This is a genomic window from Flavobacterium xizangense (genome assembly GCF_054075145.1).
On sequence record NZ_JBSIPG010000001.1, the window covers coordinates 365,766 to 423,436 of the forward strand.

Genomic DNA, 57,671 nt, shown 5'->3' on the forward strand with positions numbered 1-57,671 from the left:
TAACAACTCCTGATGAGTTTACAGTTGCTGAACCAGTACCATTAATAATAGACCAAACACCTGATGGTGTTGTATTAGCAAAAGCTGGAGTTGATGAGCCCACACAAGTTGATGTTGCCCCACCTGTTATTGCGTTTACTGTTGGGATTGGGTTTACTGTAACTGTTTTAGTAACTGATAATATCCCACATGAACCACCTGTTGTTGTCAATGTTAATGTAATACTACCAGATTCTGTTAATCCAGCTGTATATGTTGCATTTGCAACATCATTTGGATTTGTCCATGATCCAGTTCCACCTGACCATGTTCCGCCAGTTGCTCCTCCGCCTACTGATCCGCCCATTGCTACTGATGTAGCACCTTGACAGATAGACGATAATGGTGTACCAGTGTTAGCTGTTGGAAGTGGGTTAACAACTACAGTGTAAATTGCTATAGCATTTGTACACGGACTGTTGGAGACAGTCATAGTTAAAGTAACCGTATTGCCCGCATCACCCAATGCAGGTGTATATGTTGGAGTCAGGGTTGTTGCATTCGTTAATGAACCTAATCCGTTATGGCTCCATAAGATTGTTCCATTTGAAGAACTCGCTCCGCTTACGGTAGCTGTACCATTTTGGCAGATACTCTGAGAGCCTCCCGCACTTGCTGTAGGAGTTGCCTTCACAACTACAGAATAAGTTGCAGTAGCATTTGTACAAGGACTGTTGGAGACAGTCATTGTTAAAGTAACCGTATTGCCCGCATCACCCGATGCAGGTGTATATGTTGGAGTCAGGGTTGCTGCATTCGTTAATGAACCTAATCCATTATGGCTCCATAAAATTGTTCCATTTGAAGAACTCGCTCCGCTTACTGTAGCTGTACCATTTTGGCAGATACTCTGAGAGCCTCCCGCACTTGCTGTAGGAGTTGCTTTCACAACTACAGAATAAGTTGCAGTAGCATTTGTACAAGGACTGTTGGAGACAGTCATAGTTAAAGTAACCGTATTGCCCGCATCACCCGATGCAGGTGTATATGTTGGAGTCAGGGTTGTTGCATTCGTTAATGAACCTAATCCGTTATGGCTCCATAAGATTGTTCCATTTGAAGAACTCGCTCCGCTTACGGTAGCTGTACCATTTTGGCAGATACTCTGAGAGCCTCCTGCACTTGCTGTAGGAGTTGCCTTCACAACTACAGAATAAGTTGCAGTAGCATTTGTACACGGACTGTTGGAGACAGTCATTGTTAAAGTAACCGTATTGCCCGCATCACCCGATGCAGGTGTATATGTTGGAGTCAGGGTTGCTGCATTCGTTAATGAACCTAATCCGTTATGGCTCCATAAAATTGTTCCATTTGAAGAACTCGCTCCGCTTACTGTAGCTGTACCATTTTGGCAGATACTCTGAGAGCCTCCTGCATTTGCTGTAGGAGTTGCTTTCACAACTACAGAATAAGTCGCAGTAGCATTTGTACACGGACTGTTGGAAACAGTCATTGTTAAAGTAACCGTATTGCCCGCATCACCCGATGCAGGTGTATATGTTGGAGTCAGGGTTGTTGCATTCGTTAATGAACCTAATCCGTTATGGCTCCATAAGATTGTTCCATTTGAAGAACTCGCTCCGCTTACTGTAGCTGTACCATTTTGGCAGATACTCTGAGAGCCTCCTGCACTTGCTGTAGGAGTTGCTTTCACAACTACAGAATAAGTCGCAGTAGCTGGTGTAACACAAGGACCATTTGAAACAGTCATCGTTAAGATCACCGTATTGCCAGCATCTCCAGCAGCAGCTGTATAAATCGGAGTCAATGTCGTTGCGTTGGTTAATGAACCAGAGCCATTATGTGTCCATAAGATTGTCCCATTTGTAAAGCTGGCACCGCTTACTGTGGCAGTACCGTTTTGACAGATAGTCTGGCTACTTCCCGCTGTGGCTGTTGGAGAGGGCACTGTAATAATTACTCTTCCATTTGCTCCCGATTTTGAAGAACTACTTCCTTCGCCTCTTCCACCACCACCACCACCAGGTAAAGCCCCAGCAACTGCATCTGGATTACCATCAGCAGCAGCTCCGCCTCCTCCATTACCAGTACCAGCACCTCCAGCTGTTATAGCAGTTGTAGAACTTCCTCCATTTGCACCATCTGTTCCTCCTGTTCCATTAATCATAGCAGATCCACCTCCGCCTCCTCCTGCTTCGTTATTTCCGCCTCCATTATTAGCTCTTGCATCTCCTCCTTTATAACCTGAATAAGAAACAGTTACACTTCCTGTAATAGCAGATACCACACCACCTGCTCCACCAGTTCTATTACTTCCCGAAGATCCGCCATTTGCAACAATTGTGTTTACGCTAGAACTACCGCCATTTGTTCCAATTGCACCACCAATACCAACTGTAATGGTTAAGTTTTGACCAGCTGTAAGCGATGTTAGTGTTCCTTTTGTATAAGCACCACCGCCACCGCCGCCAGAAGCATTTCCTCCACTAGCTCCACCACCTCCGGCTCCCCAACATTCAACTTGTAAAATGGTAACTCCACTTGGAACAGTAAACGTGCTTGATGTATCAAAAGTTGTAGCACCAGATGAAACTGCTATCGCCGCTGTAGTTGATGAACAATTGGTTGAAGTACTACTTGTGAATGTAAAAGTTGCACTTCCTGTTGCTACACCTGTTACAACTCCAGCATTCGTTACACTCGCAATCAGGCTATTACTACTAGTCCATGTACCTCCAGAAGTAGGAGATAAATTCGTTGTAGAACCTACACAAATATTATTACTACCTGTAATACTTACGGCTGGGGCTGTAGCTGCTGTAATTATTGCAGAACCATTCATAGTTAATGTACAGCCAGTCGTAGAATTTGTAGCCACAACTGTGTAAGTCCCTGCTGTTTTTGTGCCAAAAGTAATTGCTGAGCCGTTTCCAGCAACAGCTGTTCCTGAATTAACTCCACCTAATTTCAATTGATAACTAAATCCTGTGGTAGAACCATCTAAACCAACAGCAATACCTCCAGAACAGTAGGATCCACTTCCTGTCACGTTATAACTTGGATTAGGATTCACATAAACAAATGTTGTCGAACTCGCCGAACAGCCTCCTCCAGTTGCAGTAACTGTAACCTGTTGAATAGAAGGTGTGCTACTTGTAAATTTTACTGAAGGACTTTTAGCAGTAGTAGATGAAAAAACTGCTCCTGCTGATCCAGTCCAAGAATAGGTTATACCTGAAGCGGGGACATTTTCAACATCCAAATTAACATCTGTATTTGCGCAAACAGTTAAAGTTTTAAAATTCCCCTTAGGAACTGTTGTTGCGACTGGAGCCACTTGAGAAGTTGGTATTAAAACTATATTATCTATAATAGTACCCAAGGTTAGATTTGCATGTAAACTGTTATAAAATTCAAGTGCTATTGAATTACTTGGTGCTATAAAAGTAAAAGTTCCTACTTGCGGAGTTGAAGTTGTAGTAGTCAATCTTGGAAATGTCAGTATTGTTGCTCCACTTATCACTCTAAAATCAACAGCAACTGTTGCAGGAACTGAGGTATCTGGTCGTCTCGCATAAATGAAACTTACCGTATAAGAATTTCCCGAAACAACCGATACCGTTTGTCTAAGAGATGCATCTTTGTCTAATTCTGCTGTTGCATCACTGTTATTACTAGAAAAATAGGTGTTTTCCGGATTACTTTCGGCATAAATACCTTGAGCAGTAGCTGCTATCCAGCCTGCATTTCCTGGTGTACTACTAAAATCACCATTAGTGATTAAATTAGTACAAGTTTGCCCAGAAACAGAATTCGCAAAAACAAGAAGAGTCCCCAAACAAAGCATCCTTAAACTCGGTTTAAAAGATCTTTCTTTAGAAGAATTAGAAAAAATAAAAAATAAAGAACGAACAAACAAAAGTAGTTTTCGAAGCATAGGCGTGGTATTATATTTGTTTTTGGCGTTAAAAGAAAACTAAATGGTATAGCATTTTTTGGGGCAATACTTTAATTTTGGCTTTTAAAACTTTAATGTTAAATGTTAAAATCCTGTTTCTCAAGGAGTATACAACCTGTAAAATTATCGTACAAAAATATTATAATTCCGCACACACACAACATTTTAGATAATTTCTTTTTTAGAAATAATGTAAAAATCGGTTAAAATTTAACATCAAAATAACTATTTTTAGCAATTATAGTTAAAAAGCAAGAAAAAACTCATGAATCCAAGTTGCACTCCAAAAGAAGCTTTACAGAAATTAGAACACTTTTGCGCCTATCAGGAGCGTTGCCATGATGAGGTAATTGCGAAATTGCAAAGTTTAAAAATGACTTCTGATGAAATTGATTTTATAGTAGTAAAATTAATCGAAGATAACTTTCTCAATGAAACACGTTTTGCCTGTAGTTTTGCCCGAGGAAAACACAGAATTAAATATTGGGGAAAAATCAGAATTACAAACGAACTCAAAGCAAGGCATATTTCTTCGACAAATATCACTTTAGCACTTAAGGAAATTTCTGCCGAGGAATACGAAAACACTTTTAACGATCTTGCTGAAAGATGTTGGAATGGTATTCATGAAAATAATATTTTAAAGAAAAGAAAAAAGTTCTGCGACTATCTTCTTCGTCGTGGATATGAAAGCAATTTTGTTTATGAAAAAGTAAAATTGATGGAGCTAGAATAAGCTCCGTTTTTTTGAGAACTATAGACCTAAATCATTCTCAAAACACCTCTAAAACATCAGAAAATACTTTCCTATACAAATGTCGTTTTCTTGCGAATATATAGGCACAACTCGCGTTTTTATATCAAAAAATTTAAATAATTGTAAAATAGATATTCTATTTTGCGATTTTTCTTATATTTAAAAATCCGTATTTATAAGAATTTCCATAAAAACACAATTTTCTTCATGCATTTCAACGAGTAATTTTCACACTTCATCGATTATTCGGCCATTCTAAAACCATCCTTTTTCCTAACTCGTATATGTCTATATCTTTGTTGGGTTAAATCCTATGCCAGCATAACATCCTGATTGAAACCACTTAACATGACTACTTGGCTTCTTTTTGATGTTGCTTTTTTAAGTTATTGATGGCATTCGAACGTTAAACAAAACAAAATAAAAAAACAGTTTTTAAAAATTAAATGCCACGATTTAATTATGATTAGAAAATTACTTTTAAGTTTTTTATTTTTCCTGTTGTCACTTTTTACTTTTGGAAAAAATACATCAACACTCAACATCACCTCTCTTAGAGCCAATTACTTTTCCAACAAAATTTCCATTGTCGCAGGCACAATAACTTCTACAAGTACAGGAGGAAATTGGAGCGATACTAGTTCATGGGTTGGTGGTGTAGTTCCCTCTGCAACTGATGATGTTGTAATAGCTACTGGCGCAACAATAACCGGTGCCGGAACCATTAACGCTAAGACACTGACAATCAACGGAAATCTTATAGTATCTAATACTGTGACACTTAACTCAGTAACTCAAGTAACAATTAACGGTTTACTTAGTTTTGCAGACAACAACAGTAACATACACTTGCCATCTGGCACGGCCGTAAAAATTAATTCTCCAGGAAAAGTTGATAAAAGTAAATGTTCAAACCAAGTCGCTATTTATATCGGAAGTACCAAAATTGCTGCTTGTGCAGGAAATGGTGGCGGTGCAGTATATGATTTTGATGCTTTTAATAGTGGTGGTGGAACAATTAATGCAATTGCAAATTCAAATTCTCCAGTTTGTCAAAATGGTACGATTAATCTAGTCGGTTCTTACTCAGGCTCTGCAGGAACGACAACTTCAGGAGGTTCAACAACAGGCGTAAATTACTCTTGGAGCATGAAAGCGCCCAATGGAACTACAACTACAAGTAATACACAAAATTATAATTTGACCGCAAGTCAGACAGGTAACTATACGGCCATCTTAACTTGCACAACATACTATGGAGGCGATTTATATACGAGTACAAGTACAATTACTGTAGCAGTAAGTCAAGCTTTTAGCCTTACTTCAATAACCGCTGTAAAATGTACTTCTTCAACGACTCCCGTTGTTACCTTAAATTCAACCGCATCTGGTTTACCGATTGGAACTTACACTGTAACCTATAACACAACTAATCCGCCTACAACAGCTAAAACAGCAACAATGACTGTTAGTACAGCTGGAGGTGGAACTTTTACAACTACAGATTTAACCACAGCTGGCTCTAGCACTATAACAATCACAAATTTGGCAAGTGGCTCAAGTGGTAACTCATGTAGTAATACAATTTCAAGTGGTAATACAGCCACGTTACAAACACCTCCTTCACCACAATCTGGATATTTAGCTTATGTTGCTCCAGCTTGCTTTAATTCTCCAATTACAATCAACTTAACAGGAACTATTGTGGGAGCAGTTGTTAGGTGGGAAAAAAGATTAAATCCATCCACTACATGGACAACTATTGCTAACACAACCAATTCATACACAGAAACCCCTGCAACTGCAGGAACTTGGGAATATAGAGTAATGGTTGGAGATGTAAACTGCGGGACAGTTTATACAGGCGTTCTACAAGTCGAAATACGACCAGAATTAACTGTAACACTTAATTCGACCAACTCTCCAGTTTGTAAAAATGGCGTAAGTAGTACTTTAACTTATAGCGCCACAACCGGCTCTCCAAATGGATATGCATTAGTTTTTGACAGTGCAGCTAAGTCGGCTGGCTTTGGAGATCAGGGAGGTTCCTTTACCGCTGGTGCAGGCACAATTGCCATAAATGTACCTTATGGCGTAGCTGTCGGTACCTATAATGCAACTGTTAGAGTATTTATTTATTCTACATCTTGTACGAGCGTAACCTATCCTGTAACTGTCACTGTATCTGCTCAAATATCATCTGTATCAATAGCCCCAACAACAACTCAAAATTTTTGTACAACAGGTAACCTTTTAACTGTTACTGAATCAGGAGGCACTATAACCTCAAGACAATGGGGAAAAAGATCGGTTTCAGGAGGAACTATAACTACGATTTCGGGAGCAAATTCTACAACATACACACCAACAACCGCTTCACTAGGAGCCGGAACTTGGTATGTAATCTGCACATCAACAAATGGTGGCTGTACTGTAACTTCTAACGAAGTAATAGTCAATGCTGGCAACATAGTTAGTGCAGCTTCTTCAACCCCAACAACATGTATTGGAGTTAATATGACATCTATTACTCACACAACAATAAATGCGAGCGGAATAAACAACAGCGGTATTACTGGCTTACCTGCCGGAGTTACTGCAAGTTGGAATAATAATACGATAACAATTAGTGGAACACCTACTGCAACTGGAACTTTCTCATATAGCATTCCATTAACTGGTTGTTCAAATGCAGTAAATGCAACAGGAACAATCACAGTAAACCCAACCAATACTATAACTCTAACTTCTGCCACAGGAACTGACGCTCAGAACATTTGTAAAGGTAGCGCTATAACAACCATAAGATATGCTACCACAGGAGCAACTGGAGCAAACGTTACAGGATTACCAGCAGGAGTTACAGGAACTTGGGCTTCTAATGTTTTAAATATAACAGGAACTCCAACAACTACTACGGGAGGTATATTTAATTATACCGTAACATTATTAAACGGATGTGGAAACGTAACAGCAACAGGAACAATTACTGTAGCAGTTCCTAACAGAGGACAAGTACATGGTGGAAAACACATTTGCCTTGGAGATGACAGTCCACAATTATACATGAGCACTTTTAGCGGTACTATTGTTAAATGGCAATATAGTGATGATCCGGCGGAATCTAGTGGAAGCTGGATTGACATCCCAAATACAGCAAATTTAACTACCTATCAACCTGCAAAATTAACAGCGCTAAGAACCTTCAGAACGGTTGTACAAAACGGAGCATGTCCTGCAGAAACAGCAATTCAAACAAGAATTGATGTCGACACAAGACCAACATTTACAGTATCACCTTCAGCAACAAGTTGTCCAAATACGGATGTAACCTATACTACACAATCTGGCCAAGGTAATTATATATGGGCTGTTCCTGGTACTTTAGGAACTGACTATAGCATAACTTCAGGAGGAATTGGAACGTCTAATAGTACTGTTACTTTAAAATGGCTAACAGCTGGTTCAAAAACGGTAACTGTAACTTATTCGAATGCTTGTTCTAATAATCCAGCAGCTAGTTCTACCACTACAATAAACGAATTTAGTGTTTCTGGCCCTCAAAGTTCGTCGGTTTGCATTAACAACCAAATGAATTCGATTACACATACTATAAAAGGGTTTAATGGCATAGGCACGGGTTCTTATAATCTTCCTTCAGGTTTGACGGTAAGTTATGACAGTACTTCTAAATTATTAACTATAAGTGGAACACCTACTAGCCAAGGAACTTTCAATTATACAATTCCTTTAACTGCTAGTGGATGCACTATCTCTGGTGAAGCAAAAGGAACAATTACTGTAAATGGACTTCCTGCAGCTCCATCAGCAAGTGTAACTATTCAACCTACTTGTTCAGGAACAAAAGGAACTATAACAATTACAGCAACCGCTGGATATACTTATAGCATCAACGGAACTGATTATTACAATCAATCTGTTTTCAGTTCTCTTGACCCGGCATCCTATACGGTAACGGCAAAAAACGCTTCTGGATGCATCTCAAATGGAACACTTCTACAAGTAAATACTCCTGCGTCGAAAACATGGACTGGAGCAACTAGCACAGATTGGAACATAGCCACCAACTGGAGTCCTTCTGGAGTTCCAACTTCATCTGACTGTGTAATTATACCTGCTGGAGTAACAAAAAGCCCCGTTATATCTGATACTAGTATAGATTCGAACGCTTACACTCTAACCGTAGACGACAAAGCTTCTTTAACTGTTGAATCTGCAACTACTTTAAGGGTATATGGCGCTGTAAAAGTTCTTTCATCTGCTACAACATCTGGGTCACTATTATTTAAAAACAGTTCAAGTTTAATTCAAACCGATACTGATCCTACTATTAATAGTGGTAATATTACTTATGAAAGAACAAGTCTTCCTATTCGTCAAGCTGATTATGTATATTGGTCAACACCAGTAAAAGGCCAAACTCTTGCTAAGGTTTCATCAGCGACTGCAAGTGACAAATATTTAGCCTACAATGGTTCACAATGGGTAGCAGTACCAAAAACAACTGTAATGACTGTTGGTAAAGGTTATATTATTCGTGGACCAGAAAATTACTCAAATACGACACGACAGCCGTTTTCTGCAACATTTACCGGAACACCAAATAACGGAACATTATCGGGCGAAACAGTAGCGACTGGGAAATTTTATTTAGTTGGAAATCCATATCCATCAGCTTTGGATGCTAATAAGTTCATACTTGATGCCAATAATAAAAACATTTTAGAAGGAACCTTATATTTTTGGACGCATAATACTCCAGTAGTTTTGGGTGGTGCATACCAATATAATGCAGATGACTATGCCAGCTATAATGTTAGTGGAGGTGTGAGAACAGCCGCAAAAAGCGGAACCGTTTCAGGGAATAATAACGATGCACCTAAGGGGCAAATTGCAGCGGGACAATCATTTTTTGTTAGTACAAAAGCTGCAGGCACCATTACTTTCAATAATACGATGCGATCAGGAGCAGACAATAATGGTCAATTTTTTAAAACTGCTAAATCAGATAATTTTGAAAGACATAGAGTATGGCTGAATATGACCAATGACGGTGGAGCTTTCAAACAATTATTAGTAGGATATATCGACGGTGCAACTAACGATGTAGAATCTGCTTTTGATGGTGCGACTTTTGATGGAAATAAATATCTTGACTTTTACAGTATTAGTCAAAATAGTAAACTGGTAATTCAGGGAAGAGCTTTACCTTTTTCAGACACAGATACAGTTCCTCTAGGTTACAGAACGACAATTGCAGGAGATTTCACAATTGCTATTGATGAAGCCGATGGAGCATTAGCGACTCAAAAAATCTATTTAGAAGACAAAACAACAAATACAATTCATGATTTAACGCAAAGTAACTATACATTTAAGACAGCTGTAGGAACTTTTGCAGATCGTTTTGTGCTGCGCTACACGAATAAATCTTTAGGAACTGGAGACTTCGAAAATATTGAAAACGGCGTTTTAGTTTCGATTAAAGATAAAACTATAAAAGTGTTATCCTCTAAAGAAAACCTAAAAGAAATTTCTGTTTATGACATTTCTGGCAGAATACTTTACAATAAAACAAAAGTAAACGATACTGAATTACAGATTCCAAACCTACAATCAAGTAATCAGCTTTTAATTGTAAAAGTAACTTTAGATAATAATTTTACTATTTCTAAAAAGGTTATTTTCAATTAATTTCCAAAAAAGCCTAAGTAAAAATCCGACAGCAAAAGCTGCCGGATTTTTCTATATAACAACAAAACACACAAATATTCGGAAGATTAAAACCTACTAAATCTTCAGTTTTATTTTAATTCCCAAATCAAAACCTCCCCCAAATCCTATGCGCCAAAAAATGCTTTTACCCTCTCGTTTTCTATTTTCAAAAAAGATAGTATTCTTTTTTCTTTTCGCTACATTTCAAATGAATGCCCAAAGCGACATCACCAGAATCTACACCGATTGGAAAGGTTACTGGACCTCCAACAAAGCAACTCTTGAAGGAAATCGCCCAGATGATGCTAACAACTTATTAGCTTTTACTTGGAAAAATAAAACCTACTCTACTGGTGTCAACAATACAATACTTGATACTAAAGGTGTATCTTATATTCCTCAAAAATTTAGGGCTTTAAAAATTCAAAGTTTAGGATCAAGTACTCAGACCTACTTTTTGCAGGGGTCTATGATAGATGGATCATTAACAACTACAAAACTTGACCCTCCAATAGCAGGATCAACTGCAACAGGCGCTGAACTTGCCTCACGACTTACCGATGGAAGTTTCGGATTATCACTTGGAACTGGTATTGCAAATATTCCAGTTGGTAAAGCCGAATTTAAAATTGGAACAAACAATTTAAATCTAACTGGACTTGACGATGGTACTCCTGACTTAATTGTGACTCAAGTCGCAGATACTGGAGGAACTGCCGATATCTTTAAATTTGTAGATGCCGCAGGAAACACAGTTGGAACAGAAATATCATTTCTGTTTGGACCAGTTCAGGTTGTCGGCACCTATAGCCTTGACCTTTTTAAAGTTGACGGGACTGTTAGCAATTTTGCTCCCGCTTCAACGCGAGATATCAGAATTTTAGGAATAGAAACAAGTTCATTTGGAATAACCGCAGCCAATGCCGCTCAGGTAGATCGATTTGTTGTTACTTTCTCTGGCAGTTCTGATTGTGCATTTATTGCTTTCAACAGAAATTCATTAAAAATAGCGGAATTAACCCTAACAAAAAAAGCTACACTTTCTAACTGTGGCAAACTCGGAGATAAAATAAACTACGAATTTGAAGTCACCAATACTGGAGAGGTGACAATCACAGATATACATGTTACAGATCCGGACTCAGGAACAGTGATTACAGGAAACCCAATTGCTTCAATAGCACCTGGAGCAAAAGTAACTTTAACCGGAGTACATACAATTACTGCTACGGATGTAAATCTTGGAAAGGTCATTAACAATGTGAAAGTTACAGGAACCGATCCTTCCTTGAATACAGTTGAAGATTTATCCATACCTCTGACAACTATTTTATTGACACCACCAACCGTTGGAACAATCACCAATATCACCTGTACCGCTTCAGGTACAGTAGTTTTAAATGATTTACCTAATACAGGAACGTGGACATTGGAAAGAAGTCCATCTGGCTCTCCAATATACGGTACTGGTTCTACAACAACAATTTCGAATTTATCTGCTGGAACCTATACTTTCAAAGTCACAAACAGCACTGGATGCAAATCACCAGCAAGTGCAGAAGTTAAAATTACAAATCAGTCTTCAACGACTTGGAATGGCTCAACCTGGTCAAACGGAAATCCGGATATAACAAAGAATGTCGTTTTTTCAGGAGCTTACAACATCACAACCGATTTAGAGGCCTGTTCTTGCACCATCAATTCAGGAGTTAATCTAACGGTTCCATCAGGAAAGACTTTAACTCTTGCCAATGCACTTACAGTAGCAACAGGTGCGTCTTTAAAATTTGAAAATAGTGCGAGTTTATTGCAAACAAATACAGACACCAATATAAACAACGGTTCTATTTCTTATATCCGAAATAGTCTTCCTATACGTCAAGCCGATTATGTATATTGGTCAACACCAGTAAAAGGACAAACTCTTGCTGCTGTTTCATCTGCAACTGCTAGTGATAAATATTTAAGCTACAATGGCTCACAATGGGTAGCAGTACCAAAAACAACGGTAATGACTGTTGGTAAAGGTTATATTATTCGCGGTCCTGAAAACTTCTCTAATACAACTAGACAAGCTTTTTCCGCAACATTTACCGGAACACCAAATAACGGAACACTATCTGGCGAAACAGTAGCGGCTAGTAAATATTATTTAGTTGGAAATCCATATCCATCAGCTTTAGATGGTAATAAATTTATCCTCGATGTGAATAATAGAGATATATTAAAAGGAACCTTATATTTTTGGACGCATAATACTCCAGTAGTTTTAGGCGGTGCATACCAATATAACACGGATGATTATGCCAGCTACAATGTTAGTGGAGGTGTGAGAACAGCTGCGTTAAGCGGAAATGCTTCAAATAATAATGAAAAACCTAGCGGTCAAATTGCAGCAGGTCAATCCTTTTTTGTTGAAACAAAAGCTGCGGGAACAATTACATTTAACAATACAATGCGATCAGGAGGAAGCAACAATAGTCAATTCTTCAAACCGAGAACTTCTAAATCGGCTGTAATAGACAGACATCGTTTATGGTTAAATATGACAAATGCGGGAGGTGCTTTTAAGCAATTACTTGTAGGATATATCGAAGGCGCGACCAACGATGTTGATTTTGGTTATGATGGTGCAACTTTTGATGGAAATAAATATCTTGACTTTTACAGTATTACTCAAAATAGTAAACTGGTAATTCAGGGAAGAGCTTTACCTTTTTCAGAAACAGATACAGTCCCTCTAGGTTACAGAACAACAATTGCAGGAGATTTCACAATTGCTATTGATGAAGCCGATGGAGCATTAGCGACTCAGAAAATCTATTTAGAAGACAAAACAACAAATACAATTCATGATTTAACGCAGAGTAACTATACATTTAAGACAGCTGTAGGAACTTTTGCAGATCGTTTTGTGCTGCGCTACACGAATAAATCTTTAGGAACTGGAGACTTCGAAAATATTGAAAACGGCGTTTTAGTTTCGATTAAAGATAAAACTATAAAAGTGCTATCATCTAAAGAAAACCTAAAAGAAATTTCTGTTTATGACATTTCTGGCAGAATACTTTATAACAAAACAAAAGTAAATTCTACCGATTTACAGATTCCAAACCTACAGTCAGGTAATCAGGTTTTAATTGTAAAAGTAACTTTAGATAATGATTTTACTATTTCTAAAAAGGTTATTTTTCAATAGCTAAATAATAAGTTTCAAAAAAAATCCAATCTAAAAAAGACTGGATTTTTTTTTTGAAGTATATTTTAATTATCGTTTTTCAATCAAAACACTGACAGCATTTCCGCCAAACCCTACAGCGTTGATTAAAACCTTTTTAATTGGTTTATTTTGTTTTTGTTTTTCTCCAAATGGAACTCCAATAAAAGTATCACGTTGCATCATCAACAGCGCCAATTCTAAGCTCAAAATCCCTGAAGCTCCAAACGTATGTCCTATTTTCCATTTATTCGTTGTTAGTAACGGTAAATTGTTTCCAAAAACTTTTTCGATTGCACGCAACTCTGTCAAATCTCCTTTTATCGTTCCCGGCGCATGCATTACGATTGCGTCAACACTTTCTAAATCTTCATTTTGTAAAGCCATTTTCATGGATTTCTGAAAACAGGTTGCTTCCGCAGAAATTGAAATGTTATGTTCCAAAACTTCAGTTGCATAACCAACACCTGTTACAAACGCAATTGCATTATCTTTTTCTCCGGCCTCTAAACAACAAACTGCCGCGCCTTCGCCCAAAATCATTGTGTTTTGTGTTTTTTTTAAATCAAAAGCCAGATTTGGCCAGGCTTCAAGATCCTGATCAATACGCGAATAAATTTTCAAAGCTCTCATTTGAGCAATGGTAAAGTCCGTTAAAGGCGCTTCACTTCCGCCCACTAAAAACTTATCTGACATTCCTGATTTTAGCCAGGCAACTCCATTTAATAAAGCATGAAGTGCCGTCGAACAAGTTATAGAATGTGAAATCTCGGGACCAGAGCTTTGCAGATCATGAGCAATCCAAGAAGAAATATTCCCTAAAGTTGTAGTTGGAGATGCTAAAGTCTGTGCTTTTCCAGTGTCGATATATTCTTTGTAATGCTTTTCGAATAAATCTGTTGCTCCTCTTGAAGAACCAATATTAATTCCGAAAATATCTTCTGAACTCCAATTTGCTTGTTTCACAGCTTGTCGAGAAGCCACTAAAGCGAATAAAACAGAGTCATCCAAAAACTTATATTTAGGATCAGATTCTCTGATTTCTGCAATAATTTGTTTTGATTCTTCACCAAGTGTTGCCGTTGAAGTTTCTTGCTGATCCAAAAACTGTTTTGAAAAGCAATGTTGGTTATTTAGATAATTTGACCAAACTTCTTCAGCATTATTTCCTAATGGCGAAATTGATGAAAAAGCGGTTATGGAGATTTTTTTATTCAATGTAAATTATTTAACCGCAAAGTTCGCAAAAGTTTACGCAAAGTTCGCCATATTTAAATGCAAAATTCAACCATATAAGTGATATAAGTATTTTTAAGCAGGTTTTGTTAAATGAACTTATATCACTTATATGTTAAAAGTTAAACCATTTCAATTGCTTCTTCGATTGTTGTATAAACTTTCTGAAGCTGTTCGGCTGTCATTATGTATGGCGGTAATATGTAAACAATATTTCCAACCGGCCTTAAAACAACACCATTTTCAATAAAGAAATTATACAATTTGGTGCGCATTGAACCATAATAACTTTCTTCAGAATCTGATTTTATCTCGACCGCAAAAATAACTCCGAGTGTTCTCGCGGTAATTACTTTTGGATGATTTTCAATTTTCTTCTGAAACGCTAAATGGCTTTTATTTATTCGAATGATATTATCCTGCATTTCTTCTGTCTGCAATAAATCAATACTTGCTAAAGCCGCCGCACAACCCGTTGGATTTGCAGTAAAAGTATGTCCGTGAAACAAAGCCTTATTAATATCGTCATCATAAAAAGCGTCAAAAACTTCCTGAGTAAAAGTGGTAATTGCCATCGGGATTGTCCCTCCCGTCAAAGCTTTCGACAAACAAATCATATCGGGATCAGCATTTACATAATCCATTGCAAAGGTCTTTCCTGTTTTACCAAATCCTGTCATTACTTCATCTGCAATTGTTAGAACATTATTCTCTTTACAAATTTTAATCAGCTTTTCCAATGCTTCTGGCTCGTACATAACCATTCCGGCCGCACCTTGTACCAAAGGCTCAAAAATAAATCCGGCGCAATTATGCTTTTCGATTACATTTTTTAAAGCACTAAAACTTACTTCCTCCTGTCCTTTTAACGGAACCGGAATTCGGACAACATCAATAAACATTCCCTGAAAAGCTTGTGTATAAAATGAAATTCCGCTTGCCGCCATTGCCGCAAAAGTATCTCCGTGAAAAGCATTTTCAAAAGCAATTATTGTAGTGCGTTTTTCATTTTTATTGAAAAAATACTGCAACGCAACTTTAATCGCCACTTCAACTGCGGTTGAACCGTTATCTGAAAAAAAGATTTTCTGCTGATTTTTAGGCAAAATTTCCATCAATTTCTCCGCTACTTTTATCGCAGGTTCATGAGTAAAACCTCCAAATAAAACATGTTCCAAAGTGGTTAGCTGTTTGTAAATGGCGTCGGCAATAAATTTATTACTATGCCCAAATGGATTTACCCACCAAGATGCAATCGCGTCTATATATTCTTTATTATTTTCGTCCCAAAGCAACGTGCCTTCTCCTCTTGAAATTGCAATTGGCGTTTGTGAAGTTTTGTGCTGTGTATATGGATGCCAAAGATATTGACTGTCTTTTTCTGTTAAAGTCATGTGATATAATATTGTAGATTTCTGATTTTAGATTTTAGATTTCTCTAAACCCAACAAATTATCTCGAAATAAATCGGCGTACTCTTTAATTACATTTTGATCGAAATACGGTTCTTCATCAATTCTTCCAATGCAGTCAATTCCGGTTTTATTCAGAATCAGACTTTCAGTCGATTTGTTTTCGCTTCCGCTGAATATAATTCCGTCAACTTTAAAACCTCGATTCTGAATTGCTTCAATAGTTAAAAGTGTATGATTGATGCTTCCAAGATAATGTCTTGAAACTACAATTATCTTATAATCTTCCTGAATCAAATCGGCAATGGTATCTTTTTCGTTTAACGGAACAAAAATCCCTCCCGCTCCTTCAATCACCAAATGATTTTCAGTTTTTGGCTCCTGAATATTCTTCAGGTCAATTTCAATTCCGTCAATTTCAGCTGCTAAATGAGGACTTGCTGGTGTATTTAATTCGTAAGCATTCGGAAAAAATTGAGATTTTGAATTGGAAATTTTAGATTTTACTTTGTGTGTGTCACTTAAATCTAAATCTCCGGCTTGTATTGGTTTCCAATAATCAGCTTCTAAAGCTTCCACTACAATTGTCGAAGCCACTGTTTTACCAACATCAGTAGAAATTCCTGTAATAAATATTTTCATAAATTGTTGTTTCGCAGAGATTCGCCAAGAAACCACAAAGCGACATAAAGAATAAATAATTTTGTGAATCTCTTTATTTTCTCTGTGAATCTCTGTGTAATATTTCTATGCAAAAATACCAATAAAAACAACAAACCCATCAATTACGATGGGTTCTGTTTTATTCTTCTTTTAATTGATCAATTACATTTTTAATTTCTTTGGCATGTTTTCCGTAAAATTTATGAACCCACCATTCGAGCGAAATCCCCATAAATAAAATACAGAATACAACAACAGCAAAAACACTTATCAATTGTGTGTTAGTAAAATTAGTCAGCTCGAAACCTGGTTTTTTTGAAAATTCATTATACAAAAACCCAATTAAAAACAATACCATAAATGGCGTTAAAGCAAATCCAAAGGTTTTATATAATTCCATATTAAGCCTTACGTCAAAATAAGTTTCATAAAGGCTGTCTTTTGTTTTTAAAGTTATCTTATTTAATCTTTTATAAAAAATGTAAAGCTTAACCAAGTAATACACACACACCGCAAGGAATATGCTGAACAATAAGAAAAATGGTACTATCCACTTTGCTGGAAAAGCAAATAAGTAAGGCGTTAGACCAATTAACACTACACTCACCGACTGCATAATAAGTTCATTTTTCAGATTTTTTCTGATGATATCCAAAGGCGTATTGGCCGAGTTTATCTTTTCTAAATTATCTGGAACAACAACATTTTCTGTCTTTTCGCTGTTCCATGCGTTTTGTATATCGTTAAAATCCATATCCTTGATTTTTAATTATTTCTTTTAGTTTTTCTTTTGCTCTGTTTAATTTTACTCTAGCATTTCCTTCAGAAATCCCGAGATTTTCACCAATTTCCTTGTGAGAAAAACCCTCAAGTTGGTAGAAAATAATGGCTTTGTCAATTTTTTCGAGTTTTTGAACCGCTTTATAAAAATGATCCAGCTGGCTTTCTTTTATATGCGAATCACCTTCATCATCTTTTATGTTTTCTGAAGCAATTTCATATTTATCAACCTTTCGTTTTTCTTTTCTAAGGAAAACAATTGCCGTATTTACCGCCACCCGATACATCCAGGTCGAAAATTGGCTTTCATTTCGGAACGTATCATACGATTTCCAAAGCTGGCAGACAATTTCCTGAAATAAATCCTGCTGATCGTCGTAATTGTCCATGTACATTTTTGAAACTTTGTACAGAATCCCTTTGTGACTTTCTATCCGATTTAAAAACTCTTGTTCTTTCTCTTTCAAAATAGTTTTAATTCATTACTGGTTTTACACTATATCCTGCTTTTCTTAATAAATTAATCACTCCAAATTCACCTCCCAAATGTGCCGAACCAACTGCAAAGAATACACTTTCCTTTTTCATCAATTGTGGCATTTCTTTTACCCAGTTCAAATTTCTCTGATCCAGAATTATTCCTCTTGTTTTCTCGCTTGTAATTTTCTTGTCTGTTACGATATCAAACAAATTTTCAACATTTTCACTTTTATATGCAGCTACTAATTTAGCAGTTTCTTCCTGATTGGTCTCTCCTAACATATCAATCATTTCATCATTTGAGTATGCGTTTTCAAACATTTCAAATTGAGATTTTACCGTTTCCAAACCGCCAACCTGAATATTTCTTTTTTTAGCCATCTCTATAAATTCCATTTCATAAAGCTTCATATCGGTACAGCCGAAACTTTTCATCGAAATTAAACTCATTACTGTCATCAAACTAAAATTATCTACTTGTAAGGTTGTTAATCCGGCTGTCTTTTTTAAGATTTCATCTAATTTTGCTAATTGCTCCGGACTTAAAAGTTTACTCAAAGGTTCTTTTCCCATTGCCATTTTTTGCATCGCTGTCATTTCAGCCGAATCTGCAAAATTGATTTCTAAAACTAATTTATTTGCTGTGCTGAATGCTTTTTTTGTTTTTTCAGAAAGAAAATAGTCTGGCGTACAAATCATATGAACCGTTCCGTATAAATAAGAAGGTTTTTCTAATCCATTCCCTGAAACTTCCCACAAAAGAGAATTCTCTAGTTTTGGTGATTTTGTTTGTGCTTGCGCAAATGAACTAAAAACAAGAACGATTACTATTACTACAGATTTGATTAAATTTTTCATGATTTTGATTGATTTAAGTTGATAATTGATTGATGATAATTTTATTGATTGATGATTGAAACCCAACTATTACTTGATGTATTTTTTTCGTTGCCAAGAAGCTACTGAAGCCAGAAACAATAATCCCGTAATAAGCAATAATTTATAATTCAGGTGATGTAATAAAAATTGATTTGTTAAAGCATACCCAAATGCTCCTGAAGTAAAAAAGATGAAAATATAATTGACGATATTTTCTTTTAATAAAACTGTACTTGTTTTCATAATTATTTTGGTTTATTTGATTACGGCTCGTAAGTAATCGAATAATCAAAACGTTACAAAAAAAATTCAAACTTTTTTCAAAAAGTGAGGAAATACAAGAGTTCACAAAGACTATTTTTTTATTTCGCAAAGATTCACAAAGAAAAACTCACAAAGATTCGCAAAAGTTTCTTTGTGTAGCTCTGAGCAATTTTGTATGTCTCTGTGAAACAACTTAAAAAATAAAATCTCTTAACAACTCTAAAATCTGACTGATTTCTTCTTGGGAATTATAACTGTGAATACAAAAACGGAGACGTTCCTGACCTTCAGGAACAGTTGGAGACAAAATTGGTTTTACATCAAAACCTTTATCCTGTAATTGCTGAGCAATTCGTTTAACGTTTTCATTGCCCGGAACAATTGCCGATTGAATTGCCGATTTGCTTCTGACAAACATTGGTTTTAAACCCAATAAATTTTTCTGTTGATTAAAGAAAACTATATTTTGGCGAAGTTCATTAATTGTTTCTTTTTCAATTTCCAAATGTTGATAAGCAACCAAAATTGTAGCCACGGAATGTGGAGACAATCCCGTCGTGTAAATAAAACTTCGGGCAAAGTTTACTAAATATTCGGTCAATTCAGGACTTCCTAAAACGACTGCTCCGTGACAGCCAAGACCTTTTCCGAAAGTCATAATCCGGGCAAAAATTCTATTATGCAATTGAAGATGCTGCGTGAGTCCTTCACCTTTATCTCCAAAAACACCCAAAGTATGCGCTTCATCAACAACTAAATAACAATTGTATTTTTCCGACAACTGTACTAACTCTTCCAAATTGGGGCTATCGCCATCCATTGAAAAAACAGTTTCAGTTACTATGTAAATATTGGTATCAGGAAACTTTAAAATTAAGCGCTCTAAATCCTCAAAATCATTATGATTGAATTTATAAGATTTTGCATTTGACATTACAATTCCATCGCGAATAGAAGCATGACTTAATTCATCATACAAAATAACATCATTTCGTTGCGGTAGAGCGCTAAAAAAGCCCGCATTGGCATCATAGCCCGAATTAAAAATTAAAGCGGACTCAGCCTCATGAAATTCCGTTACAAAAGATTCTGCAATTTGATATAAAGAATGATTGCCTGAAAGTAAGCGGGAACCAGTTGCTCCATTCTGAAAAATTTCATTTTCAATTAAATAATGATGCGACTGCTTAAAAATAGATTCTGATTTTGAAAATCCAATATAGTCGTTCGAAGAAAAATCGACAAGATTATTAAAACTTGGCAATTTTCTTAACGAATTATTTTGCTTCCTATTTTCAAGCTTTTGAATAAGATTTTCAGGTAATTTCATGAAAGCAAAGTTATGAAATTGAAATTTGATATAAACAAACAGCGGGATTTGATGTTCCCGCTGTTTTCTACTTTACTCTAAATTACGCTTATAAAAGGCGACTTGCAGCTATAATTTGATTCGGTCATTTCTTTAACCATAAATCGAGCAATATCAAATGCGCTGATTTTATCACCCAGACAATCTTCAAGATTTACTGCAATCTCAGAACTATTATCATTAAATTCAATAAACGGAACCCGAACTTGCGTCCAATTAACATCACTTTGAACTAAAAGTTCATAAGCCTTTTGACGATCTTCCTGAATTATTGGAAAATTAGTTTTCATCCAGTCAGTAGCCATGATCGTTTTTGGGCTTTTTTTGTCGAATGGAGTATCGATGTTAAGACCCGCAAGAAGAACATAACGATCGATTCCATGTTCTTTCATGGCTTTCAAAACATTTTTTGTTACTGCGCTTGCAACAAGAGGCTCGTCTTTTCTTTGACCAATTGTACTTACAACAACCTGACAGTCTTTTAGCAATAATTTTATGGTTTCAAAATCGAGCGCATCTCCTTGAATGACTTCAATTTTAGAATTTTGAATTTCGAAATTCTGAGGATTTCTTAGTAAAAGTTTTAAACTAAATCCTTCATTTAATAACTGGTCTACAAGAAATTTTCCAGTTCTACCGCCACCGCCAAGAACGGCAACTTTTGATATATTTTTCATCTCTGCTATTTATAAAATTTGACATAAAGATTTGTGTCTTATCTAGCTGATAAAACGAAACTGCAAAAGCTTACTGCGCTTTTACATCCTAATCAATATTTTATAAAGAGATTTTAATACTTCAAAAGTAAAAAATATTTTTCAAAAAGCTTTAAAATAAAAAAGCCAAACAAAACTGTTTGGCTTTTAAACTTATCTTGAAATTGTTATTAGTCAACTAAAACAATTACTTTATTATCTTTCATTTCGATTGTACCTGACGTAATCTCTAATGTATAGGTTTGGTCATTAACTCTCACAAATTTACTTGCTACCTCTTTAGAAAAATTAAAGCTTGATGCTGCAATTTTTATAGTTCCTTTCTCAAGAATAGAAACAATAGGAGCGTGATTATTTAAAATCTGAAAGCTTCCATCAACTCCAGGAACCGTAACTGAAGTTACTTCTCCCGAAAATAATTTTGCCTCTGGTGATACTATATCTAAAATCATCTTTTTTTAGTTGAGATATAAGTTATGAGTTATAAGGAGTGAGATAATACTCATAATTTATAACTCATAATTCATAATTAATATTAAGCTTCAGCTAACATTTTTTCTCCAGCTTCGATTGCATCTTGAATAGAACCTTTCAAGTTGAAAGCAGCTTCTGGAAGGTGATCTAACTCACCATCAATAATCATGTTAAAACCTTTGATAGTATCTTTAATATCAACTAATACACCTGGAATACCTGTAAATTGCTCTGCTACGTGGAATGGCTGAGACAAGAAACGTTGTACACGACGAGCTCTTGATACAGAAAGTTTATCTTCTTCAGATAACTCTTCCATACCTAAGATCGCGATGATATCTTGTAATTGTTTGTATTTTTGAAGAATCTCTTTTACTCTTTGTGCACAGTTGTAGTGCTCATCTCCTAAAATATGTGGAGTCAAAATTCTTGAAGTAGAATCTAACGGGTCAACCGCTGGATAGATACCTAGCTCAGCAATTTTACGAGACAATACTGTTGTTGCATCTAAGTGGGCGAAAGTTGTAGCCGGCGCCGGGTCAGTTAAGTCATCCGCAGGAACGTAAACCGCTTGTACAGATGTAATAGATCCTTTGTTTGTAGATGTAATACGCTCTTGCATAGCACCCATCTCTGTCGCTAAAGTTGGTTGGTAACCTACTGCAGAAGGCATACGACCTAAAAGTGCCGATACCTCAGAACCTGCTTGAGTAAAACGGAAGATATTGTCAACGAAGAATAATACATCTTTACCTTGGTCAGATCCAGCTCCATCACGGAAATACTCAGCGATAGATAATCCTGAAAGTGCCACACGTGCACGAGCTCCAGGTGGCTCATTCATTTGTCCGAAAACGAAAGTAGCTTTAGACTCTCTCATTCCTGGCATATCTACTTTAGACAAATCCCATCCTCCATTTTCCATAGAGTGCATGAAGTCATCACCATATTTAATAATTCCTGACTCTAACATCTCACGAAGCAAGTCATTTCCTTCACGTGTTCTTTCACCTACTCCTGCGAATACCGAAAGTCCACCGTGACCTTTTGCGATATTGTTGATCAACTCCTGAATCAATACTGTTTTACCAACACCAGCACCACCAAACAATCCAATTTTACCTCCTTTTGCATAAGGCTCGATCAAATCGATTACTTTAATACCTGTGAATAAAACTTCAGATGAAGTTGATAAATCTTCGAATTTTGGAGCTTGTCTGTGAATTGGCAAACCATTTTCTCCAGTTTTTGGCAATTCGCCTAAACCATCAATTGCATCTCCAACAACATTAAATAAACGTCCATATACATCTGGACCGATTGGCATTTGGATTGGATTACCAGTTCCAACTACTTCATATCCTCTTGACAAACCGTCTGTAGAGTCCATAGAGATTGTACGAACAGTGTTTTCTCCAATGTGAGATTGTACTTCAAGAACTAATAATGTTCCATCTTTTTTTGTGATTTCTAATGAATCATAAATTTTTGGAAGTTCAACATCTTTACCGTTGAAAACTACGTCAACTACTGGTCCAATGATTTGAGCAACTTTTCCTATTACTTTTGACATTACTTATGTATTTATTAAATAGCTATTTAGGTTTATCGAAAATACCTCTTTTTTCAGAGCGCAAAGATAATTTTTTAAAATATAAAATCAATTTTTTTTTCATAAAAAATACCATGATTTTGTTTGATTCCTAAAACTAAGGCCTCAAATAACTAAAATTGTATTTTTTAGCGAAATAAAAAAAGCCACTGCATTTTAAAAATGAGTGGCTTTTTACTAAAAAAAATTGGCATTATTGTATTACTTGCGGATATTGAATTGGATATGTAGCCAAATCAACATGACGCAATGTTGAACCATATTTTGCATTGATTGCATCAACGAAAATATTAGCAATCAAAGCATAACCTCTTGCACTAGGATGAACTCCATCTAAAGAGAAAGCGCCACCTGTAGCAAAAGAAGAAGACATAACAAAATTTCCAAATCGAATACCTCCGCTTGACAATTGTGTCAACGTTGCTTTTGTATCAACAAAAGCAAGATCTTTTGCCTTAGCAACTGCCTCAATAGTTACATTATAAGCATCAGTAGCTTTTTTAACCTCCGCTATTTCTGTTGGCACCAACACATGTTTATCTTGCAATGGATATGTTATTCCAAATTTGTCCAAAGGTGCCGGCGGTGCAATTCCTAAGCCAGAATTCGCAGCAGTTGGAGCAGTACCGATATCAGCTCTTGTTGTTAAAACTACCAAATCAGTAGCTTTAGCTTGTCTTGCTTGCCCAAATACAGTACCATAAAAAGCAGCTGTTTGCGCTCCTAAAGTTGGAGTAAATGCTGCAGTTAGCTGTGCTGATAAGTTAGTCAAACTTTCATCTTTTATTAAAAGCGGAAGATTTGCTGCTGTTTCAGACAACAAATTAATTCTGTCTCCTGCACCAAAAGCAGTCAATGCTTGTTTTAACGGACCATATAATTGAGCATTCAATGCTTGTATTGTTGCTTTACCTACTGTCTCGTTACCGTTTCCAAGAATTTTCGCCGTAAGCGGATTGTAAGGAACTGTTGTAAAGTAAGGCAGAGCCGTAATGTATGGTAAATTTGCCACTACTCCTTTTGCACCTTTAGCAGTTAAACTTGTAGCCAAAGCATTATATGCATTTGCAAACACAGTTGGATCTGTAATATCATTTCCTCCATATGTTGCTGGATTTGTATTTCCTGTTTGATCTTTTCCTACTCCCCCCGAAGTTGCATAGGCTAGAACATCATTTCCACCAATAAACAAAGAGAAAAAAGTTGGATTTTGAGCAACCGCATCAGCTAAAACCGATGTTGTAGATGAACTCGCAAATCTTGCAAAATAAGGATTTGCAGCACCAGTAGCAACTCCAGCAACATTTCCATAACCAGCAGCTAATAAGTGAAAACTTTTTGCCCCCGGAACACCTAAGTTACCAAATGTACCTGTAAGATGCGTAGTAACTTCTGTTGTTGGTTTTCCAGGTACGTTTGTCGGAGTTTGAGTTTGCCCAACAAAATACAAACGTGTTCCAGCAATTACATTCCCACCTAACAACAATCCTCCTATATTATCATTTGCTAAAGGGCTTTTAAATTCTCCTCCTCCTGCAGCAACAAATTGCTGCGCTAAAATATTAGGATATGCATTACTCTGTCCTTTTATAAACAAAGCATTATCACTATATCCTGCGGCAAAAGAATCACCAAGCGCTACATATTTAGTTAAAACTGCCGACCCTGGAACAACCGGCACTTCTGCTGGCGCATCACTTTCGTCATTATTACATGCTGCCATAAAGGTTAAAGAAACCAATAAAAGCATTTTTATATTTTTTTTCATGTCATTTAAAATTTAAAAAATTAATACCTCTTTCCTTCATTTTCCATCGAAATAACAGAAAGAAAACCTACTTCATCAAATTAACTTCTTTTAATTATGGGTTAATTGTCCAAGAAGCAAACCACATCTGACCAATTGCTCCGGCACCAATTACCTGAAGATAATCTTTTCCGAAAAGGTTAGTTGCTCCCACTTTAATAACTGATTTTAGTTTTGGAAGACCATAATTAACTTGTGCATCAAGAACTGTATTTTCCGGAATCATTCCATCTCCGAAAGAAGATTGCCATAAATACTCTGTATTCCACCTCACATTTATATTAAATCCTAAATTTTTAGCCACTTTTGCATTTCCTAGAGAAGCTTTAATTCTGTGTTTTGGAGTATTAAACCCAGCCACAAAACTAGGATCCTCAGATTGATCAAAGTTAAATTGTGCATAGTTATAATTTGCACCAATTTCAAAATCTTTATATACTTTTTTAGACAAACCAACTCCAAAACCAAATGATGTAATCTGTGCAGTTGTATTTGTGTAAACCTGATAAACTCTTCTGTCACCAAAAGCTAATGCTTGATAACTTTTCAATACTTCAGGATCTGTAGTACCTGTCCCTACTGTTCCATAATAAGGAGAAATTACTCTCGAAGTATTCATGAAATCATTATAAATATTATAATAACCGTTGATGTCAATTGACAAATCATTTTGAACAACAGAACGATAACCCGCTTCAAATGCCTGTACTTGTTCTGGTTTCACTAATTGTACATTTGCCACTTTAAGATCCGCTACACTTCCAGATGCTCCAAAAGCCTGAACTGAAGCTAATGTATATGCGTTCTCGTATGCTTTACGTCCAGACATTGGAAGTGTTGCTGGTTGTCCGCCAATAGTCTGACCTGCAACACTTACATTTACAGTTTCCTGAAAACGATCTAAGTTATCAGGTGCCGAACCAATTAAAGCAAATGGCCCTAAATCTAAACCAATATATTGATCTTGTGTTGTTGGGTTACGGAAACCTGTTTGGTAAGACACTCTGAAGTTATGTCTTTTTGATTCACCAGCTGCATATGTAAATGAAACTCTTGGAGAAATCTTTCCATCAAAATTCTGGCTTTTGTCATAACGCAAAGATCCTGTAAATTTCAATCTGTCTTCTAACCATTTTTTCTGCAATTGCGCATATGCTCCATATTCTTTATATTCAATTGGACCATCATAATCTGTAAAGATCGTTCCTTCTGAGTCCATAATATATTTTCTCCAAGAACCTCCTACTTGAATTTCTGCCCATTTAACCATATCTCTAAAATTATAATTTACATCTGAATGATATAATTTTGAGTGATCAATAAATTTTGCTCCCTGAGTCAAATCAGGATTGGCAGTAACTTTTGCAAGTGCACTGTTAAATTGTGCTGAACCTGGCTCAAATCTAGCAGAACCCGTTGGCTTTGGAAGAAAAGAAAGTGCAGGAGGAAGAATATTGTAATCAGCAAAGTTTCTTGCAATTGCAGCAGATTCATTAGCATTAGTTCCCATTACAGCACCAGAATACTGATATGCAGTTGCATAATTAGTAAACCATTCTGTATCCGATTTTGCAGTTCTGTTTACGTTCCATGCCGCAAATCTCATATCATAAGAATCTCCAGCATCTTCACTAGTAAAATAAACTCTACCGAAGAAGTTTTTCCCTTTTACCTCAAATTTACCTTGCTGCATTAAGAAATCTTTCAAGGCATATCTGTTTGCCCCTTGGTAAATTGTACTTCCTGTACCAATTTTATATTGCAGAATAAATTCAGTATCATCTTTCCAAGGCTTGAAATGTGCACTGAAATCGGCTTTCATACTTTTAACTTTATTATCAGTTAAATCTTGTTCACGATATCCAGTTCTACTTACTTGTCCAACATTTGGAATGAAAGTAGTAACCTCGTCACCATAGATATTCAATCCATCATAATTCTGATTCACAGCATGACTATCACCTCCGCTTGTCATACTTCTTTTATCAGCAGCAATCCATTCGGTAGCTTCCATATAAGTGAAATTAGCTTTTAAAGCAAAAGTCTCCGTGAAAGCTTTTGCAGCTCTAATTCCAAAATCATTATAATCATTAGTTCCGGCAGCATCCTGAGATGTTTGACCATATTTATAGTAAACACTAATTCCTTCGTTAGTAAAAGGGCTTTTACTATTCATAAACATAATACCGTTAAAAGCATTTGCTCCATAAAGAGCTGAAGAAGCTCCAGGTAAAAGCTCAACATTTGCCACATCGATATCTGAAACACCAATTAAATTACCCAAAACAAAATTTAATGCAGGTGATGAGTTATCCATTCCGTCAACCAATTGCATAAAACGAGTGTTTGCAACAGTTGCGAAACCACGAGTATTAATTGATTTAAATGAAATACTACTGGTATTAAAATGCACCTCTTTTAAATTCTCCAAACCATCATAAAATGTTGGCGCTGTAGTATTTTTAATTTCCTGAATTCCCATTCTTTCAATAGTTACAGGAGATTCAATTACTCTTTCAGGAGTTCTGGAAGCAGAAACGACGATTTCGTCCAATTTAGTTTCTTCATCTTTCAGCACTACATCAATTTTTTGACTTAAAGATGTAACACTAATAGTTTTCGTTTCAAAACCTACTGCTGACACCTTAAGAGTAAAAGGCGGTTTAGAAGTAGTATTCAACTTAAATGTACCGTCGAAATCAGTCGAAGTTCCAACAGAACTTCCTACAATATTAACATTGGCACCAGGAATAGATTGTTTGTTACTATCGGTAACAGAACCAGTAATTGAATTCTGCGCAAAAGAAACTCCGCAGAAAAACAACATAATCAGCAAATACACTCTCATTTGGGTTAGTTTTTGGTTAGTTTATCTAGCCAAATTACAAATATTTTTGATATTAATAAAAAAACGTTAAAAAAAATTAATATTACGCATTAATATTGTTAGTATTTTAACTTTTTCACATTGTGTTTTATTCAATTAACAGCAAGAACACGGCTTTTCAAATCTAAAATAGTATGCATACATATAAAATTTGATTAAAAAATTGAGGATTTAATAAAAATAGCGGGGTCAGAAAAAAAATTCGACAATAAAAAAAAGCGAGACCAAAATCTCGCTTTTTTAACATTTATATGTTTTTAAGATATTATTCTACAGTAACCGATTTTGCCAAATTACGCGGCTGATCGACATTACAACCTCTCATAACTGCAATATAGTAAGAAAGTAACTGTAATGGAATAGTTGTAATTAACGGAGATAATGCATCTGAAGTTTCAGGAATTTCGATTACATAATCTGCCAATTCACGAACCTGAGTATCACCTTTAGTAACAACAGCAATAATTTTACCGCTTCTAGATTTAATTTCCTGGATGTTACTTACAATTTTATCATAATGACCTTGTTTAGGTGCAATTACAATAACCGGCATATGCTCATCAATTAAAGCAATAGGACCGTGTTTCATTTCAGCAGCAGGATATCCTTCAGCATGAATATATGAAATCTCTTTAAGTTTTAAAGCACCTTCAAGAGCAACCGGGAAATTGTATCCACGACCTAAATAAAGACAGTTTGGTGCATCTTTAAAAGCTGCAGCAATTTCTTTTGCTCTATCATTTGTTTCTAATGCTTCAGCAACTTTTTCAGGAATTATTTCTAATTCTTGCAAATAAGTATGGAAATCAGTATTTGATAAAGTTCCTTTCGCTTTTCCTAATCGCAAAGCAATCATCGTTAAAACCGTGATCTGCGTAGTAAATGCTTTAGTAGAAGCTACTCCAATTTCTGGCCCTGCGTGTGTATAAGCACCTGCATGACTTTCTCTTGAAATAGACGAACCTACAACATTACAAACTCCAAAAACAAAAGCACCATTCTCTTTTGCCAATTTGATAGCCGCCATTGTATCAGCCGTTTCTCCCGATTGAGAAATTGCGATTACAACATCATCTTTGTTTATAATTGGATTACGGTATCTAAATTCAGAAGCATATTCTACTTCAACTGGAATACGCGTAAATTCCTCAAAAATATATTCTGCTACTAAACCTGCGTGCCAAGAAGTACCGCAAGCTACAATAAGAATACGTTTTGCATTTAAGAACTTTTCAAGATTATCTTCAACACCCGCCATTTGAACAATTCCTTCATTTGCATGAAGTCTTCCTCTATACGTATCTTTAATTACACTTGGCTGTTCATAGATTTCTTTTAGCATGAAATGATCATAACCCCCTTTTTCAATTTGCTCCAAGTTCATTTGAAGTTCCTGAATATAAGGATCTACCAACGAGTCATCTTTAATTTTTCTAACTTTAAGAGGCTTGTGCAATCTAATATTAGCCATTTCGCCATCTTCCAAATAAATTGCATTAGAAGTATACTCAATAAAAGGAGAAGCATCTGAAGCAACAAAATATTCACCGTCACCCACACCAATTGCCAAAGGGCTACCTAGTCTTGCAGCAACAATTTCATCAGGATTTTTTTTATCAAAAACTGCAATTGCATAAGCTCCTACAACTTGATTTAAAGCAATCTGAACTGCTTTTCCTAACTTAATATTTTCGTTTTTCTGAACTTCTTCAATTAAGTTTACTAAAACTTCTGTATCTGTATCCGATTTAAAAGTATAACCTCTCTTGATTAATTCCTCTTTAAGTGGTGCATAGTTCTCAATAATTCCGTTGTGAATAATTACCAATTCACCAGAATTAGAAAGATGCGGATGCGAATTCACATCATTTGGCACTCCGTGTGTTGCCCAGCGCGTATGCCCTATACCAATCGTTCCGTTTGTCGTTAAGTTATCTTGCGCTTTAGCTTCAAGATCCGAAACCTTACCTTTTGTTTTACAAAGCTTCACTCCGGTTTCGTTGTCAAACAACATTACACCGGCACTATCGTAACCTCTGTATTCGAGTCGTTTTAATCCCTTGATAACAATAGGATACGCCTCTCTATGGCCAATATATCCAACAATTCCACACATATATATTTATTAATTTGGTTTCGTGTAGTAAATTTCAAGTTTCAGTCTTTTATCATCTGCAATAGAAGATTTTCCTCCATACAGAACAGTTCCTAACGGTCCCATCACCGATCCTCTTGGCGCTTCTGAAATAACGCTGTTTTTTAATTTTAATTTATTTGAAGTAATTACACCAATATCTTCTGTAACAACTAAACCTAATTTTACATTGACAGCCGTTGCATCTTTTATAAGATTTCGGATATGATTTGTAATTCTAACTTTATAATATGTACCACGTTTAGAAGTTCCGTCAATATTAATGATTCCCCCAAAAATATATTTTGTAGCTTTAGGATCATTTGTAAGCGCACTAGAAGTTCCATCAGAATAATCAATTAAAGGTATGTTGTTTGTCAAATCATACAAATAAACCCTTTTAGGTTCATCAGCCTGAAAAGAACCAGAACCTTTAGACGACATTTTATCTGTATCAATATAAAAAACCAGATTCGCTTCATTTACAAGCCAACCTTTAGTTCTGATTTCAGCTAACTGTGATGCGAAACCATTTAGCTCAATTACCGCAAGTGAACCTTGTCCCCCTTTAAGATAGAGACGGTCATCACCTAATGTTCTATTAATACTTGATTCCGATATTGCATTTGCATATTCAGCACTCTTTGCATCTTGCTGAAGACTTGCGGTTGCACCAGTCAGATTTATTACAATGCTCTTATCTTCTGTTGTTTCGGGAGCATCAGTAGTAATTGCTGTTTTTGCTTTATATTTAATGGTGATTTTACCTGCTTTTGCAAAATCAATCAAAGCTAAATTTACTGGATTTGTACCTGATCTTGCGACTTTGAAATACAATCCTCTAAAATAATCCTGAAACACTGTTGCTGACGATAATTTTTCAGCAGGAGCTTCAAGAATTTTTTTCTTAAAAAATTCAGTATCCAACATCAATCGCATTTCTGGTGCCACTTTTGTCGATGTTTCTTTTCCACTTGCATCAACAGTTACATCTGTTATTTCAGCATTATTAAAAAAGAACTCTGTATTTTGACTTTTATTACTTGAATTATTTAACTTTTCTCCAATTTTGTATGTATCAAAAGTTGTGTTTTCATCTGTATAATAAAGCTGAGGCAATTGAGTCCCATTGTCAAAAAAACTGCTTCGCATTTGAACTCCAGATTCATAGACACTCAAATCAAGCTTTCCATTTGCAGGTCCAAAAATTGAATCCAATTCAAAAGTACGTGCACCAGTAGTAGCATCAGTAGACGTAACATGACTAAAATAAGGAACACTCAAAGTCACACTCTCAATAACAGGAGCTTCACCAATTGTTGGCGCATATTCTGACAATGAAACCTGAGTAACATAGTTTCCAGTTGTTGTACCTAAAACAGGATTATCATAAATACCCAAAGCATTTGTCGCCAATCCATTTGACTGAATAGGAGTTATCTCTTGGTTATAAGCCAAAACATCATATTTTTCAGGTGTCAAATCAAAATGATTATCTCCAATTAAATCATCACCAATCGCATTAAAATCTCTATCGCAGGAATATAAAAAAACTACCGTTGCAGCTACTAGAATTTTCTTAATAAAAGAAGTATTATACATTTTTAAAATTAAAGTTAATTAAAGACCCATTTTTCTATAGAAATTTGTATACGCTTCAGCGAATGCATCTTTCGGGGTGAAAGGTAAAAAAGGTTTTCCTGAAGATTCTATAAATTTTGTTAAACTTGGGGAAACATTTTCAGAGGCAATGATTACTGCATCTGAGTGTAATATACTTGCTTTTAAAACATTCTCATAATTTGGAACTTCCAAGTCAGAAACAGATTCATGTGGAACACCATCAAATTTAACTTTGTTGATCATCTCCATATCTAAGTTTTCATCAAAAGATTGTCCGTACACTGATGTAACAATTTTAGTTTCAGAAAACAAAGCTTCATTTTTATAATAATGCTTCATATAAACAGGAAGCATTGCTGCCAACCAGCCATGAACATGAATAATATCTGGAACCCAGTTCAATTTTTTAACGGTTTCAACAACTCCTTTAGCAAAAAAGATTGCCCGTTCATCATTGTCAGGATACAACACACCTTCTTCGTCGGCAAAAGTTGCCTTACGCTTAAAATACTCATCATTATCAATAAAATAAACCTGAATTCTTTCTTTTGGAATTGAAGCAACTTTAATAATCAATGGCATATCTAAGTCATTCACTACCAAATTCATTCCAGAAAGCCTGATCACTTCGTGTAATTGATGTCTTCTCTCGTTGATATTTCCATATCTGGGCATGAAAATTCTTATTTGACCTCCTTGATCGTTAATCATTTTAGGAACGTCATAAGACATTAAAGAAACCTCATTTTCAGCCAAATAAGGCACGACTTCAGATGATACATATAATATCCTCTTATCTTTCATAATAGTATTTTACTTAATTTTTGGTAATAAAAACGTCGCAAAATTACAAAATTTTATGCAGTTTATAACTAATATATTATGTTTGCACTAAATTTTAATAATACTGCCATGCATATTTTTTACGGTAAAGTAGCTTTGATAGCTTATTTAAAAACTATCAAAACCGCAAATTCAACTATAGGATTTGTACCAACCATGGGAGCTTTACACCAAGGGCATCTGGCTTTAATGCAACGATCACTTAAAGAAAACGACGATACCGTTGTAAGTATTTTCGTAAATCCTACTCAGTTCAATAACCCTGAAGATTTAGAAAAATATCCTCGAACTCTTGAAGAAGATGTGAAAAAAATGAGAGGATTAAGTGACAAAATAATTTTATATGCTCCTTCTGTCGAAGATATTTATGAAGGAAACACTATTTCGCAAACATTTGATTTTGACGGTTTAGAAAATCAGATGGAAGGAAAATTCAGACCTGGTCATTTTAACGGGGTCGGAACAATTGTAAAACGCCTTTTTGAAATCGTAACACCTACAAATGCTTATTTTGGAGAAAAGGATTTCCAGCAACTACAAATTGTTAAAAAATTAGTTGAAAAAAACAATTTACCTGTAAATATTGTAGGCTGTCCAATTTTCAGAGAAGACAATCTTTTGGCGATGAGCTCTCGAAATGAGCGTTTAACAGCCGAAGAAAGAAAGGAAGCTGCCATAATTTATAAAACCTTAACAGAAGCAAAAGAAATATTTCAAACTAAATCACCTCAGGAAACCATTCAATTTGTTGAGGACGCATTCAAAAACAATGAAAGATTTGAGCTGGAATATTTTGTCATTGCTGACGAATCAACATTATTATCTATTGATCATAAAATTAATGACAAAAAATACCGTGCGTTTATAGCGGTATTTGTTAATTCTATAAGGTTAATTGACACCATTTCATTAAATTAAATTACCTTTGCAGCATGCAAATTCAAGTTATAAAATCAAAAATTCATCGAGTAAAAGTTACAGGAGCTGATTTAAATTATATTGGCAGTATTACTATTGATGAAACTCTACTAGAAGCTTCAAATATTATTGAAGGCGAAAAAGTATCTATTGTTAACATTAATAATGGTGAGCGTTTTGAAACTTACGCTATAAAAGGCATAAAAAATTCGGGCGAAATTACACTTAATGGTCCTGCCGCAAGAAAGGTTCAAAAAGACGACATTATTATCATCATTTCATATGCGACCTTGGAATTTGAAGAAGCCAAAACCTTCAAACCGTGGATTATTTTTCCAAATGAAAACGATAATTCGTTAACATAAAACATAAATTCACCCTCATTTTTATTCACAGTTTGTTCAAAATATCTTGCACAAACACATTTTCTATTGCCTTAAACCAAAAAAATAAGCGTAGGAATTCATTGCTTTTTTTTCCGTCCCAAAATATCTAAAAGCAAATAAAGTATTATATTGCCATACAATTTTCAATACTTTTTAATTCACTGAAATGCCACAAATCATGAAAAAAGTTTACCTGCTACTTGCATTCATTTCCGTTTCTGTTTTTTCTCAAAAAAAATTCGACAATATTAAGTCTGAAAAACTAGGAGAAGAACGACGAATAACAATTGGTCTTCCGCCATCTTATGATGAGAAATCGGATAGAAAATATCCTGTTTTATATCTTTTTGACGGAGATTATTTATTTGACCCGTTTTCCGGAGCAGTAAGTTATGGCGCATATTGGGATGATATTCCAGAAATGATCATCATTGGAATACATCAAAATAAAGATGGAGAACGTGAAGACGATTCAACAATCGATCAAAATGAAGGCTTACCTTTTGAAAAAGGAGCGAAATTCTTTGAATTTGTAGGTGCTGAGTTAATTCCTTACATCGAAAAAAAATATCATACTGCGCCTTTCAGAATTATTGCAGGTCATGATATAACAGCGAGTTTTGCTAATTTTTATTTATACAAAGAAGAACCTATCTTTAATGCGTATATCTGTCTAAGCCCAGAACTTGCCCCAAAAATGGAAGTTAGAATAGCGGAGAAATTTGCAAAAATACAGAAACCAATATTCTATTATCTTTCTGCAGGAGAAGGAGACAATAAAAGAATTAAAGAACCTATTGAAAAATTGAACAGCAATATTAAGGTTGCCAATAATCCGTTAGTGAATTTTAAATATGACGTATTTAAAGGCGCAACGCATTATACTGAGGTTTTACATTCAATTCCGAGTGCTTTGTACCAAATTTTTGAATCGTACAGACCAATTAATTCTGCTGAATACAATGAAAAAATTGCAGTTCTAGAATCTGGCTATTCAGATTATTTAGAAAAAAAATACGCTACAATGTCTGAAATTTTAGGATTTCAGGTTCCAGTAAGAATGAGTGATTTCAAAGTAATCGAAAATATCATTTTGAAAAAAAACGCTTATGATGAATTAGGAAAAATGGCCGAGATTGGAAATGTAAATTACCCAAAAGCCATGTTAGGAGAATATGAATTGGGCTTGATGTATGAAAAAATGGGCGACCCAAAACATGCTTCAAAAAAATACCAAAATGCTTCTCAAATGGAACCAATTGGAGATTTGAACAAGGATTTGATGTATGAGAAAATTGACGAAATGAATACGCTTGCTAAAAAAACTAAATAATGTCAAAAGTTAAAACTTCCTTTTTTTGCCAAAATTGCGGCACCCAATATTCTAAATGGCAGGGTCAATGCAACGCGTGCAAAGAATGGAATACAATTGCCGAAGAAATTATTCAGAAACAAGAAAAAGTGGCTTGGAAAAGCGAACCAACTTCAACAAACAAAGCACCAAGACCTTTAAAAATTAACGAAATTGATTCGGCGCAGGAAATCCGTATGGACACAACTGACGGCGAATTGAATCGTGTTTTAGGAGGCGGAATTGTTCCGGGATCATTAACGCTTTTAGGCGGAGAACCAGGAATCGGAAAAAGCACACTTTTACTTCAAATCTCATTAAAACTGCCCTATAAAACACTTTATGTTTCTGGCGAGGAAAGTCAGAAGCAAATAAAAATGCGTGCTGAAAGAATCACGCCAAATAGCGATAATTGCTATATTCTGACGGAAACCAAAACGCAAAACATCTTCAAACAGATCGAAGCGATTCAGCCGGAAATTGTAATTATCGATTCCATTCAGACTTTACACACTGATTATATTGAATCAACTGCCGGTAGTATTTCTCAAATTAGAGAAACTACAGCGGAATTAATCAAATTTGCTAAAGAAACCAACATACCGGTTATTTTAATTGGCCATATTACAAAAGACGGAAACATTGCCGGACCAAAAATTTTGGAACATATGGTAGATACCGTTCTTCAGTTTGAAGGCGACAGAAATCATATTTACCGAATTCTTCGTTCCTTGAAAAACCGTTTTGGTTCAACATCAGAACTTGGAATTTATGAAATGCTCGGAAGCGGTTTGCGCGAAGTAAGCAATCCGTCTGAAATATTGATTTCTCATAAAGACGAAGAATTATCAGGAACTGCCATTGCAACAACCCTTGAAGGCATGCGCCCGCTGATGATCGAAATTCAATCATTAGTAAGTACAGCAGTTTACGGAACTCCGCAAAGAAGCACAACGGGTTATAACGCCAAAAGATTAAATATGATTTTAGCCGTTCTCGAAAAAAGAGCCGGCTTCCGACTTGGAGCTAAAGACGTTTTCCTGAACGTAACAGGCGGAATTTCTGTTGATGACCCTGCAATCGATCTTGCTGTTGTTGCCGCCATATTATCTTCAAACGAAGATATTCCCGTTGGGAAAGGTTTTTGTTTTGCGGGCGAGGTTGGACTTTCGGGCGAAATTCGTCCCGTAAATCGTGTTGACCAACGTATTCAAGAAGCTGAGAAACTAGGCTTTGACACTATTTTTGTTTCCAAATACAATAAAATAGCTTTAAAAAATACCGGAATCAAAATCGAACTTGTAGCAAAAATTGAAGATGTTGCGAGTATTCTTTTTGGTTGATTTCTGATAAAAATACCACTATGAATTTTCCAAAACAAAAAATATACAAACTCCTAAAAATACTTGCCGTACTGCTTGTTTTACTTTGTATCGGACTGTATTTTTTTCGTGATTCGCTTTTAAAACAAGCCATTGCAAAAGTAAAGCACAAAATGGCAGTGAGTTACAACAGTGATTTTTCTGTAAAAGAAGCTTCTTTCGACGGCTTATCAAGCATTAAATTAACCGACGTTATTTTAGTTCCAAAAGGTGCCGACACACTTCTTAAAATTGAAAAAATTGAAACCAGTGTCAGTTTAAGCAACTTATTGATTGGTGATGTTCAGGTTGGAACTCTAAAAATCAATAACGGTTATATTCAATTGGTAAAAAAAGGAAAAATCAGAAATTTTGATGCTTTCTTAAAAAGAAATAGCGACGATTCTGAAAAAAGTGAAAAACGCAAATACGGCGCTTTTGCTTACCGAATTATTTCAAAGCTGCTGAATTTGGTTCCGACCGATATGAATTTGGAAAACTTCAAATTCAAAATTGATGACAATGGCAAAAAAGCTTCTATCGCTGTCGATAAATTAGTTCTAAGCAACAAACAACTCGAAACTAATCTTCATGTTCAAAGCAAAAATTTCGATCAACGCTGGAACATAAAAGGTTTTGCCGATCCTAGAAATGAAAAAGCTGATATTCGATTCTTCAATTTAGATACAGGCGCTATTCGCGTTCCATATTTAGACGAACGTTATAACTTAAAAGCCAGTTTTGATTCCATTAGACTAAACGTCGAAAAAATTGATAAAAGCGGCAGTGAACTTCACATTGACGGCTTTACTTCCATCACCAATTTAAAAATCAATCATCCAAAAATTGCCAGCAAAGATGTTGTAATCAAAAATGCCCGTTTTGATTACCGATTTTTATTAGGAGATAATTTCATTTCGATAGACAGCAGCTCAACAATGCAGTTGAACAAAATCAAAGTAAAACCCTATATTTCATATGATACGGAAGAAGATACGGTTTATACTTTGAAAGTAAACATTCCGAAAATGAAAGCACAGGATTTTATCGTTTCTCTTCCTGATGGTTTATTTACTCACTTTCAAGGAATGCAGGCAACCGGAAATTTTGATTATAAACTCGATTTCAAATTCAACCAAAACAAGCCAAACACACTTGTTTTTGACAGTAAACTCAACAAAGAAGATTTACGAATTACAAAATACGGCGAAGCCGATTTAAATAAACTAAATGGTGAATTTGTTTATCGCGCCATAATTCAAAATGTATTACAACGCCCAATTTTGGTTGGAAATGCAAATCCGAATTATACGCCTTTAGACCAAATTTCGCCTTATTTAAGAAAATGTGTTTTGACGACCGAAGATCCGTCGTTCTTCTCACATCGCGGTTTCATCAATGAAGCTTTCAAGCAATCGATTCTTAAAAACATCAGAACCAAAAAATTCTCTCGAGGCGCCAGCACGATTAGCATGCAGTTGATCAAAAATGTTTTCCTGACACGTGAAAAAACGCTTTCGCGAAAGCTCGAAGAAATCTTGTTAGTTTACATTTTAGAAAACAACCGAATTGTAAGCAAAGAAAGAATGCTGGAAGTATATTTCAACATTATCGAATGGGGACCAAATGTTTACGGAATTGGCGAAGCGAGTCATTTTTATTTCCAAAAAAGCCCTTCTGACCTGAATGTCGATGAATGTTTGTATTTGGCGACCATTATTCCGAAACCGAGAAAATTCATGTATCAGTTTAATGATCAAGGTAATTTGAAAGATTATGCAATTAGAAATCAGAAGTTCTTGAAGAATTTAATGTTCCGACGAGGTTTGTTAGTCCCTGAAGATACGTTAGGTCAATTGCCGGTTTATATTTCAGGAAGTGCGCGTTCGTTGATAAAAATTAAAGCGCCGGATTCAACTGCGGTCAAAAATGATTCTTTGGCTGTTGATGATGAGTTTGATTTGTAGATTTGTCACCAATACGCTAAGTCGTTAAGATTTTAATCTCGCAAAGGCGCAGAGTCGCCAAGTTTAACTTTTTAAATTAGTAGCGTCCAGCTTTAGCCAAACTAGTATAAGTTTGGCTAAAGCCCTTTTCTACCTCAATCTTATTCCCCTAACTAAAGCTAGGGGCTATAGAAAAAACTTTGCGACTCTGCACCTTTGCGAGATTAAAACAAAAAAACTTTGTCCTTTCGTGGCAAATAAATTTAAGGCGCCGGATCAGGAATAACTGCCTGAACTGCATCAATTTCAGTCAGGATTTCTTTCGAAAGGACTACATCAATTGTATCAATATTTTCTTTTAATTGTTCCAATGTTGTAGCGCCAATAATTGCACTTGTCAAAAAAGGCTGTTGCAATACAAATCCCATCGCTAACTGCGTTAATGTTAAACCATGTTTTTTAGCGATTTCCTGATACAATTTAGTCGCTTGAGTACATTGGTCACTATTGTAACGTTTGTATTGCGGAAAAAGATTAATTCTCGCTTTCGGATGACTTTCACCAGTTAAAAATTTCCCTGTCAAAACTCCAAAAGCCAAAGGCGAATAAGCCAGCAAACCAACATTTTCATATTTTGAAACTTCGGCAGAATTCACTTCAAACAAACGATTCAATAAAGAATACGGATTTTGAACGGTTTTGATTCTCGGCAAATTATTGTATTTGCTTTCTTCCAAAAGACGCATCATTCCCCATGAATTTTCGTTTGAAACTCCAATATGTTTGATTTTACCTTCTTTGATTAATCCGTCGAAAGTTTCAAGGATTTCTCTAAAATTGTCTTCCCAAACATCATTATGCCCATGAAAGGCACGTTGTCCAAAATTATTGGTTTTTCTTTCCGGCCAGTGCATTTGGTACAAATCGATATAATCTGTCTGAAGTCTTTTTAAACTGTTCTCAACTGCATATTTAATACTTGCCGGCGAAAAATCTAGCTTCTCACGCATATACCCAAAACTCGGATTTGGTCCTGCAATTTTAGAGGCTAAAACAATTTTATCACGATTTCCCGATTTTTTAAACCAGGTTCCAATTATTTTTTCTGTACTTCCATAAGTAGCTTCACTTGCCGGAACCGAATACATTTCGGCTGTATCAAAAAAATTGACTCCGCGCTCTAAAGCATAATCCATTTGAGCATGTCCCTCAGCTTCTGTATTCTGCTGGCCAAAAGTCATTGTTCCGAGATTAATTTTACTAACTTTTATATCGGTGTTTGGTAATGTAGTGTATTTCATTTTTTTTTAGGTTCTAAGGTACTGAGATGCTAAGATTCTAAGGTTTTTTCCTTCGAATTGTTAACTTCAAAGATACAACGGGATTTTTTCAAATAAAAATGCGACAAAAGTTAAAAAATCTACAAGATTTTTTTTCGAGGTGCTAAGGTTTTCTTTTTAAACAAAAAGGGTTCAAAGTAAAACTTTGAACCCTTTTATAAACCTTAGCATCTTAGTCCCTCAGAACCTTAGCGCCTTAATTAATACTATTAAGCATCTCCGCAATCTCATCTAATCTTGGTGTTAAGATGATTTCGATTCTGCGGTTTTTAGCTTTTCCTTCCGGAGTGGCGTTGCTTGCCAAAGGAGAGAATTCGCTTCGTCCCGCTGCTGTTAATTTTTGTTTGTTGATTTTAGTGTTTTCACTCAAAATAGCCACAATTGCTGTAGCTCTTTTAGTAGATAAATCCCAATTGTTTGCAATTGGTCCAGAACCAGCATACGGATCATCATCTGTATGTCCTTCGATAAGAACAGAAAGATCAGGATTGTCTCCTAAAACTTTTCCAAGTTCTACAACCGCTTTTCTTCCTTCAGTTCCAACAGCCCAGCTTCCTGAATTGAAAAGTAATTTATTTTCCATAGAAACGTAAACTTTTCCGTTTTTCTGTTCAACTGTCAAACCTTTTCCTTCAAAACCGTTTAAGGCCTTAGATAAAGTTTCTTTTAGTTTACGCATTGATTCTTCTTTAGCCGCAATCATATCTTCAAGCTCTTTCAATCGGTTTGCTGTTTTATCTAAACGCGCTTGTTCATCTGCCAATTTTTTAGATTTCGCTTCCAACTGCGCTAACAGATCACGATTTTTAGCCATATTGCTTTCTAATGCATCGTTGCTGTTTTTCTCTAATGCATTATAAGAATCTTGTAAAACTTTGTATTTTTTTTGCTCCGCCGCAAGATCAGCTTTTTGTTTTGCCAGATCATCTTTTGTAGTGGCCAAATCTTTAGTCAGTTTGTCTTTGTCTAATTCTAACTGATTTTTTGCAGTTTTTAAATTCGCATTTTCATCCGCAATAGATCGGCTTTCTTTTTTTAAATCTGAATATTTTGTTTCAAGATCGTTGTAAATCTTTTTGGATACACAAGAAGTTGCAGACAAAGCTAAAACTACTAATCCAATGGAGGCTTTTTTAATCATTTTACTTTTGGTTTTTATTTGGGGCTTTATTTATAATTCAAAAAAATCTTGTTCAAAGAACACATTTTCAAACTTGTTTTCTTTAAACCGATACATTCTCAACAAGAACAATACCAAACTTTAGTCGATTTCAACTAAAACAGGGCAATGATCAGAATGCACTGCATCCGGAAGAATAACGGCTCTTTTTAAACGGTGTCCCATCGAATCGCTCACTAAATTGTAATCAATACGCCAGCCTTTATTATTGCCTCTCGCTCCGGCACGATAACTCCACCACGAATAATGATGCGGATCTTTATTGAAATGACGGAAACTGTCGATAAAACCCGATTTCATAAAAGCATCAAGCCATGCACGCTCTGCCGGCAAGAACCCAGAAACTGTTTTGTTACGTACAGGGTCATGAATATCAATTGCTTCGTGGCAAATATTGTAATCGCCGCAGATAATTAGATTCGGAATTGTTACTTTCAGTTCGTTGATATACGTCTGAAAATCGTCCATAAACATAAATTTATGATCCAATCTTTCAATATTAGTTCCTGAAGGAAGATACAAGCTCATTACCGAAACATCTTCAAAATCAGCGCGAAGATTACGTCCTTCAAAATCCATGTGATGAATTCCTGTTCCATAAACAACCGCTTTCGGCTCTATTTTAGATAAGATTGCAACACCGCTGTACCCTTTTTTTGTTGCCGGATAATAATATTGATACGGATAGCCGGCGGCCGTTATAGCTTCGACCGGAATTTGATCCTGCGTTGCCTTAATTTCCTGAAGACAGATAACATCAGGGTTTGCCTGCTTCAGCCATTCAATAAATCCTTTAGTAATTGCAGCACGAATCCCGTTTACATTATAAGAAATAATTTTCATCTAGGTATTTTTTTTTAGGATTTCAAATGTAATAAAAAAGTGGAAAGTTTATAATTGAATAAAGGAAAAGTAGAGTTTTTTGTTATCTTTGTTCGCTACTCTAATAATTTAAAAATAGTACATGGGTTTAGTTACCGCGAAAGAAGTTGCAAAGGCAATAAATGTTGATAAGTACGGAGTATTCGGTACTTTTTCAGGCTGGATTCTTATGAAGGTTCTTAAGATCTCTACCCTTAATAAAATTTATGATCATAATAAACATTTAGAGGATGTTGCGTTTCTAAACGGAATTTTGGATGAGATGGAAATCAAATTTGAAATCCCGGAAGAAGATTTAAAACGTTTGCCAAAAGATGGCGCTTATATCACGATTTCTAATCATCCGCTTGGAGGAATTGACGGTATTTTGCTTTTGAAATTAATGCTTGAAAGAGAGCCTAATTTCAAAATTATTGCAAATTTCTTATTACACCGAATTGTTCCGCTTAAAAAATACATCATGCCGGTTAATCCTTTTGAAAATCATAAGGATGCAAAATCAAGCGTGGTTGGAATCAAAGAAACTTTACGTCATTTAAGTGATGGAAAACCATTGGGAATATTCCCTGCCGGAGAAGTTTCAACTTACAAAGATGGAAAATTAATGGTTGACAAACCTTGGGAAGAAGGCGCTCTGAAATTAATCAGAAAAGCTAAAGTTCCGGTTGTACCCATTTATTTTCATGCTAAAAACAGTAAATTATTCTATTGGCTTTCAAAAATAGACGACACTTTGCGTACTGCAAAACTTCCGTCTGAATTGCTTACGCAGAAAGACCGTGTTATTAAAGTTCGTATTGGAAAACCGATTTCTGTAAGCGAACAAAACGAAATTGAATCGTTTGAAGAATACTCAGAATTTTTAAGAAAGAAAACCTACATGCTGGCGAATCCTTTTGAAAAGGACACCAAACTTATCGATACAGCAAGTCTAAAAATTTCGAAAGCACCAAAAAAAATCGTTACTCCAGTAAACGAAGCAAAATTGATTGCCGAAGTTCAAGCTTTAAGAGACAACGATTCCCGATTTTTACAAAGCAAAAATTATGAAGTGTTTTTTGCAAAAGCAAAATCAATTCCGAATATCTTGCATGAAATTGGGCGTCTTCGCGAAATAACTTTCCGTGAAGTTGGCGAAGGAACAAACGAATCTATCGATCTTGACGAGTACGACCAGTATTACCACCATATGTTTTTGTGGGACGACGAAACCAAAAAAATTGCCGGAGCGTATCGAATGGGATTAGGTTCTGAAATTTATCGCAAATACGGCATTGAAGGCTTCTATCTTACTGATCTTTTCAGATTTGAACCTGAACTTCATGATATGATGAGCAAATCTATCGAGATGGGTCGTGCCTTTATCACTCGTGAATATCAGCAAAAACCAATGCCTTTGTTTTTATTATGGAAAGGGATTATCCATACAACTCTTCGTCATCCAGAACACAAATATTTAGTTGGTGGCGTAAGTATTAGTAACCAGTTTTCAGATTTCTCTAAATCATTAATGATTGAGTTCATGAAATCAAACTATTATGATCCGTATATTGCACAATATATTCATCCGAAAAAAGCATATAAAGTTAAATTGAAAGACGCAGACAAGGACTTTATCTTCGACGAAGCCGAATCTGATTTGAACAAATTTGACAAAATCATTGACGAATTAGAACCAGGTAACTTACGTCTGCCAGTTTTAATTAAGAAATATATCAAGCAAAATGCACGAGTTGTAGCATTTAATGTTGATCCTTTATTCAACAACGCTATTGACGGCTTAATGTATATCAGAATTGCTGATATTCCAGAAAGCACTATGAAACCTGTTATTGAAGAATTTCAACTTGAGCTAGAAAGAAAACTTTCTGAAAAAGAAGATTAATCAGAATCTCTAAAAATAAAAAAGTCCCATCCGCCAAAGCAGATGGGACTTTTTAATTACCTTTTTTATTTTAAAAACTAGGTTGCAAAATTATTCTTTTCCAATCTCACTGATATCTTCTAATTGATTTTTTGGATCTGGTCCGTATTGGTTAGAACCTTTTTCTCCTTCAGTTGCCAATAATATAATATTGTAAATTGGAATAAGTATAAACCAGCCACTTTTATTAATATCATGCATTCTTCTAATAGCTACTGCAATTGCAGGTAAAGTAACTGCTAAGCCATAAATAGTTGCAACAATCTTTAGAGCTGGCACAAATGATTCTAAAACACCCAAAATAAAATTGATGATAACACTTGCCAGAATAAACATCCAATACTCTTTTCTTCTAGCTCTACCTTTAAAATTTACATAGTTACTAAAAACTACTTTTTTGTACATTTCTAACATAATAAAATCTTTTTAATTCCCTACTCTTAAGGCTTTTCAGTTACTCCATTTCTTCTTTTTAACAGAGTGCAAGATTACTGACTTTGCCAAAGCTCGACAGGAAGTAAAAGTTTTTAAAGTATTACAAAAAGACATTTTAATACATAAAAAATCCCACTCTTTCAAGTGGGATTTCTATATCTTTAAAACCAAGGCTTCCTGCCAACTTGGTACGTCTGGTAAAACTCTTCGTCTGATTTGGTCAGGTAAATAATTCCTTCTATAAGACCAATAAGGCCGCCAATTCCGCACAAAAGACCAAGAAGAAGGTGAATAATACCTTCTTTAGTATATCCTAAATAAAATTTATGAATTCCAAATACGCCTAATAAAATTGCAAAGATTCCACTAACCACTTTTTTATTTTCTTGTTTAGTATTTCCAAACTCTGATTGTGTATTTTCCATATTCTTATTTTAAATTAAATTTATAAATGTAAAGTAAGACAATAGCAAAAAAAAAATCCCGTTCATTATTTGAACGGGATTTATATGTTTTAGAACCAGCCTTTTTTACCTACCTGGTAAGTTTGATAAAACTCTTCATCTGATTTTGTCAAGTAAATGATTCCTTCAATAAATCCAATTATCCCTCCAAGTCCGCAGGTAACAATACTAATTACCACTTGGATGATTCCTTCTTGAGTGTATCCTAATATAAATTTATGAATTCCTAAGTAACCAAAGATTATTCCCATAATTCCGGCTAGAACTTTTTTATTCTCTTGTCTTGGCTGTGATGGGGTATTCCACGCCTCTTGTTTGCTTGTTTCCATTTTTTATTAATTATTGCAATTCAACATTTCCAATTTCGCTAATCTCGTCATTTTCATTTTTTGGATCAGCTCCGTAATAATTCTCACCTCGATCGCCTTCTGTAACCAGTAAAACTAACAACCAAATACTTCCAACAAGCGGAATTAAAGCAATAAAATAAAACCATCCACTTTTTCCAACATCATGCAGTCTTCTTACAACAACAGCCAAAGTTGGCAAAACAGTAGCCAATGAATACGCAACAAATGCAAAATAACCTATAAGTAAACCTCCTGTAGCATCAGAAAGAAATGAACCTACAATTGCACCAACAATAATAAAAGCTATAAAAATCACACACTGCATTAGTGTGAATAACCAATATTCGCTTCTTCTTGCGCGTCCAGTAAAATTCGCATAGTTTTGAAAAACCACCTTTTTGTACCATTCAATCATATTTAATAAAATTAGTTAATTAATGCCTACTCTTTATAGGATTTTCGGTTGCTCCTTATTAAAATTTTGTTAAAAAAATGAAGAACAATATTAAACAAAAATAATTTTAAAAACTAATTCTCTCGGTTACTTTTACAGAAAAAGCTTGTTATAAAGGTTAAAATAATTCAAACGAAAATTACAATCAACTAATAATCAAGAATACTTCACTTACCGGCGTAAACTGCTTTGATTTTATCTACAATTACCTGAGCTAAACGTTCGTGACTTTCAAATGTCCAGCCCGCAATGTGTGGTGTAAGTAAAACATTTTTGGCATCTAATAAATATTGAAAGGCCTCAGGCGTATTTTTATCTTGAAAAAGCGTTTCAAAAGATAATTTTTCATATTCCAAAACATCCAAACCTGCTCCTAACACCTTTTTCGACTTCATAGCTTCAACCAAATCTGCCGTGAGGATATTTTTACCACGAGAAGTATTTATAATCCAAAATGGCTTCGAAAATGCGTTGATAAAATCAGCGTTAACCATTTTGTCTGTTTCCGGTGTCCAGGGTAAATGAAGACTTAAAACATCAGCTCTATTTTGTAATTCCTCCAAAGAAACTTGTTTTGCATTTTCGTCGCCTATATTTTCTAAAATATCATAAAACAAAACCTCAACATCAAAACCACGGAGTTTTTTAGCAAAAGCTTTCCCCATGTTTCCATAACCAATAATTCCAACTGTTTTTCCATCAAGTTCATGACCGCGATTGCTTTCTCGGTTCCAATGTCCTGCACGTATTTCAGCGTCGGCCTGATTTAAATTATTGAAAAGCGATAATATGACACCAAGCGCATGTTCGGCAACTGCATTTCGATTTCCTTCTGGAGCTGCAATTAAATGAATTCCTTTTGCTGAAGCATAATCACAATCAATACTTTCGAGGCCTGCACCCACTCTGGCGATAAATTGCAAGTTAGTTGCATTATCTAGAAAAGTCTTGTCAATCTTGAAACGGCTGCGAATTATAACTCCGTTATAGTCCTGAATTTTAGCTTCGATTTCTTCTTTAGAAGATTTAAAATCGGCGTGATTTTCGAAACCAGCTTCTTCCAATTGATTCCAAAGAATTGGATTATTGCTGTCGATATGAAGAATTTTTATGCTCATTTTTATCATGTTTTATTATAAACAAAAATACGGTAATTCTATAGAATTTGCTTTTAATATCAATCCATAAAAAACACAAAACCATAATTCGTTTTATTTTTTTTAACTTTGAAATTAAGACATCGAAAAAATCGATTCTTTCACATCTCTGGAAAATCTACCAAAATGAAACTGACCAAGACTTTTAATTCTTTTTTTAACAACGAAAAATCTGGAGGGCTTCTCTTGTTATTTGTTACGATTGCCTCATTATATCTTGCAAATTCATCTTATTCAGCAGAGTATATTGCTTTTTGGGAAAAAGATTTAGGCGGGCATTCTATTACACATTGGATCAACGACGGATTAATGACAATTTTCTTTTTATTGATTGGTTTAGAATTGGAACGCGAAATTTATCATGGCGAATTATCTAATATAAAAAACGCATCTTTACCAATAATGGCGGCGCTTGGCGGAATGTTGGTTCCATCTGCAATTTTTCTGGCTTTGAATTTTGGAACAGCGACGCAAAACGGAGCCGGAATTCCTATGGCAACCGACATTGCTTTTGCTATTGGAATTCTATCGCTTTTAGGCAAAAAAGTTTCACCTTCTTTAAAAGTATTTCTAACCGCACTTGCTGTAATTGATGATTTAGGCGCCATAATTGTTATCGCTATTTTTTACACTACATCAATTGCTTTTGTAAATCTTGCAATTGCCTTAGGAATCTGGGGTTTTCTCTTTATTTTAAACCGATTGAAAATCAATAACATAATTCCTTATCTAGTGGGAGGAATTGTGATGTGGTATTTTATGCTGAATTCTGGTGTACATGCAACTATTACTGGTGTGATATTAGCATTTGTAATTCCATTTGGAGACGGTGGCGAAAATTCCTCTTCTTATAAATTGCAGCATTTTTTACATAAACCTGTCGCTTTCCTAATTTTGCCTTTGTTTGCGATTGCAAATACCTGTATTGCAATAACTCAGGATTGGCATGAAGGTTTAAATCACACAAATACTTACGGAATCATTCTTGGTTTAGTAGTAGGAAAACCTTTAGGAATTGTATTGTTTTCTTCCATTGGAGTAACGGCAGGTTTGTGTGTTCTTCCTAAAAACTTAAAATGGGCGCATATTTTAGGCGCCGGAATGCTGGGCGGAATTGGTTTTACAATGTCAATCTTTATAACCATTTTGGCTTTTAAAGATCCTGAAACGATTGTTTTTTCGAAGATTGCAATTCTTATTGCTTCTATGTTATCAGGATTCTTTGGATTTATATATTTAAAATACACTTTGAGCAAACCAAAAGCCTGAAATTATGATTGCAAGAATCTGGCACGGAAAAACAAAAATTAAAGATTATGAGGCTTACACCGAATTTATAATCAAAACGGCTATTCCAGATTATGAGAAAACAGCTGGATTTGTAAAGCTTTCCTTTTTAAGAAATATTAAAAACAACGAAGGCCATTTTACGCTGATTACCTATTGGGAAAACTTAAAGGTAATTAAAAATTTTGCCGGTGAAGATTTTGAAAAGGCCAAATATTATCCTGAAGATGATGATTTTCTATTGGAATTTGAAGAAAATGTCGAACATTTTGAGGTATTTGCTTAAATCATGAAAAAATTAAGACTGATAATCTCTTTGCCGATATTACTTATAATATTGCTAATAGGTATATTATTTTATCAAATGCAATACAATAACTCAAATCCTGAATTTGTATGCCGAATTCCAGTTCCTATTTGCGGAACAAAATCTCCTGAATTAAGCGAAAATCAACATAAAGGAAAAGAAATTTTCAATGCCAATTGTTCACCATGCCACAAGTTAGATGCAAACAGCACTGGACCATCACTTCGCGGTGTAGATTCATTGATTTTTGCAAAATGGCTTATTGGCAAAAATCACAAAATCAACAACATTAAAATTGAAGAATTAGGAATAGATTATCATCGAACGATGTTTACAGAATACGTGAAAGAAAAAGATTTAGAATCAATAGTAGACTATTGCTCCACAAAACGCGATTATTAATTTCCAAAAAAAAATCCAAACTCCAGTTTTAAATTTGGAATTTGGAATTTGATATTTTAAAAATTGAAATCTTATTTTAATAATCCTTTGATTTGCTTCAAAGAAGTTTTAATTCCTTTAATTAATGATGAACTGAAACCATTGTGTTCCATTTCATTCAAACCGACAATTGTACAACCTTGTGGCGTTGTTACGCGGTCGATTAATTGTTCCGGGTGTACTTTCTCTTCCAATAACATTTTTGCTGCTCCTTTCGCTGTTTGTGCGGCGATTGCCAAAGCTGTACTAGAATCAAATCCAATTTCGATTCCAGCTTGCATTGAAGCACGAATATATCGCAATGCATATGCTGTTCCGCAAGCGCCTAAAACAGTTGCTGCATCCATTAATTTTTCATCAATTATCGGAGCCGTTCCTAAATCCTGAAATAAATCTACAATTGGCATGGCTTCTTCGCGATCTGTTTCAGGGAAAGAAATACAAGTTGCCGATTCTCCAAACTGTGCCGCAATATTGGGCATAATACGTACAACCGGATATTCATTTTTTGTTTTTTCCTGAAGCATATCCAAGGATAATCCGCTAACTGCCGAAGCAATTGTTTTATTTTGAATTACAGGTAAAATTTCAGCCAAAACCGTATCGACCTGATAAGGTTTTATGGTTAAAATCACTACATCAGCCTCCTGGATATTGTGTTTATTATCATTAGATACTGTAACTCCATATTCAGACAAATATTGAATACTAGCGATGTTTCTTCTTGTAACGGTAACTTGGTTGTTTTTCGAAAATTTAGCAATTCCCAAGGCAATAGAAACCCCTAGGTTTCCTCCTCCAATAATGTGTACTTTCATGTTGCTGGATTTTAATTTATTTCAGGCATATGAAGGCCTTTAATTCCGTTTGCAAATTACACAGAATTTAAAGATCTTAAATCACTGTATACTATTAATTTGTGCCAAAAATCTAAAACCCAAGAATCATTTTGGCTACTCCGAAATAAAGCATAATTCCAAAAACGTCATTTGTTGTAGTGATAAACGGTCCTGTAGCAATTGCAGGATCGATTTTATTTTTATGAAGAAAAAGAGGCACTAATGTTCCGAGTGTTGCAGCAAACATAATAACTACAATCATCGAAATTGAAATTGCCATTCCCACTAAATATTGCCCATACATAAGCGAATGATAACCCAGTAAAAGCAATGAGATAATACTTCCTGAAATCATCGAAACGGTAATTTCTTTGCTAAAGTAGCTTCGGCTAAACTCTTTTAAAGTTCCGTTTGCCAAACCCTGAACTACGATTGCCGATGCCTGAACACCAATATTTCCGGCTGTTGCCGAAAGCAAAGGCACGAAAATAATTAACGTTGAATATTTTTGAAAAGCAGTTTCGTTATCTTTTAAAACAAAAGATGCTACAATTTCGATCACCATTCCAATTAAAAGCCAAGGCAAACGCGCTTTTGTTAACTCCAGAACACTATCATTTGTTTCAATGTCCTGGGTAATACCCGCGGCTAACTGGTAATCTTTATCAGCTTCTTCCTTGATTACGTCGACGATATCATCAATTGTAATTCGGCCTACTAATCGGCCAAGCTCATCAACCACCGGAATTGCTTCCAAATCATATTTTTGCATGATACGAGCTACCTCAACATCTTCAGTATCAACATTTACAAAATTTAATTTTCGGATATAAACGTCTCCAATTTGAGTTTTTGTTGATGAAGTCAATAAATCTTTTAAAGACAATCTTCCTTTTAATCGGTTTTCGTCGTCAACAACATAGATTGAATGTACTCTTGAAACATTCTCAGCTTGAATACGCATTTCTTTTACGCAGGTAAGAACGTTCCAGTTTTCATTCACTTTTACAAGTTCTTTTCCCATCAAACCACCGGCCGTATTTTCGTCGTAACGCAATAATTCAACAATGTCTTTTGCGTGTTCAACATCGACCAATTCCGAGATAACTTCTGCTTTAATTTCATGCGAAAGTTCCGCAATAATATCGGCAGCGTCATTTGTTTCAAGCTCATCAAGCTCTTCGGCAATTTCTTTTGGTGATAATCGGCTTAAGATGTTTTCACGTAAATCATCTTCTAATTCAAGAAGGATTTCGGCTGTTTTGTCACTATCTAAAACCTTAAAAATGTAAGTTGCTTCGTCGAAATCCAGTTCTTCAAGGATTTCGGCAATATCAGCGTGGTGCAGATCATTAAGTAAAACTTCAAGTTCTTTGTCGTTTTTGTTAACAATATGCTCTTCTAGTTGGTGAATTAATTCTTTACTAACTTTGAACTCCATCGGCTTCTATTTTTTGAGTCAAAACAATAAATTCTTCAACGCTAAGCTGCTCGGGACGTTTATCAAAGATAGTGTCTTCTCGCAAATTATCTGATAAATTTAATGTTTTCAAACTGTTACGTAATGTTTTTCGTCTTTGCTGAAAAGCCGTTTTTACAACCGTAAAAAATAACTTTTCACCACAAGGAAGACTATAATCTTCCTTTCGGGTCATTTTCATCACACCCGACTTGACCTTGGGCGGAGGAATAAAAACATTTTCGTCTACAGTAAACAAATACTCAGTATCATAGAAAGCCTGTGCCAGTACCGACAGGATTCCGTAGGTTTTTGATCCTTTTTTTTCACAAATTCGCTCTGCAACTTCCTTTTGAAACATTCCGGAAAACTCCGGAATCTGATCTCTGAATTCTAATGTTCTAAAAACAATCTGAGAAGAGATGTTATAAGGGAAATTACCAATAATGGCGAATTGTTTGTTCTCGTAAACCTGGTTTATATTATATTTCAGAAAGTCTTCTGAAATGATATTGTCTTTTAATTTTGGATAATTCGCATCTAGATACGCAACAGATTCCGTATCAATTTCGATTACTCGCGTATGGATTGGCTTGTCAAGTAAATATTTAGTGAGCACACCCATCCCTGGTCCTATTTCTAAAACCTCATCGTATCCCTTTAAACTCAAAGTATCGGCAATTGCTTTCGCGATGCTTTCGTCTTTAAGGAAGTGCTGTCCTAAATGTTTTTTGGCTTTTACTTTTTCCATTTTCTTTTCTTGTTTTGCCGCGAGGGCGCAAAAGTATTCTTTTTGCTTCGAAGGCTAAAGCTTATTTCATGTTTTTTTGTTACGAAGACACAAAGCTTTATTTTTTATTAATTTCTCGAAGCTGCTGAACATCGAATAAATCTTTTGCTCTATTAGCTTTAATTTTACTAGTAATCAAATCTTCTAAAGACAAAACATTCCACTTTAAAAAAGTTTTATCATTCACCGTTACTTCTTCACTATCATTGTATGCCTCTTCAAAAGTTTTATTCACAGAAAATTTAGTTATCAATTCTAAATCAAGATCAACCGGAGAAAATTTAATTGATATGTTTTGTTGTTGTTGCTTTACATTTTCCGGAAAATCATCAATCTCATACCCCATTTCATTAAAAACCAACACTAACTTTTTAAAGTTTTCCTCGGTAGTTTCTATCCAAAAATCAACATCAGCAGAATGTCTCTGATATCCATGAAAATTCACAGCTCCTCCACCAACCATAAGCATTCTTACATTATGTTTTGCTGCCAATGCTATAAACTCATCAATATTTTGCTCCCATAACTTTGACATTTATTCTGATTTTATAAGAATTACAAAATTATCTTTATTTTTATCGATTTTATTTTTCACTGGAAACCTGCTTATACGCTCACTTAAACGTAAAAAACTATAAAACCTTTCCGTTTTAGATAATTTCAAAAAATCTTGTTGTTGCTGCTTATTACTTTCTTCTTTTGTTTGAAATCGAATTTCCATAATAGACTTTTTAAATAAAACCAAAAACTGGTCCCGATAGCTATCAGGAGAGAATGAAAACTAAATTAATGTTCTGAAATAACTTCTAATTCTGTTCTGAAAGAAAGCATTTTATCAGCAAATAACTCTAAAGCTTCTCTGTCAAATTTTGGTTGATCTTCCAAATAATATTTTTCAAGAGTATCTTTACTGTCTGTTGTATATTGAACCGAATATGTTATTCCGCCCATTTCTTCTTCAACTAAAACTTTTACAATTCTTGCCGATGAAAATTTTTCAGTAGCCAGAATTTCCGGAATATGTTTTTCCTGCATCCATTTCAACCATTGGTCGTGAACGCTTTCGTGTATATTTGTGGTGATGTTGTAAATAATCATTTCTTTCTAAAGGTTCTGAGATGCTAAGGTTCTAAGGGACTAAGTCTTTTACTTTTGATTCTTAAAATCTTATGCAAATCATTATATTATTAATTCTTTTTGTTTACTTATAAAATCGATTAAACCAAACTACAAATTCTTATCTCCTCTCAATTCTCGGTATTTTTTTCTTGCATCAACAAAGTAAATACTGTCCTGATGATTGAAAATTACCTTTTCATACAAAGGCTTTGCTTTTTCTGTATCTTTTAGTTCATCATTGTAAATTTCTGCTGAAAAAAACAATGCTTCATCAACATAAATACCATCTCCATGATGATCAATTATTTGCTGGTATTGGCTTAAAGCCGAATTATAATCTTTTAGACTTTCATAAATTTTGCCTAAACGCAACATTGTTACAGCTTCAATTTCCTGACCTTTATAGGTTTTCAGAATGTTCTGAAACTGTGTAATTGCTTCCTGCTTTTTATTTTGATAAATTAAAAAATCCCCTTTTGCAAACTGTTTTAATGCGGTTTGTGTCGAATCGGCAGCGGTGTTATCATTTATCAATAAGAAATATTCAAGAGCATCATTGGCGATCAATTGTGTATTTGCCGATTTTAATTCTTTAAACTGTTTCAAAGCCCATTCAAAGTCAGTTTTATAATAACTTGTTTTCGCCGCTTTCAAACTCGCTTCATGCGCCATAACATCATTCTTCAAATCCAATTGGATCTGCGAATAATAAATAAGCGCCTGATTGAATTTCTCCTGCAAAAGCAAAATATCTCCCAATTCCATTTTGGCATCCGCTTCCTGATAATCATTCAAATTAAGCTCTAAAGCTCGTTTTACGATTGCAATGCCTTCTTCTGGTTTTTTCAGATTAAAAGCAGTAAAATGTGCTTTAATCAATTGCAAAGATAAAGTAAAAGGAGTTATTTCATAAGTTGTGAGCAATTGCTGCAATTCGGCATCAATTGCCGGATAATCTTTTTCCTGTGCTTTATCTATCTTGATTTCCATCAAATAGTAATTGGATTGCACCAGCAAATCTAAATCTTTGGTATTTAAAAGAATAAAATTCAGGATTTCAGCTGCAGTTTCAGTATCATCTTCGTTCAGTGCAAACTGACTCAAATTAACGATGCTCGAAAGTGATTCAGGTTCGCGTTTGTAAATCGCTTTTTCCTGAATAAAAGCTTTTCCAAATTCTTTCTGCTGAACATAAAACCAACTTAAGTAGTGATTCCAAAACACATCCTGATCTTTCTGTGTTTTTAAAATCAACGCTTTTCGCATGGCATCTTTAAAAGCCGTATTATCCGTTTCTCCATTCATGAAACGTGATAATTGAGTCTGAATCAAATTAGCATTCTGCGGATTCTTATACGATTCAGTCAACAGAAGATCAATCATTTCGTCGGTTTTTCCTAATTGACCATACAACATTCCGATTTGGAAATTAAAATTGTAGTTTGGCTGAATTTGCATTGCAGTCTGATAGGCTTTTAAAGCATATTCAATCAATACTTTTTTCTCAAACGAATTTCCAATTCCATAAACATCATTCGGATTGGCTTTTATTTTTTCAATTGCCTGATCGTAATAGCTTCTTGCTTTGGATTCGTTTTTTTGCAATTGGAAATTATAGCCCATTTCAACTAAAAAAATTCCTTGTTTATATTTGTTATAACGATCCTGAATTGCCTTTTCAGCCACAGTATATTGCTGTAATTGCTGATAGCAGTCGACGACTCTTAAAAAATATTGAGTATTTGATGGCACACTTGCTAAAAGCTCTTCATAACTGACTTTTGCTTTTTCGAAATCGCCTTTATCGAAGTAATATTGAGCCAACTGCTCATTTTGAGAAAATGTAAAACTTGACCACAGCAAAACGATATAGATAAAGATGTTTTTCATATTTCAGTTTTTTAATGTGGCATTTCAAACAATTGATAAACCTGACGGTCCCGTCAGGTTTACCTCTAAATTACAAAAAATTTAGTTTATAATATCAAATCCGCAATAAGGACGTAAAACTTCTGGTATTACTATTCCTTCCGGCGTTTGGTAATTTTCTAAAATTCCGGCCAAAACTCTAGGCAAAGCCAATGAACTTCCGTTCAAAGTATGCGCCAATTGGTTTTTTCCGTCTTTGTCTTTGAAACGTAATTTCAAACGATTTGCCTGAAACGTTTCGAAGTTAGAAACAGAACTGATTTCTAACCATCTATCTTGCGCTGTAGAAAACACTTCAAAATCGTAAGTCAAAGCAGATGTGAATCCCATATCGCCTCCGCAGAGACGTAAAATTCTGTATGGTAATTTTAATTCCTGCAAAATATTTTTTACGTGTTCTACCATTCCGTCAAGTGCTTCATACGATTTTTCAGGATGTTCGATACGTACAATTTCAACTTTGTCAAATTGGTGCAAACGGTTTAATCCTCGCACGTGAGCTCCATAAGAACCTGCTTCACGACGGAAACATGGCGTATATGCAGTGTGTAAAACTGGCAATTCACTTTCGTTTAAAATAACGTCACGGAACAAATTCGTAACCGGAACCTCAGCCGTCGGAATCAAATATAAATCATCAACCGTTGCATGGTACATTTGTCCCTCTTTATCTGGTAATTGCCCTGTTCCGTAACCTGAAGCTTCGTTTACCAAATGCGGCACCTGAACTTCATTATATCCCGCAGCAGTATTTTTATCTAAAAAATAATTGATTAAAGCACGCTGTAAACGAGCTCCTTTTCCTTTGTAAACAGGAAAACCTGCGCCGGTAATTTTTACACCCAATTCAAAATCGATAATATCATATTTTTTTACCAATTCCCAGTGCGGTTGTGCACCTTCGTGTAAAACCGGAATATCTCCTTCTTGAAAAACATTCAAGTTATCATCTGGCGTTTTTCCTTCAGGAACAATATCTGCCGGAAGATTTGGCAAAGTGTACAATTTATTTGTCAATTCAACAGCAAGTGCTTCGGCTTTTTCGCCAAGTTCTTTGCTTTTTTCTTTTAATGAAACTGTTTTTTCTTTTAAAATTGCTGCTTTTGATTTCTCTCCAGCTTTCATTAATTCGCCAATGTCTTTGGACAATTTATTAGATTCAGATAAAACATTGTCTAATTCTACTTGCGCAGCACGACGGTTTTCATCTAATTGCACCACCTCTTCAACAACACTTTTAGCATCGATATTTCGTTTTGCCAAAGCCTTGATTACTTTCTCCTGATTTTCTCTAATAAATGCGATTTGTAACATAGCTTAATTTTTGTAACTATTTTATTTTATAACGGAAGCAAATTTAAGGAAATGTTTCCTAAGATTATGACAAAGTTTATCGGGAAAAAGTTATTTCACAAAGATGCGGGAAGATTACGCAAAGATTTGCAAAGTTTTTTACGTGACTCTGTGTTTTTTCTTTATGAATCTCTGCATGCTAATGACAATAAAAAACGGGAATAACTTCAAAAAGCTATTCCCGTTTTGCTATAAATCCTGATAATTCAAGATTTAATATTTATAATTGATTATCTGGTATACACCGTAATCTTTCCACTTGCATCTCTAAGCTTAAGCTCTGAAAGCGTAAGATTAACAATATCTTGTGTTGTACTTGCACCACCTGTAATAGAAATGGTTAAATTATTGTGTGATCTTGAATAGATTCCTGTTTGAGTTGTTAACGCACAAGCGCTCACAGTTGAATCATAATCTCCAATTGTTGCTGTATTATCCAGTTTTAGCTGAAGATAATCTCTGTCGCATCCGCTTTGATTTTGCGGTGCGTCGATTAATGTTTCTGTACCTCCTACTACGGTTCCTGTTTTACTAAGATTCCATTTTCCTTCTAGCGGAATTAATGTTTCTCCTTCATTATCGTCATTGCTGCACGACACAGCTGATAATCCGATACATAATAATAACCCGAATAATATACGTCTAGTTTTCATGTTTGATTTCTTTAAAAATTAATACTGCTAAATTAATTTCAAAGCATTGCAGGTTTGTTACATAACTTGCTCAAACGTTTATATAATTATTAGGAATTCGTAAGTAAATTCATAAAATTGATTAAAAACGTAAATATTTAAAAATCAATTCAGTGAAAATTATATTAAAAGATAACTTACTAAAATAATTCTGATATATTTGTTTTAACAATAATTTACAACGTCAAAACTTATGAAAAAAATTACTTTATTGCTCTTATTAATCATTTCTGGAACTTTTACAAGCTGTAATCAACAGACTACTACGAGTTATAACAATCAAATTGTCGATGCTCATAAAAAACTTTTTGAAGCAAATGACGCTTTCCTGAACAGCAGTTTAAACTATATTGGTAAACCAGAATCAAAAAAGGATTTCCTGAAACTAATTGCTTCAACAAGAAACAAATTAGTTGCTGCACAAAAACCCGTTGATCTTTTAATGCCGTTAAATTCAGAT

Annotated in this window: 47 protein-coding genes (2 of these 47 cut by a window edge); 13 read left to right on the top strand and 34 right to left on the bottom strand. The window is 35.1% G+C overall.

Going from position 1 to position 57,671, the window contains the following annotated elements; translation table 11 throughout:
• Positions 1-3,838 carry the 5' portion of a T9SS sorting signal type C domain-containing protein gene (locus ACWA1B_RS01505; protein ID WP_456904098.1) on the bottom strand. Its footprint begins 1,976 nt before the window's first position, so only the first 3,838 of its 5,814 coding nucleotides appear in the window; its start codon is at positions 3,836-3,838; its stop codon lies off the left edge, out of view.
• Between the two features lie 385 nt (positions 3,839-4,223).
• Between ACWA1B_RS01505 and ACWA1B_RS01510 the strand changes: the two genes are divergently transcribed.
• The 3 genes from ACWA1B_RS01510 (at position 4,224) to ACWA1B_RS01520 (ending at position 13,650) form a co-directional block, all read left to right on the top strand.
• Positions 4,224-4,694, top strand: a complete 471-nt coding sequence (locus ACWA1B_RS01510) for a regulatory protein RecX (protein ID WP_456904099.1) — start codon at positions 4,224-4,226, stop codon at positions 4,692-4,694.
• Positions 4,695-5,177: 483 nt separating this feature from the next.
• Positions 5,178-10,430 carry a T9SS sorting signal type C domain-containing protein gene (locus ACWA1B_RS01515; RefSeq protein WP_456904101.1) on the top strand — a complete coding sequence of 1,751 codons (5,253 nt, stop codon included), beginning with the start codon at positions 5,178-5,180 and terminating at the stop codon, positions 10,428-10,430.
• Between the two features lie 229 nt (positions 10,431-10,659).
• Positions 10,660-13,650 carry a DUF7507 domain-containing protein gene (locus ACWA1B_RS01520; protein ID WP_456904103.1) on the top strand — a complete coding sequence of 997 codons (2,991 nt, stop codon included), beginning with the start codon at positions 10,660-10,662 and terminating at the stop codon, positions 13,648-13,650.
• A gap of 69 nt (positions 13,651-13,719) precedes the next feature.
• Here the strand turns inward: ACWA1B_RS01520 and ACWA1B_RS01525 are convergent, their stop codons facing one another.
• The 16 genes from ACWA1B_RS01525 to ACWA1B_RS01600 all read right to left on the bottom strand — a co-directional run bounded on the left by ACWA1B_RS01525 (position 13,720) and on the right by ACWA1B_RS01600 (position 32,808).
• On the bottom strand, positions 13,720-14,886 hold the full coding sequence (locus ACWA1B_RS01525) for a beta-ketoacyl synthase N-terminal-like domain-containing protein (RefSeq protein WP_456904104.1): 1,167 nt from the start codon (positions 14,884-14,886) through the stop codon (positions 13,720-13,722).
• A gap of 140 nt (positions 14,887-15,026) precedes the next feature.
• Entirely contained in the window at positions 15,027-16,298 is a 1,272-nt protein-coding gene (gene bioA, locus ACWA1B_RS01530; protein ID WP_456904106.1) for an adenosylmethionine--8-amino-7-oxononanoate transaminase, read from the bottom strand.
• A 27-nt stretch (positions 16,299-16,325) separates the two neighbouring features.
• Entirely contained in the window at positions 16,326-16,958 is a 633-nt protein-coding gene (gene bioD, locus ACWA1B_RS01535; RefSeq protein WP_456904108.1) for a dethiobiotin synthase, read from the bottom strand.
• 160 nt (positions 16,959-17,118) lie between these two features.
• Positions 17,119-17,733 carry a hypothetical protein gene (locus tag ACWA1B_RS01540; RefSeq protein WP_456904109.1) on the bottom strand — a complete coding sequence of 205 codons (615 nt, stop codon included), beginning with the start codon at positions 17,731-17,733 and terminating at the stop codon, positions 17,119-17,121.
• A complete protein-coding gene (locus tag ACWA1B_RS01545; protein ID WP_035652894.1) occupies positions 17,723-18,226 on the bottom strand; it encodes an RNA polymerase sigma factor in 504 nt (167 codons plus the stop codon). The genes ACWA1B_RS01540 and ACWA1B_RS01545 overlap by 11 nt, the downstream gene beginning before the upstream one ends.
• 7 nt (positions 18,227-18,233) lie before the next feature.
• The gene (locus ACWA1B_RS01550; protein ID WP_456904112.1) at positions 18,234-19,097 is read right to left on the bottom strand and encodes a TraB/GumN family protein; all 864 of its coding nucleotides are present in this window, start codon (positions 19,095-19,097) and stop codon (positions 18,234-18,236) included.
• A 69-nt stretch (positions 19,098-19,166) separates the two neighbouring features.
• The gene (locus ACWA1B_RS01555) at positions 19,167-19,361 is read right to left on the bottom strand and encodes a hypothetical protein (RefSeq protein WP_456904113.1); all 195 of its coding nucleotides are present in this window, start codon (positions 19,359-19,361) and stop codon (positions 19,167-19,169) included.
• Positions 19,362-19,575: 214 nt separating this feature from the next.
• Positions 19,576-20,712 carry an aminotransferase class I/II-fold pyridoxal phosphate-dependent enzyme gene (locus ACWA1B_RS01560; RefSeq protein WP_456904114.1) on the bottom strand — a complete coding sequence of 379 codons (1,137 nt, stop codon included), beginning with the start codon at positions 20,710-20,712 and terminating at the stop codon, positions 19,576-19,578.
• A 77-nt stretch (positions 20,713-20,789) separates the two neighbouring features.
• Positions 20,790-21,428 (bottom strand): NAD(P)-dependent oxidoreductase, encoded by a 639-nt coding sequence (locus tag ACWA1B_RS01565; protein WP_456904116.1) that lies wholly within the window; start codon positions 21,426-21,428, stop codon positions 20,790-20,792.
• A gap of 209 nt (positions 21,429-21,637) precedes the next feature.
• Complete coding sequence (locus ACWA1B_RS01570; RefSeq protein ID WP_035652883.1) at positions 21,638-21,919, bottom strand: F0F1 ATP synthase subunit epsilon; 282 nt, start codon at positions 21,917-21,919, stop codon at positions 21,638-21,640.
• An 83-nt stretch (positions 21,920-22,002) separates the two neighbouring features.
• Entirely contained in the window at positions 22,003-23,514 is a 1,512-nt protein-coding gene (gene atpD / locus ACWA1B_RS01575; protein ID WP_456904117.1) for a F0F1 ATP synthase subunit beta, read from the bottom strand.
• Between the two features lie 232 nt (positions 23,515-23,746).
• Entirely contained in the window at positions 23,747-25,321 is a 1,575-nt protein-coding gene (locus ACWA1B_RS01580) for a G-D-S-L family lipolytic protein (RefSeq protein WP_456904119.1), read from the bottom strand.
• A gap of 94 nt (positions 25,322-25,415) precedes the next feature.
• The gene (locus ACWA1B_RS01585; RefSeq protein WP_456904120.1) at positions 25,416-28,208 is read right to left on the bottom strand and encodes a TonB-dependent receptor; all 2,793 of its coding nucleotides are present in this window, start codon (positions 28,206-28,208) and stop codon (positions 25,416-25,418) included.
• Positions 28,209-28,512: 304 nt separating this feature from the next.
• Positions 28,513-30,363 (bottom strand): glutamine--fructose-6-phosphate transaminase (isomerizing), encoded by a 1,851-nt coding sequence (gene glmS, locus ACWA1B_RS01590; protein WP_426483548.1) that lies wholly within the window; start codon positions 30,361-30,363, stop codon positions 28,513-28,515.
• Between the two features lie 9 nt (positions 30,364-30,372).
• Complete coding sequence (locus ACWA1B_RS01595; protein ID WP_456904123.1) at positions 30,373-31,983, bottom strand: DUF4270 domain-containing protein; 1,611 nt, start codon at positions 31,981-31,983, stop codon at positions 30,373-30,375.
• Between the two features lie 18 nt (positions 31,984-32,001).
• Entirely contained in the window at positions 32,002-32,808 is an 807-nt protein-coding gene (locus tag ACWA1B_RS01600; RefSeq protein ID WP_456904125.1) for a glycogen/starch synthase, read from the bottom strand.
• A gap of 78 nt (positions 32,809-32,886) precedes the next feature.
• Between ACWA1B_RS01600 and panC the strand changes: the two genes are divergently transcribed.
• The 5 genes from panC to ACWA1B_RS01625 all read left to right on the top strand — a co-directional run bounded on the left by panC (position 32,887) and on the right by ACWA1B_RS01625 (position 38,830).
• Positions 32,887-33,765 carry a pantoate--beta-alanine ligase gene (panC, locus tag ACWA1B_RS01605; RefSeq protein ID WP_456904127.1) on the top strand — a complete coding sequence of 293 codons (879 nt, stop codon included), beginning with the start codon at positions 32,887-32,889 and terminating at the stop codon, positions 33,763-33,765.
• Between the two features lie 14 nt (positions 33,766-33,779).
• A complete protein-coding gene (gene panD / locus ACWA1B_RS01610) occupies positions 33,780-34,130 on the top strand; it encodes an aspartate 1-decarboxylase (protein ID WP_035652866.1) in 351 nt (116 codons plus the stop codon).
• Positions 34,131-34,329: 199 nt separating this feature from the next.
• On the top strand, positions 34,330-35,484 hold the full coding sequence (locus ACWA1B_RS01615) for an alpha/beta hydrolase (protein ID WP_456904128.1): 1,155 nt from the start codon (positions 34,330-34,332) through the stop codon (positions 35,482-35,484).
• The gene (radA, locus tag ACWA1B_RS01620) at positions 35,484-36,845 is read left to right on the top strand and encodes a DNA repair protein RadA (protein WP_456904130.1); all 1,362 of its coding nucleotides are present in this window, start codon (positions 35,484-35,486) and stop codon (positions 36,843-36,845) included. The genes ACWA1B_RS01615 and radA overlap by 1 nt, the downstream gene beginning before the upstream one ends.
• Before the next feature lie 20 nt (positions 36,846-36,865).
• Complete coding sequence (locus ACWA1B_RS01625; RefSeq protein WP_456904132.1) at positions 36,866-38,830, top strand: transglycosylase domain-containing protein; 1,965 nt, start codon at positions 36,866-36,868, stop codon at positions 38,828-38,830.
• A 242-nt stretch (positions 38,831-39,072) separates the two neighbouring features.
• On the opposite strand, the gene ACWA1B_RS01630 is transcribed toward ACWA1B_RS01625, so the two are convergent.
• The 3 genes from ACWA1B_RS01630 to ACWA1B_RS01640 all read right to left on the bottom strand — a co-directional run bounded on the left by ACWA1B_RS01630 (position 39,073) and on the right by ACWA1B_RS01640 (position 42,172).
• Positions 39,073-40,110, bottom strand: coding sequence for an aldo/keto reductase (locus ACWA1B_RS01630; RefSeq protein ID WP_456904133.1), 1,038 nt, complete (start codon positions 40,108-40,110; stop codon positions 39,073-39,075).
• Between the two features lie 235 nt (positions 40,111-40,345).
• The gene (locus tag ACWA1B_RS01635) at positions 40,346-41,290 is read right to left on the bottom strand and encodes an OmpA family protein (RefSeq protein ID WP_456904135.1); all 945 of its coding nucleotides are present in this window, start codon (positions 41,288-41,290) and stop codon (positions 40,346-40,348) included.
• Positions 41,291-41,410: 120 nt separating this feature from the next.
• Positions 41,411-42,172 carry an exodeoxyribonuclease III gene (locus ACWA1B_RS01640; protein ID WP_456904137.1) on the bottom strand — a complete coding sequence of 254 codons (762 nt, stop codon included), beginning with the start codon at positions 42,170-42,172 and terminating at the stop codon, positions 41,411-41,413.
• Between the two features lie 121 nt (positions 42,173-42,293).
• Here ACWA1B_RS01640 and ACWA1B_RS01645 point away from each other — a divergent pair, with 121 nt between their 5' ends.
• Positions 42,294-44,096, top strand: a complete 1,803-nt coding sequence (locus ACWA1B_RS01645) for a GNAT family N-acyltransferase (RefSeq protein ID WP_456904138.1) — start codon at positions 42,294-42,296, stop codon at positions 44,094-44,096.
• A 90-nt stretch (positions 44,097-44,186) separates the two neighbouring features.
• Here the strand turns inward: ACWA1B_RS01645 and ACWA1B_RS01650 are convergent, their stop codons facing one another.
• The 5 genes from ACWA1B_RS01650 to ACWA1B_RS01670 all read right to left on the bottom strand — a co-directional run bounded on the left by ACWA1B_RS01650 (position 44,187) and on the right by ACWA1B_RS01670 (position 46,956).
• Positions 44,187-44,549 carry a DUF805 domain-containing protein gene (locus ACWA1B_RS01650; protein ID WP_456904139.1) on the bottom strand — a complete coding sequence of 121 codons (363 nt, stop codon included), beginning with the start codon at positions 44,547-44,549 and terminating at the stop codon, positions 44,187-44,189.
• Between the two features lie 182 nt (positions 44,550-44,731).
• A complete protein-coding gene (locus tag ACWA1B_RS01655; protein WP_456904141.1) occupies positions 44,732-44,995 on the bottom strand; it encodes a TM2 domain-containing protein in 264 nt (87 codons plus the stop codon).
• An 89-nt stretch (positions 44,996-45,084) separates the two neighbouring features.
• A complete protein-coding gene (locus tag ACWA1B_RS01660; protein WP_035652835.1) occupies positions 45,085-45,363 on the bottom strand; it encodes a TM2 domain-containing protein in 279 nt (92 codons plus the stop codon).
• A 10-nt stretch (positions 45,364-45,373) separates the two neighbouring features.
• Positions 45,374-45,799: a DUF805 domain-containing protein gene (locus ACWA1B_RS01665; protein WP_035652832.1), complete on the bottom strand. Its 426-nt coding sequence runs from the start codon at positions 45,797-45,799 to the stop codon at positions 45,374-45,376.
• Between the two features lie 206 nt (positions 45,800-46,005).
• Positions 46,006-46,956, bottom strand: coding sequence for a 2-hydroxyacid dehydrogenase (locus ACWA1B_RS01670; RefSeq protein WP_456904143.1), 951 nt, complete (start codon positions 46,954-46,956; stop codon positions 46,006-46,008).
• 165 nt (positions 46,957-47,121) lie between these two features.
• Here ACWA1B_RS01670 and nhaA point away from each other — a divergent pair, with 165 nt between their 5' ends.
• From nhaA to ACWA1B_RS01685, 3 genes are read left to right on the top strand one after another with little or no spacing between them, the layout of a single operon-like run.
• A complete protein-coding gene (gene nhaA / locus ACWA1B_RS01675; RefSeq protein ID WP_456904145.1) occupies positions 47,122-48,264 on the top strand; it encodes a Na+/H+ antiporter NhaA in 1,143 nt (380 codons plus the stop codon).
• 4 nt (positions 48,265-48,268) lie between these two features.
• Positions 48,269-48,568: an antibiotic biosynthesis monooxygenase family protein gene (locus tag ACWA1B_RS01680; RefSeq protein ID WP_456904147.1), complete on the top strand. Its 300-nt coding sequence runs from the start codon at positions 48,269-48,271 to the stop codon at positions 48,566-48,568.
• A 3-nt stretch (positions 48,569-48,571) separates the two neighbouring features.
• On the top strand, positions 48,572-48,991 hold the full coding sequence (locus ACWA1B_RS01685; protein ID WP_456904148.1) for a c-type cytochrome: 420 nt from the start codon (positions 48,572-48,574) through the stop codon (positions 48,989-48,991).
• Positions 48,992-49,062: 71 nt separating this feature from the next.
• Here the strand turns inward: ACWA1B_RS01685 and proC are convergent, their stop codons facing one another.
• The 9 genes from proC to ACWA1B_RS01730 form a co-directional block, all read right to left on the bottom strand.
• Positions 49,063-49,848, bottom strand: a complete 786-nt coding sequence (gene proC, locus ACWA1B_RS01690; RefSeq protein WP_456904149.1) for a pyrroline-5-carboxylate reductase — start codon at positions 49,846-49,848, stop codon at positions 49,063-49,065.
• 112 nt (positions 49,849-49,960) lie between these two features.
• Positions 49,961-51,310 carry a magnesium transporter gene (mgtE, locus tag ACWA1B_RS01695; RefSeq protein ID WP_456904151.1) on the bottom strand — a complete coding sequence of 450 codons (1,350 nt, stop codon included), beginning with the start codon at positions 51,308-51,310 and terminating at the stop codon, positions 49,961-49,963.
• Complete coding sequence (gene rsmA, locus ACWA1B_RS01700) at positions 51,294-52,079, bottom strand: 16S rRNA (adenine(1518)-N(6)/adenine(1519)-N(6))-dimethyltransferase RsmA (RefSeq protein ID WP_142451411.1); 786 nt, start codon at positions 52,077-52,079, stop codon at positions 51,294-51,296. The genes mgtE and rsmA overlap by 17 nt, the downstream gene beginning before the upstream one ends.
• Before the next feature lie 97 nt (positions 52,080-52,176).
• Positions 52,177-52,653 carry a nucleotidyl transferase AbiEii/AbiGii toxin family protein gene (locus ACWA1B_RS01705; RefSeq protein ID WP_456904153.1) on the bottom strand — a complete coding sequence of 159 codons (477 nt, stop codon included), beginning with the start codon at positions 52,651-52,653 and terminating at the stop codon, positions 52,177-52,179.
• Positions 52,654-52,839 (bottom strand): hypothetical protein, encoded by a 186-nt coding sequence (locus tag ACWA1B_RS01710; protein WP_456904154.1) that lies wholly within the window; start codon positions 52,837-52,839, stop codon positions 52,654-52,656.
• Positions 52,840-52,904: 65 nt separating this feature from the next.
• Complete coding sequence (locus tag ACWA1B_RS01715) at positions 52,905-53,216, bottom strand: DUF4286 family protein (RefSeq protein ID WP_035652807.1); 312 nt, start codon at positions 53,214-53,216, stop codon at positions 52,905-52,907.
• Positions 53,217-53,345: 129 nt separating this feature from the next.
• Positions 53,346-55,127, bottom strand: coding sequence for a tetratricopeptide repeat protein (locus ACWA1B_RS01720; RefSeq protein ID WP_456904156.1), 1,782 nt, complete (start codon positions 55,125-55,127; stop codon positions 53,346-53,348).
• Positions 55,128-55,208: 81 nt separating this feature from the next.
• Complete coding sequence (gene serS / locus ACWA1B_RS01725) at positions 55,209-56,480, bottom strand: serine--tRNA ligase (protein ID WP_035652801.1); 1,272 nt, start codon at positions 56,478-56,480, stop codon at positions 55,209-55,211.
• Between the two features lie 269 nt (positions 56,481-56,749).
• Positions 56,750-57,172, bottom strand: coding sequence for a lipocalin-like domain-containing protein (locus ACWA1B_RS01730; protein ID WP_456904158.1), 423 nt, complete (start codon positions 57,170-57,172; stop codon positions 56,750-56,752).
• Between the two features lie 232 nt (positions 57,173-57,404).
• On the opposite strand from ACWA1B_RS01730, the gene ACWA1B_RS01735 reads away from it, so the two are divergent.
• Positions 57,405-57,671, top strand: partial view of a hypothetical protein gene (locus tag ACWA1B_RS01735; protein WP_456904160.1) — the 5' portion only. Its footprint extends 216 nt past the window's final position; only the first 267 of its 483 coding nucleotides appear in the window; the start codon lies at positions 57,405-57,407; the stop codon falls past the right edge of the window.

Bases quoted from the DNA above. Each gene is read 5' to 3' on its own strand.
- ACWA1B_RS01600 (WP_456904125.1), bottom strand. From the start codon at position 32,808: ATGAAAGATAAGAGGATATTATATGTATCATCTGAAGTCGTGCCTTAT.
- ACWA1B_RS01555 (WP_456904113.1), bottom strand. From the start codon at position 19,361: ATGAAAACAAGTACAGTTTTATTAAAAGAAAATATCGTCAATTATATT.
- ACWA1B_RS01645 (WP_456904138.1), top strand. From the start codon at position 42,294: ATGGGTTTAGTTACCGCGAAAGAAGTTGCAAAGGCAATAAATGTTGAT.
- mgtE (WP_456904151.1), bottom strand. From the start codon at position 51,310: ATGGAGTTCAAAGTTAGTAAAGAATTAATTCACCAACTAGAAGAGCAT.
- ACWA1B_RS01635 (WP_456904135.1), bottom strand. From the start codon at position 41,290: ATGATTAAAAAAGCCTCCATTGGATTAGTAGTTTTAGCTTTGTCTGCA.
- ACWA1B_RS01570 (WP_035652883.1), bottom strand. From the start codon at position 21,919: ATGATTTTAGATATAGTATCACCAGAGGCAAAATTATTTTCGGGAGAA.
- nhaA (WP_456904145.1), top strand. From the start codon at position 47,122: ATGAAACTGACCAAGACTTTTAATTCTTTTTTTAACAACGAAAAATCT.
- ACWA1B_RS01685 (WP_456904148.1), top strand. From the start codon at position 48,572: ATGAAAAAATTAAGACTGATAATCTCTTTGCCGATATTACTTATAATA.
- glmS (WP_426483548.1), bottom strand. From the start codon at position 30,363: ATGTGTGGAATTGTTGGATATATTGGCCATAGAGAGGCGTATCCTATT.
- ACWA1B_RS01650 (WP_456904139.1), bottom strand. From the start codon at position 44,549: ATGTTAGAAATGTACAAAAAAGTAGTTTTTAGTAACTATGTAAATTTT.
- ACWA1B_RS01625 (WP_456904132.1), top strand. From the start codon at position 36,866: ATGAATTTTCCAAAACAAAAAATATACAAACTCCTAAAAATACTTGCC.
- ACWA1B_RS01615 (WP_456904128.1), top strand. From the start codon at position 34,330: ATGAAAAAAGTTTACCTGCTACTTGCATTCATTTCCGTTTCTGTTTTT.
- ACWA1B_RS01585 (WP_456904120.1), bottom strand. From the start codon at position 28,208: ATGAGAGTGTATTTGCTGATTATGTTGTTTTTCTGCGGAGTTTCTTTT.
- ACWA1B_RS01540 (WP_456904109.1), bottom strand. From the start codon at position 17,733: ATGGATTTTAACGATATACAAAACGCATGGAACAGCGAAAAGACAGAA.
- ACWA1B_RS01670 (WP_456904143.1), bottom strand. From the start codon at position 46,956: ATGAGCATAAAAATTCTTCATATCGACAGCAATAATCCAATTCTTTGG.
- ACWA1B_RS01705 (WP_456904153.1), bottom strand. From the start codon at position 52,653: ATGTCAAAGTTATGGGAGCAAAATATTGATGAGTTTATAGCATTGGCA.
- ACWA1B_RS01630 (WP_456904133.1), bottom strand. From the start codon at position 40,110: ATGAAATACACTACATTACCAAACACCGATATAAAAGTTAGTAAAATT.
- ACWA1B_RS01710 (WP_456904154.1), bottom strand. From the start codon at position 52,839: ATGGAAATTCGATTTCAAACAAAAGAAGAAAGTAATAAGCAGCAACAA.
- rsmA (WP_142451411.1), bottom strand. From the start codon at position 52,079: ATGGAAAAAGTAAAAGCCAAAAAACATTTAGGACAGCACTTCCTTAAA.
- atpD (WP_456904117.1), bottom strand. From the start codon at position 23,514: ATGTCAAAAGTAATAGGAAAAGTTGCTCAAATCATTGGACCAGTAGTT.
- radA (WP_456904130.1), top strand. From the start codon at position 35,484: ATGTCAAAAGTTAAAACTTCCTTTTTTTGCCAAAATTGCGGCACCCAA.
- bioA (WP_456904106.1), bottom strand. From the start codon at position 16,298: ATGACTTTAACAGAAAAAGACAGTCAATATCTTTGGCATCCATATACA.
- ACWA1B_RS01715 (WP_035652807.1), bottom strand. From the start codon at position 53,216: ATGATTATTTACAACATCACCACAAATATACACGAAAGCGTTCACGAC.
- ACWA1B_RS01640 (WP_456904137.1), bottom strand. From the start codon at position 42,172: ATGAAAATTATTTCTTATAATGTAAACGGGATTCGTGCTGCAATTACT.
- ACWA1B_RS01720 (WP_456904156.1), bottom strand. From the start codon at position 55,127: ATGAAAAACATCTTTATCTATATCGTTTTGCTGTGGTCAAGTTTTACA.
- ACWA1B_RS01730 (WP_456904158.1), bottom strand. From the start codon at position 57,172: ATGAAAACTAGACGTATATTATTCGGGTTATTATTATGTATCGGATTA.
- ACWA1B_RS01510 (WP_456904099.1), top strand. From the start codon at position 4,224: ATGAATCCAAGTTGCACTCCAAAAGAAGCTTTACAGAAATTAGAACAC.
- ACWA1B_RS01595 (WP_456904123.1), bottom strand. From the start codon at position 31,983: ATGTATAATACTTCTTTTATTAAGAAAATTCTAGTAGCTGCAACGGTA.
- proC (WP_456904149.1), bottom strand. From the start codon at position 49,848: ATGAAAGTACACATTATTGGAGGAGGAAACCTAGGGGTTTCTATTGCC.
- bioD (WP_456904108.1), bottom strand. From the start codon at position 16,958: ATGAAAATATTTATTACAGGAATTTCTACTGATGTTGGTAAAACAGTG.
- serS (WP_035652801.1), bottom strand. From the start codon at position 56,480: ATGTTACAAATCGCATTTATTAGAGAAAATCAGGAGAAAGTAATCAAG.
- ACWA1B_RS01660 (WP_035652835.1), bottom strand. From the start codon at position 45,363: ATGGAAACAAGCAAACAAGAGGCGTGGAATACCCCATCACAGCCAAGA.
- ACWA1B_RS01560 (WP_456904114.1), bottom strand. From the start codon at position 20,712: ATGAAATTACCTGAAAATCTTATTCAAAAGCTTGAAAATAGGAAGCAA.
- ACWA1B_RS01515 (WP_456904101.1), top strand. From the start codon at position 5,178: ATGATTAGAAAATTACTTTTAAGTTTTTTATTTTTCCTGTTGTCACTT.
- ACWA1B_RS01550 (WP_456904112.1), bottom strand. From the start codon at position 19,097: ATGAAAAATTTAATCAAATCTGTAGTAATAGTAATCGTTCTTGTTTTT.
- ACWA1B_RS01580 (WP_456904119.1), bottom strand. From the start codon at position 25,321: ATGAAAAAAAATATAAAAATGCTTTTATTGGTTTCTTTAACCTTTATG.
- panD (WP_035652866.1), top strand. From the start codon at position 33,780: ATGCAAATTCAAGTTATAAAATCAAAAATTCATCGAGTAAAAGTTACA.
- ACWA1B_RS01565 (WP_456904116.1), bottom strand. From the start codon at position 21,428: ATGAAAAATATATCAAAAGTTGCCGTTCTTGGCGGTGGCGGTAGAACT.
- panC (WP_456904127.1), top strand. From the start codon at position 32,887: ATGTTTGCACTAAATTTTAATAATACTGCCATGCATATTTTTTACGGT.
- ACWA1B_RS01665 (WP_035652832.1), bottom strand. From the start codon at position 45,799: ATGATTGAATGGTACAAAAAGGTGGTTTTTCAAAACTATGCGAATTTT.
- ACWA1B_RS01655 (WP_456904141.1), bottom strand. From the start codon at position 44,995: ATGGAAAATACACAATCAGAGTTTGGAAATACTAAACAAGAAAATAAA.
- ACWA1B_RS01520 (WP_456904103.1), top strand. From the start codon at position 10,660: ATGAATGCCCAAAGCGACATCACCAGAATCTACACCGATTGGAAAGGT.
- ACWA1B_RS01680 (WP_456904147.1), top strand. From the start codon at position 48,269: ATGATTGCAAGAATCTGGCACGGAAAAACAAAAATTAAAGATTATGAG.